General features: G+C 69.2%; 55 protein-coding genes (1 of these 55 only partly in view). 38 read left to right on the top strand and 17 right to left on the bottom strand.

The annotated features are described in order from the left end of the window. From MFF40_RS21220 to recJ, 6 genes are all read left to right on the top strand, one after another. Positions 1–549, top strand: partial view of an ABC1 kinase family protein gene (locus MFF40_RS21220; RefSeq protein WP_238262105.1) — the final stretch only. The gene continues 813 nt to the left of window position 1, outside the view; the window shows 549 of its 1362 coding nt (coding positions 814–1362); the start codon falls outside the window, past its left edge; it ends in the stop codon at positions 547–549. A 124-nt stretch (positions 550–673) separates the two neighbouring features. Continuing rightward, positions 674–967, top strand: coding sequence for an aa3-type cytochrome c oxidase subunit IV (locus MFF40_RS21215; RefSeq protein WP_147855382.1), 294 nt, complete (start codon positions 674–676; stop codon positions 965–967). A gap of 187 nt (positions 968–1154) precedes the next feature. Further along, on the top strand, positions 1155–2384 hold the full coding sequence (locus tag MFF40_RS21210; protein WP_147855383.1) for a Re/Si-specific NAD(P)(+) transhydrogenase subunit alpha: 1230 nt from the start codon (positions 1155–1157) through the stop codon (positions 2382–2384). 24 nt (positions 2385–2408) lie between these two features. After that, positions 2409–2864: a proton-translocating transhydrogenase family protein gene (locus MFF40_RS21205; protein ID WP_238262103.1), complete on the top strand. Its 456-nt coding sequence runs from the start codon at positions 2409–2411 to the stop codon at positions 2862–2864. A 4-nt stretch (positions 2865–2868) separates the two neighbouring features. Then, positions 2869–4266, top strand: a complete 1398-nt coding sequence (locus MFF40_RS21200) for an NAD(P)(+) transhydrogenase (Re/Si-specific) subunit beta (RefSeq protein WP_147855385.1) — start codon at positions 2869–2871, stop codon at positions 4264–4266. Between the two features lie 136 nt (positions 4267–4402). Further along, positions 4403–6226 (top strand): single-stranded-DNA-specific exonuclease RecJ, encoded by a 1824-nt coding sequence (gene recJ / locus MFF40_RS21195; RefSeq protein ID WP_238262101.1) that lies wholly within the window; start codon positions 4403–4405, stop codon positions 6224–6226. Positions 6227–6282: 56 nt separating this feature from the next. On the opposite strand, the gene MFF40_RS21190 is transcribed toward recJ, so the two are convergent. The 4 genes from MFF40_RS21190 to MFF40_RS21175 all read right to left on the bottom strand — a co-directional run bounded on the left by MFF40_RS21190 (position 6283) and on the right by MFF40_RS21175 (position 9488). Continuing rightward, positions 6283–6777 (bottom strand): CAP domain-containing protein, encoded by a 495-nt coding sequence (locus MFF40_RS21190; protein WP_147897603.1) that lies wholly within the window; start codon positions 6775–6777, stop codon positions 6283–6285. 117 nt (positions 6778–6894) lie between these two features. After that, complete coding sequence (locus MFF40_RS21185; protein ID WP_238262098.1) at positions 6895–7968, bottom strand: HD-GYP domain-containing protein; 1074 nt, start codon at positions 7966–7968, stop codon at positions 6895–6897. A 114-nt stretch (positions 7969–8082) separates the two neighbouring features. Further along, positions 8083–8235, bottom strand: a complete 153-nt coding sequence (locus MFF40_RS21180; RefSeq protein ID WP_187277696.1) for a hypothetical protein — start codon at positions 8233–8235, stop codon at positions 8083–8085. A gap of 560 nt (positions 8236–8795) precedes the next feature. Beyond that, positions 8796–9488, bottom strand: coding sequence for a GntR family transcriptional regulator (locus tag MFF40_RS21175; RefSeq protein ID WP_147854562.1), 693 nt, complete (start codon positions 9486–9488; stop codon positions 8796–8798). Positions 9489–9975: 487 nt separating this feature from the next. Between MFF40_RS21175 and oxlT the strand changes: the two genes are divergently transcribed. After that, a complete protein-coding gene (gene oxlT, locus MFF40_RS21170) occupies positions 9976–11253 on the top strand; it encodes an oxalate/formate MFS antiporter (protein WP_147897601.1) in 1278 nt (425 codons plus the stop codon). 91 nt (positions 11254–11344) lie between these two features. Further along, on the top strand, positions 11345–11995 hold the full coding sequence (locus MFF40_RS21165) for a class II aldolase/adducin family protein (protein ID WP_147854564.1): 651 nt from the start codon (positions 11345–11347) through the stop codon (positions 11993–11995). A 21-nt stretch (positions 11996–12016) separates the two neighbouring features. On the opposite strand, the gene MFF40_RS21160 is transcribed toward MFF40_RS21165, so the two are convergent. Further along, positions 12017–12949 (bottom strand): methionyl-tRNA formyltransferase, encoded by a 933-nt coding sequence (locus MFF40_RS21160; protein ID WP_147854565.1) that lies wholly within the window; start codon positions 12947–12949, stop codon positions 12017–12019. 120 nt (positions 12950–13069) lie between these two features. After that, positions 13070–14347 carry a formyl-CoA transferase gene (gene frc / locus MFF40_RS21155; protein ID WP_147854566.1) on the bottom strand — a complete coding sequence of 426 codons (1278 nt, stop codon included), beginning with the start codon at positions 14345–14347 and terminating at the stop codon, positions 13070–13072. 495 nt (positions 14348–14842) lie between these two features. Here frc and MFF40_RS21150 point away from each other — a divergent pair, with 495 nt between their 5' ends. Next, positions 14843–15127 (top strand): hypothetical protein, encoded by a 285-nt coding sequence (locus tag MFF40_RS21150; RefSeq protein WP_147854567.1) that lies wholly within the window; start codon positions 14843–14845, stop codon positions 15125–15127. 52 nt (positions 15128–15179) lie between these two features. On the opposite strand, the gene MFF40_RS21145 is transcribed toward MFF40_RS21150, so the two are convergent. Both MFF40_RS21145 and MFF40_RS21140 read right to left on the bottom strand, forming a co-directional pair. After that, positions 15180–15881, bottom strand: coding sequence for a hypothetical protein (locus tag MFF40_RS21145; protein ID WP_147854568.1), 702 nt, complete (start codon positions 15879–15881; stop codon positions 15180–15182). 437 nt (positions 15882–16318) lie between these two features. Beyond that, entirely contained in the window at positions 16319–16882 is a 564-nt protein-coding gene (locus tag MFF40_RS21140; RefSeq protein ID WP_147854569.1) for a TetR/AcrR family transcriptional regulator, read from the bottom strand. A 105-nt stretch (positions 16883–16987) separates the two neighbouring features. Here MFF40_RS21140 and MFF40_RS21135 point away from each other — a divergent pair, with 105 nt between their 5' ends. From MFF40_RS21135 to MFF40_RS21120, 4 genes are all read left to right on the top strand, one after another. After that, positions 16988–18079, top strand: coding sequence for an efflux RND transporter periplasmic adaptor subunit (locus tag MFF40_RS21135; protein WP_238262096.1), 1092 nt, complete (start codon positions 16988–16990; stop codon positions 18077–18079). Beyond that, positions 18076–19176, top strand: a complete 1101-nt coding sequence (locus MFF40_RS21130) for an efflux RND transporter periplasmic adaptor subunit (protein ID WP_238262093.1) — start codon at positions 18076–18078, stop codon at positions 19174–19176. The genes MFF40_RS21135 and MFF40_RS21130 overlap by 4 nt, the downstream gene beginning before the upstream one ends. Positions 19177–19198: 22 nt before the next feature. Continuing rightward, a complete protein-coding gene (locus MFF40_RS21125; RefSeq protein ID WP_147898336.1) occupies positions 19199–22264 on the top strand; it encodes an efflux RND transporter permease subunit in 3066 nt (1021 codons plus the stop codon). Between the two features lie 180 nt (positions 22265–22444). After that, entirely contained in the window at positions 22445–22666 is a 222-nt protein-coding gene (locus MFF40_RS21120) for a hypothetical protein (protein WP_147855867.1), read from the top strand. A gap of 15 nt (positions 22667–22681) precedes the next feature. Here MFF40_RS21120 and MFF40_RS21115 read toward each other — a convergent pair whose 3' ends face one another. Continuing rightward, a complete protein-coding gene (locus tag MFF40_RS21115) occupies positions 22682–23059 on the bottom strand; it encodes a 4a-hydroxytetrahydrobiopterin dehydratase (protein WP_147855868.1) in 378 nt (125 codons plus the stop codon). A 194-nt stretch (positions 23060–23253) separates the two neighbouring features. On the opposite strand from MFF40_RS21115, the gene MFF40_RS21110 reads away from it, so the two are divergent. From MFF40_RS21110 to MFF40_RS21100, 3 genes are read left to right on the top strand one after another with little or no spacing between them, the layout of a single operon-like run. Further along, positions 23254–24237: an ABC transporter substrate-binding protein gene (locus tag MFF40_RS21110; RefSeq protein ID WP_147898335.1), complete on the top strand. Its 984-nt coding sequence runs from the start codon at positions 23254–23256 to the stop codon at positions 24235–24237. A gap of 51 nt (positions 24238–24288) precedes the next feature. Next, on the top strand, positions 24289–25026 hold the full coding sequence (locus tag MFF40_RS21105; RefSeq protein ID WP_147857438.1) for an ABC transporter permease: 738 nt from the start codon (positions 24289–24291) through the stop codon (positions 25024–25026). Further along, positions 25007–25741, top strand: a complete 735-nt coding sequence (locus MFF40_RS21100; RefSeq protein ID WP_147898334.1) for an ABC transporter ATP-binding protein — start codon at positions 25007–25009, stop codon at positions 25739–25741. The genes MFF40_RS21105 and MFF40_RS21100 overlap by 20 nt, the downstream gene beginning before the upstream one ends. A gap of 42 nt (positions 25742–25783) precedes the next feature. On the opposite strand, the gene MFF40_RS21095 is transcribed toward MFF40_RS21100, so the two are convergent. Both MFF40_RS21095 and MFF40_RS21090 read right to left on the bottom strand, forming a co-directional pair. Continuing rightward, entirely contained in the window at positions 25784–27721 is a 1938-nt protein-coding gene (locus MFF40_RS21095) for an aq_1923 C-terminal domain (protein ID WP_147898333.1), read from the bottom strand. Positions 27722–27872: 151 nt separating this feature from the next. Further along, entirely contained in the window at positions 27873–28199 is a 327-nt protein-coding gene (locus MFF40_RS21090; protein ID WP_147856233.1) for a HesB/IscA family protein, read from the bottom strand. 146 nt (positions 28200–28345) lie between these two features. Here MFF40_RS21090 and MFF40_RS21085 point away from each other — a divergent pair, with 146 nt between their 5' ends. Beyond that, positions 28346–29602, top strand: a complete 1257-nt coding sequence (locus tag MFF40_RS21085) for a deoxyguanosinetriphosphate triphosphohydrolase (protein ID WP_147898332.1) — start codon at positions 28346–28348, stop codon at positions 29600–29602. 24 nt (positions 29603–29626) lie between these two features. Here MFF40_RS21085 and MFF40_RS21080 read toward each other — a convergent pair whose 3' ends face one another. Then, complete coding sequence (locus MFF40_RS21080) at positions 29627–30085, bottom strand: hypothetical protein (protein ID WP_238262090.1); 459 nt, start codon at positions 30083–30085, stop codon at positions 29627–29629. Positions 30086–30333: 248 nt separating this feature from the next. Here MFF40_RS21080 and argS point away from each other — a divergent pair, with 248 nt between their 5' ends. The 6 genes from argS to tatC all read left to right on the top strand — a co-directional run bounded on the left by argS (position 30334) and on the right by tatC (position 36726). Further along, a complete protein-coding gene (gene argS / locus MFF40_RS21075; RefSeq protein WP_238262089.1) occupies positions 30334–32085 on the top strand; it encodes an arginine--tRNA ligase in 1752 nt (583 codons plus the stop codon). 49 nt (positions 32086–32134) lie between these two features. Next, positions 32135–33490, top strand: coding sequence for an SPOR domain-containing protein (locus tag MFF40_RS21070; protein ID WP_147898330.1), 1356 nt, complete (start codon positions 32135–32137; stop codon positions 33488–33490). A gap of 309 nt (positions 33491–33799) precedes the next feature. After that, positions 33800–34807, top strand: a complete 1008-nt coding sequence (gene nagZ, locus MFF40_RS21065; RefSeq protein WP_238262087.1) for a beta-N-acetylhexosaminidase — start codon at positions 33800–33802, stop codon at positions 34805–34807. A 172-nt stretch (positions 34808–34979) separates the two neighbouring features. Then, positions 34980–35255: a twin-arginine translocase TatA/TatE family subunit gene (locus tag MFF40_RS21060; RefSeq protein WP_147855720.1), complete on the top strand. Its 276-nt coding sequence runs from the start codon at positions 34980–34982 to the stop codon at positions 35253–35255. 86 nt (positions 35256–35341) lie between these two features. Continuing rightward, entirely contained in the window at positions 35342–35929 is a 588-nt protein-coding gene (gene tatB, locus MFF40_RS21055; protein ID WP_238262086.1) for a Sec-independent protein translocase protein TatB, read from the top strand. Continuing rightward, positions 35926–36726, top strand: a complete 801-nt coding sequence (gene tatC / locus MFF40_RS21050; protein WP_147855722.1) for a twin-arginine translocase subunit TatC — start codon at positions 35926–35928, stop codon at positions 36724–36726. Before tatB ends, tatC begins: the two co-directional genes overlap by 4 nt. 361 nt (positions 36727–37087) lie before the next feature. Here the strand turns inward: tatC and tyrS are convergent, their stop codons facing one another. Beyond that, positions 37088–38359 (bottom strand): tyrosine--tRNA ligase, encoded by a 1272-nt coding sequence (tyrS, locus tag MFF40_RS21045; protein WP_238262085.1) that lies wholly within the window; start codon positions 38357–38359, stop codon positions 37088–37090. Positions 38360–38483: 124 nt separating this feature from the next. On the opposite strand from tyrS, the gene MFF40_RS21040 reads away from it, so the two are divergent. From MFF40_RS21040 to ribB, 5 genes are all read left to right on the top strand, one after another. After that, the gene (locus MFF40_RS21040) at positions 38484–39623 is read left to right on the top strand and encodes an anhydro-N-acetylmuramic acid kinase (RefSeq protein ID WP_238262083.1); all 1140 of its coding nucleotides are present in this window, start codon (positions 38484–38486) and stop codon (positions 39621–39623) included. 69 nt (positions 39624–39692) lie between these two features. Next, positions 39693–40784 carry a catalase family protein gene (locus tag MFF40_RS21035; RefSeq protein WP_238262081.1) on the top strand — a complete coding sequence of 364 codons (1092 nt, stop codon included), beginning with the start codon at positions 39693–39695 and terminating at the stop codon, positions 40782–40784. Between the two features lie 13 nt (positions 40785–40797). After that, entirely contained in the window at positions 40798–41421 is a 624-nt protein-coding gene (locus MFF40_RS21030) for a DUF3578 domain-containing protein (RefSeq protein ID WP_238262079.1), read from the top strand. A 683-nt stretch (positions 41422–42104) separates the two neighbouring features. Further along, positions 42105–43202 (top strand): chorismate synthase, encoded by a 1098-nt coding sequence (gene aroC, locus MFF40_RS21025; RefSeq protein ID WP_238262077.1) that lies wholly within the window; start codon positions 42105–42107, stop codon positions 43200–43202. Positions 43203–43364: 162 nt separating this feature from the next. Then, a complete protein-coding gene (ribB, locus tag MFF40_RS21020; protein ID WP_238262074.1) occupies positions 43365–44441 on the top strand; it encodes a 3,4-dihydroxy-2-butanone-4-phosphate synthase in 1077 nt (358 codons plus the stop codon). An 18-nt stretch (positions 44442–44459) separates the two neighbouring features. Here the strand turns inward: ribB and MFF40_RS21015 are convergent, their stop codons facing one another. After that, positions 44460–45077 (bottom strand): LysE family translocator, encoded by a 618-nt coding sequence (locus MFF40_RS21015; protein WP_238262072.1) that lies wholly within the window; start codon positions 45075–45077, stop codon positions 44460–44462. Between the two features lie 904 nt (positions 45078–45981). Beyond that, positions 45982–46911, bottom strand: coding sequence for a histone deacetylase family protein (locus MFF40_RS21010; protein ID WP_147854218.1), 930 nt, complete (start codon positions 46909–46911; stop codon positions 45982–45984). A 182-nt stretch (positions 46912–47093) separates the two neighbouring features. On the opposite strand from MFF40_RS21010, the gene MFF40_RS21005 reads away from it, so the two are divergent. The 10 genes from MFF40_RS21005 (at position 47094) to MFF40_RS20965 (ending at position 53700) form a co-directional block, all read left to right on the top strand. Continuing rightward, positions 47094–47672: a L,D-transpeptidase gene (locus tag MFF40_RS21005; protein ID WP_238262069.1), complete on the top strand. Its 579-nt coding sequence runs from the start codon at positions 47094–47096 to the stop codon at positions 47670–47672. 162 nt (positions 47673–47834) lie between these two features. Continuing rightward, positions 47835–48275 carry a hypothetical protein gene (locus MFF40_RS21000; protein WP_147854217.1) on the top strand — a complete coding sequence of 147 codons (441 nt, stop codon included), beginning with the start codon at positions 47835–47837 and terminating at the stop codon, positions 48273–48275. A 104-nt stretch (positions 48276–48379) separates the two neighbouring features. Further along, the gene (locus MFF40_RS20995) at positions 48380–50383 is read left to right on the top strand and encodes an acetyl-CoA carboxylase biotin carboxylase subunit (protein WP_238262067.1); all 2004 of its coding nucleotides are present in this window, start codon (positions 48380–48382) and stop codon (positions 50381–50383) included. Positions 50384–50399: 16 nt separating this feature from the next. Continuing rightward, on the top strand, positions 50400–50630 hold the full coding sequence (locus MFF40_RS20990; RefSeq protein WP_147854215.1) for a hypothetical protein: 231 nt from the start codon (positions 50400–50402) through the stop codon (positions 50628–50630). Continuing rightward, the gene (locus MFF40_RS28880; RefSeq protein ID WP_268868313.1) at positions 50627–50749 is read left to right on the top strand and encodes a hypothetical protein; all 123 of its coding nucleotides are present in this window, start codon (positions 50627–50629) and stop codon (positions 50747–50749) included. The genes MFF40_RS20990 and MFF40_RS28880 overlap by 4 nt, the downstream gene beginning before the upstream one ends. Positions 50750–50786: 37 nt before the next feature. Then, positions 50787–51218: a gamma-glutamylcyclotransferase family protein gene (locus tag MFF40_RS20985; RefSeq protein ID WP_147854214.1), complete on the top strand. Its 432-nt coding sequence runs from the start codon at positions 50787–50789 to the stop codon at positions 51216–51218. 145 nt (positions 51219–51363) lie between these two features. Beyond that, positions 51364–52212, top strand: coding sequence for a formate/nitrite transporter family protein (locus tag MFF40_RS20980; RefSeq protein WP_050733449.1), 849 nt, complete (start codon positions 51364–51366; stop codon positions 52210–52212). Between the two features lie 56 nt (positions 52213–52268). Further along, on the top strand, positions 52269–52553 hold the full coding sequence (locus MFF40_RS20975) for an acylphosphatase (RefSeq protein ID WP_147899083.1): 285 nt from the start codon (positions 52269–52271) through the stop codon (positions 52551–52553). 80 nt (positions 52554–52633) lie between these two features. Then, a complete protein-coding gene (locus MFF40_RS20970) occupies positions 52634–53395 on the top strand; it encodes a DUF599 domain-containing protein (protein ID WP_147899084.1) in 762 nt (253 codons plus the stop codon). After that, positions 53392–53700 (top strand): DUF3253 domain-containing protein, encoded by a 309-nt coding sequence (locus tag MFF40_RS20965; protein ID WP_147854211.1) that lies wholly within the window; start codon positions 53392–53394, stop codon positions 53698–53700. Before MFF40_RS20970 ends, MFF40_RS20965 begins: the two co-directional genes overlap by 4 nt. Here the strand turns inward: MFF40_RS20965 and MFF40_RS20960 are convergent. Continuing rightward, positions 53637–54464: a YdcF family protein gene (locus MFF40_RS20960; protein WP_238262065.1), complete on the bottom strand. Its 828-nt coding sequence runs from the start codon at positions 54462–54464 to the stop codon at positions 53637–53639. The two genes, MFF40_RS20965 and MFF40_RS20960, sit on opposite strands and share 64 nt — an antisense overlap. Positions 54465–54574: 110 nt before the next feature. Continuing rightward, entirely contained in the window at positions 54575–55222 is a 648-nt protein-coding gene (locus tag MFF40_RS20955; RefSeq protein WP_147899086.1) for an RraA family protein, read from the bottom strand. Positions 55223–55455 lie beyond the last annotated feature (233 nt).

The raw sequence follows: 55455 nt of genomic DNA, 5'->3' as shown, positions 1-55455 counted from the left end.
GGCGACCCGCATCTCGGCAACTACACGGTCTTCTCCGAGGGCGGCGAGGCGGCCGGCATCAACCTGCTGGATTACGGCTGCGTGCGGATCTTCCATCCCCGCTTCGTCGGCGGCGTCGTCGATCTGTATCGGGGCCTGCTGGAGGACGATGGCGCGCGAATCGTCCACGCCTACGAGGTCTGGGGCTTCAAGAACCTCGACAAGGAGAAGATCGAGATCCTGAACATCTGGGCGCGGTTCATTTATGGCCCGCTCCTGGAGGATCGCACCCGCACCGTGGCCGATGGGGTCAAACCGGGCGAGTACGGCCGGAGTCAGGCGTTCCAGGTGCACCAGGCTCTAAAGGAGCGGGGCCCGGTGACGGTGCCGCAGGAGTTCGTGTTCATGGACCGGGCCGCCGTGGGCCTCGGAGCGGTGTTCCTCCATCTCCGGTCGGAGCTGAACTATCACCAGCTGTTCGAGGCCGAGATCGAGCACTTCTCGCTGGAGGAGCTGGCGCAGCGGCAGAGTCAGATCCTGACCCAGGCCGGATTGCCGATGCCGGCCTAGTTGGCCCTTCGGGAGTCCACCGAGGGGGCAATCAACTTGCGTGCGTCCGATTGCGGCAGGAAAACGCTTGAGCTACATCCCAATGCGACCACAAGAAGTCGCATCCAAGGGAAACGAGCGCACGATGGCCGAGAGTGAGACGGTGGGCGGGCACACCTACAGCCCGGCGATGGACGCAAGCACCCACGAGCAGACCTATCGCGGCTTCGTTCGCTTCGTCGAGATCGGCACCGGGGTGGTGATCTGCTGGGTGCTGGCCCTCGCCGTGGGCGGCATCCGCGAAGCCTGGCTGCTGGCGATCCTCAGCGTGATCGTGTCGGGTGCCGCCGGCGCCGTCGGGGCGCTTGCCCCCGCGATCGGCTGGCGCGGCCCCCTCGTGGTGGCGATTCTCCTGTTCCTCTACCTGGCCTTCGCCTGATCGCGCGAAGATAACCGCGCGCCCGATTGGACGAGCGGTTCGATGACGCGTTGAAGCGCGGCTGTCCTGTCGGCAGCCCGCGGGTTACATTCCCACTTATTCCATCAGCGCAATCTTCATTCGCGTCTCGAAAAGCCGTGCCGGTTCGCGCATTCGGGAGGCCAAGCTTATCCAGGGGAAGCCTCGCATGCGCATCGCTGTGCTGTCCGAGACGGACTCTGCGGAGCCGCGGGTGGCCGCGGTCCCGGAGACCGTCAAAAAGTTCAAGGCGCTCGGTGTCGACATCACCGTGCAGGCGGGGGCCGGGCAGAAGGCCGGGGTCCTGGATTCCGAATACGAGGCGGCCGGGGCCGAGATCGCCGGCAGCGCCGCCGACGCGGCACGGGATGCCGACCTCGTCTTGAAGGTCCGGCGGCCGGCCGAAGAGGAGCTGTCGCTGCTCAAGCGCGGCGCCACCGTGGTCGCGATCATGGATCCCTACGGCAACGAGCCCGCGCTGAAGGCGATGGCCGAAGCCGGCGTCTCGGGCTTCGCCATGGAGCTGATGCCCCGCATCACCCGTGCGCAGGTGATGGACGTGCTCTCCTCGCAGGCGAACCTCGCCGGCTATCGCGCGGTCGTCGACGGCGCCGCCGAGTACGGCCGCGCCATGCCGATGATGATGACGGCGGCCGGCACCGTGCCGGCGGCCCGCGTGTTCATCATGGGCGTCGGGGTCGCCGGCCTCCAGGCGATCGCCACCGCCCGGCGCCTGGGCGCGGTGGTGACCGCCACGGACGTGCGCCCCGCCACCAAGGAACAGGTCGAGTCCCTCGGCGCCAAGTTCGTCGCGGTCGAGGACGACGAGTTCAAGCAGGCCGAGACCGCGGGCGGCTACGCCAAGGAGATGTCGGCGGGCTACCAGGCCAAGCAGGCCGAGCTGGTGAAGGGCCACATCGCCAAGCAGGACATCGTCATCACCACGGCGCTGATTCCCGGCCGTCCGGCCCCGAAGCTGGTCTCCGAGGAGATGGTCGCCTCGATGAAGCCTGGCTCGGTCCTGATCGATCTCGCGGTCGAGCGCGGCGGCAACGTCGCGGGCGCCAAGCCGGGTGAGGTGGTGGTGACCGATCGCGGCGTGAAGATCGTCGGCCACACCAACGTGCCGGGGCGCCTCGCCGCCACGGCGTCGAGCCTCTACGCGCGCAACCTCTACGCCTTCGTCGAGACCCTGATCGACAAGGAGTCGAAGGCGCTGGCGATCAACTGGGACGACGAGCTGGTGAAGGCCACCAACCTGACCCGTGACGGTTCCGTGGTCCACGCCTCGTTCCAGGCGAAGACCGACGGGCCGGCTTCGGAAGCTGCCGCCGTGGGTCTGGCCAAGTCGGAGACCGGTAAGGCCGAGCCCGCCCCGGCCCCGTCCGACGCCCGCTGAAGACCGATCGCGAGGAGAAGCAGTATGGCAAACCTTGTCGTCCCTCCCGATCAGGCCGCTGATCAGACCCGCGTCCTGGCCGACGCGGCGCGCGCAGCCGCCGATGTCGCCCGCAACGCGGCCGACCAGGCCCAGGCCATCGCGGCCGGGATGGGCCATGGGATCAGCGCCGCCACCGGCGGGGCCGTCGATCCCTTCATCTTCCAGTTCGCCATCTTCGTGCTGGCGATCTTCGTCGGCTACTACGTCGTCTGGTCCGTGACCCCCGCGCTGCACACCCCGCTGATGTCGGTCACCAACGCGATCTCGTCGGTGATCATCGTCGGCGCACTCCTGGCGGCCGGCGTGCCGCTTCTGGAGAAGGGCACCGGCTGGGCCCGCGCATTCGGCTTCATCGGCATCGTGCTGGCCAGCGTGAATATCTTCGGTGGCTTCCTCGTGACCCAGCGCATGCTCGGCATGTACAAGAAGAAGGCCTGAGACGATGTCCCAGAACGTCTCCGCCCTTCTCTACATCGTCGCCGGCGTCCTGTTCATCATGGCGTTGCGGGGGCTCTCGCACCCGACCACGTCGCGGCAGGGTAACCTCTACGGCATGATCGGCATGGCGCTCGCCGTGCTGACCACGCTGATCGGCCATCCGCCGGCCGGCTTCGGCGCCTGGATCCTCGTGATCCTCGGCATCGGCATCGGCGGCGGCGCGGGCGCGGTCATCGCCAAGCGCGTCCCGATGACGGCGATGCCGCAACTCGTGGCCGCGTTCCACTCGCTGGTCGGCTTGGCTGCCGTGGCTGGCGCCGCGGCGACCCTCTACGCGCCGCAGGCGGTGGGCATCCTCGAGAACGGCCACATCCACAAGCAGTCGCTGTTCGAGATGGCGCTGGGCGCCGCGATCGGTGCGATCACCTTCACCGGCTCGGTCATCGCCTTCGCCAAGCTCGACGGGCGGATGTCCGGCAAGCCGATCATGCTGCCCCAGCGGCACCTGATCAACATCGGCATCGCGGTGGCGCTGGTGGTGCTGATCGCCCTGTTCATCGGCAACGAGAGCAAGGCAGTGTTCTGGCTGATCGTGCTGCTGTCCTTCGCCCTGGGCGGCCTGCTCATCATCCCGATCGGCGGCGCCGACATGCCCGTCGTCGTGTCGATGCTCAATTCGTACTCGGGTTGGGCGGCGGCCGGCATCGGCTTCACCCTCGGCAACCTCGCTCTGATCATCACCGGCTCGCTGGTCGGCTCCTCGGGCGCGATCCTGTCGTACATCATGTGCCACGCGATGAACCGGTCGTTCATCTCGGTCATCCTGGGCGGCTTCGGCGGCGATACGGCGGCCGCCGGCCCGGGTCAGGTCGAGACGCGCCCGGTCAAGCAGGGCTCGGCCGACGACGCGGCCTACATCATGAAGAACGCCGAGCGGGTGATCATCGTCCCGGGCTACGGCATGGCGGTCGCGCAGGCGCAGCACTCCCTGCGCGAGATGGCCGACATGCTGAAGAAGGAGGGCGTCGACGTGAAGTACGCCATCCACCCGGTCGCGGGCCGCATGCCGGGCCACATGAACGTGCTGCTCGCGGAGGCGAACGTGCCCTACGACGAGGTGTTCGAGCTGGAGGACATCAACGGCGAGTTCCCGCAGGCCGACGTGGCCTTCGTGATCGGCGCCAACGACGTCACCAACCCGGCCGCGAAGACCGACAAAGCCTCGCCGATCTACGGCATGCCCATCCTGGACGTGGAGCGGGCCAAGACGGTGCTGTTCATCAAGCGCGGCATGGGCTCGGGCTATGCCGGTGTCGAGAACGAGGTGTTCTTCCGCGACAACACCATGATGCTGTTCGGCGACGCCAAGAAGGTGGTCGACAACATCCTCAAGGCGTTCTGAGACACCCTGGGGTTCGGTTTCGGCGAGGGGCGGGCAGCGATGCGCGCCCCTTTGTCGTGCCGGCTCACGGTCGAGCGCGGCCGCTGTTGCTGTCGCGCCCGCGCGCCCGGGGCCCACACGGTGTAGGGTGCAACCCGTGTCCGCCGCCACCGCCTCGCCGATCACCGAACCGCCGCCGTTCCTGGGCGTCTCAGCATCCGTGACCGGACGGCGCTGGCAGGAGCGCTGTGCCGGCCCGGCGGTGCAGAACCAGATCGCCAAGATGGTCCAGGCCCACGGCCTGCCGGAGCTGCTGGCCCGGGTCCTGGCCGGTCGGCAGGTGGCCCCGGACGAGGCCGCCCGGCATCTGGCGCCGCGCCTGCGCGACCTGATGCCGGATCCGGATACGCTTCTCGACATGGATGTGGCCGTGCGGCGGCTGGTCCGCGCGATCCGGCGCGGGGAGATCGTCGCCGTGTTCGGCGATTACGACGTCGACGGCGCGGCCAGCGCCGCGATGCTCGCCGGCTACCTGCGCCAGCTCGGCCTCCGGGCCCCAATCCACATTCCCGACCGGATCACCGAGGGCTACGGACCCAACGTCGCAGCGATCACCGCGCTCGCAGCCGAGGGGGCGACGCTACTGGTCTGCGTCGATTGCGGCACCAGCGGCCACGGCCCGCTGGAGGAGGCCGAGAAGCTTGGCCTCGACGTGATCGTCCTGGACCATCACGCGGCGGCCGAGGTGCTGCCCCCGGCCCGGGCCGTGGTGAACCCGAACCGCCTCGACGACCTCTCCGGGCTCGGCCATCTCTGCGCCGCCGGTGTGGTGTTCCTGACCCTCGCCGCCCTGAACCGTGCCCTGCGCCGGGACGGCTTCTTCGGGCCACATCGCCCCGAGCCGGCGCTCACCGATGCCCTCGACCTCGTGGCGCTGGCGACCGTCGCCGACGTCGTGCCGCTGGTGGGCCTGAACCGCGCCTTCGTGACCCAGGGGCTGACGGTGATGCGCCACCGGGGCCGGACCGGCCTGGCCGCTCTGCTCGACGCCGCCTCGCTCAGCGAGCCCCCGGAAGCGTGGCATCTCGGCTTCGTGCTCGGGCCGCGGATCAATGCCGGCGGCCGAATTGGGGATTCGGCGCTGGGGGCGCGCCTGCTCACCACCGCGGATCCCGCCGAGGCCGCCCGCATCGCCGCGGACCTCGACCGTCTCAACCGCGAGCGTCAGGCCATCGAGGCCCATGCGGTGGCGGAGGCGGAAGCCGAGATGGACCGCGCCCTGACCCTCGATCCGGCACGCGCCGTCCTGGTGACCGGGGACGCCGCATGGCATCCGGGCATCGTCGGGCTGATCGCGGCGCGGCTGAAGGAGCGCTTCAACCGGCCGGCCTTCGCGTTCGCGATCAGGCCCGACGGCAGCGCCACCGGTTCCGGGCGCTCGATCCCCGGGGCCGATCTCGGCCTGGCCGTCCGGGCCTGCGTCGAGGCCGGGCTGGCGAGCAAGGGCGGCGGCCACGCCATGGCGGCGGGCGTCACCCTGCGGGCCGACGACATCCCGCGCTTCGAGACCCATCTCGCCGCGTTGCTCGGCGCCAGCGTCGCCGTCTCACGGGCCGCCGACGCCCTGCTGATCGACGGCGGGTTGAGCGCCGGCGGCGCAACCGCCGAGACCGTGCGGCTGCTCCAGCGCGCCGGTCCGTTCGGGCAGGGCGCGCCGGAGCCGGTCTTCGCGCTCGGCCGTCACCGTCTGGTCGATGCCGCCGTGGTCGGCACCGGGCATGTCCGCGCGCGCCTGCGCAGCCGCGACGGGCAGGCCGTCGGCGCGATCTGCTTTCGGGCCGGCGAGCGGCCGCTCGGCCAAGCCCTGCTTCGGAGCATCGGCCAGGAGATGCACGTCGCCGGCACCCTGTCCTGCGACCGCTGGCGCGGTGCCGAGCGGGCGCAGCTGCGGATCGTCGATCTGGCTCCGGCCGACGCCTGAGGCATCGTTCCGAAAGTTGGCCGCCGGCTTCCGGAAATCGACGGTGCGCCGAACGCTCAGCTTCCGGCCATCACCAGGGCCCAGAACCGCTTGTAGCGGGTGTTGGGCGCATCGACCCGGGCGATGCCGATCCGGCGGATCTGGGGGAGCAGCATGTTCTTGTTATGCTCGGAACTCGCTTTCCAGCGCGCCAGCACCTGCTCGAAGGTCTCCGAGCCGGCGCTGAGATTCTCCGCCGCGTAGGACTTCGCCAGGCCGGCCGAGGCCATCCGCGACGTGAAGCTGCCGCCGACATCGTGGCTGAGCTGGCCGTTGCGCGCGTTGTTGCCGGCCTGGAACGCGGCCGCCTTCACCAGGCCGCCATCGACGACGACCGGGCTCAATCCGTGCTGGACCCGATAGGCCGAGATTGCGGCCGCCGCCGCGACCTCATCGAGGATCGCGGTATGGGTCACGTTCTCGACACTGGGCTCGGGCGTGAAGGACAGGCCGCCGCAGCCAGCAAGTGCCAGCGCCAGGGCCGCGGCGAGGGGAAGGAGAGCTTTGGACACGGTCGATCGCGGTTCCGGGAGGGATGCGTCTCCCTCGGGACCGGTTGCGGCGAAAGCGCGGCGCTCGAAGGCGCCCGCAGGCGCAATAGGCCGACCGTGTCACCAAGGCCACGGGCCTCAGGCGGCGAGTGCGTCACCCCCGAGCATGACCGGTGCGAACACGCGCAGGAGATCGGGATCCAGATGGCCAATCCCATCGACCATGATCGCCAGCGCCTCGGCGGGGCTGGCCGGCTTCCGGTAGGCGCGGCGCTCCGTCAGCGCCGAGAACACGTCGCAGATCGCCACGATCCGCACCAGATCGGAGATCGCCCGGCCGGAGAGCCTGTCCGGGTAGCCGGCGCCGTCGAGCCGTTCGTGATGGTGCAGGACGACGTCGATCACCTCGTCCTCGAAGCCGCCCTGTGCCCGCAGCAGGTCGGCGCCGATCACGGGATGGCGCTGCATCAGCCGTAACTCTTCCGGATCGAGATGGCCCGGCTTGTTCAGGATTTCCGAAGGGATCCGCGATTTGCCGATGTCGTGGAGGAGGGCGGATCGCACGAGGCGGGCGAGATCGATCCGGCTCAAGCCGATCTGCGCGCCGAAGCTGGCGGCGTGACCCGCGACCCCGAGCGTGTGCTGGTAGACGCCGACATCGTGGCGCCAGACTTCGGCGAGCCAGGCCGTGATGCCGGCTTCCGAGACGGCGGCCAGGACCAGCTCGGTCCCGCGCTCGACATCGGCGCGCTGCAGGCCCGCCCCGAGCGCCGCACTGTCGAACAGCTCGGCCACGATCCCGGTGGCATCCGTGACCCGGCCGACGAGGCGCTGCATGCGGGTTTCCCTCGAGCGCGTCACCGCCTCGATCATGGCGAAGACGTTGGCCAGCACGACCTGGCGCGGTGCGGCGGCGGGCAGTTGCCGAAGATGCGGCGCGGACTTGAGCGGCTCGCCGCGGACCAGGACCAGGCGTGGGACCGGCCGGCCTCGATGGGTCAGCGCCGGCTCGAGCGCCGCGGCCTGTGCGGGATGCAGGTCCAGGATGATAAGGTGCGGGCGCCCCGGCGGAATCGCCGACCCAGCGGCGACCGCCCGGCAATCCATGACCAGCGCGATGGCGCGCTCCAGGGCCGCCCGTTCGGTCGGGCGATCCGAAATCAACAGCACGAACGGGTTGTTCGTGGTCTGCGCTTGTATGCCGAGGGCCAACGCGGTTGCTCCCCGGTCCGCATGGTCAACGATGTGTTGACGCTAACGGAAACCTTTGAGCGAAGTGTTAACCCTACGCAGTCTCCCGGCGTGTAGACGCTGAAAAATCAGTGTTCAGGCGAGGCTGACAGCGCCGTCCTGGCGGGTCTGCTGAGCGGCGGGCTTGCCGGCATCGGAAGTCGGGCTCAGCACGTCCGCGAGCTTGACGGCCAGGAGGGCCTGGCAGGCGGCGAAGGCGGTGAACACGACGAGGAAGTTGGCGATCATCGGACGGCTCCGGTACGGCTCGGCTGGACACTGGATGGTGCGATGCATGAAATGCCATGTCGCAGCGCAAACTGGTATTCCAAATACCGAATGCCAATTATGTCAGGAGCGCATGACGCGATCGCTCGCTGAAAGACACCGCTCAACGTCGATCGCGGCGTCGGCCGCTCCGCGTGCGAGGTACCGAATTGGGCCGGTTGAATAGGCGTATGTTGCACTGCAATCGGATTGCTGTGTGATCCGACGCAATCGGCCCTGCCAGAACGCGCGTTCGATAATCAATGCTCGAAGAGACTGCTCAGAGCCTGTCTGACCGCACGATCGCCGTCGAATGAACGTTCTACCGGCGGAGACCCCAACCTGTCCCCTCATCCTGAGATGCTGCGCAGCAGCCTCGAAGGAGGCCGCCAGGGATCGCGCGGCAGGCTGGACGGTTCCCTTCGAGGCCTCCGCTTCACTCCGTCGCCTTGGGATGAGGGCGAAAACGGGAATGACCGGTCAAGCAGCCTCATGGACGGCGGACACCATTCGACCGCGCTTCATCGCCCGGTCGCGAATCCTCAGTCCAGATAATCACCGTAGGTATCGACGTGCTGAGCGAGCCCCAGACCGTGCTCGCGCACGAGCCGCTCGGCCGTGTCGGCGTTCCGAGCCTCCAGCGCGGCGATGATCGCCACATGCTCGCGGATCGAATGCTGCGCGCGGTCGCCCTGCCGCAGCGCGGTGCTGCGAATCCCCCGCACATGCATCAGCAGATTGCTGGTGAGTTCGGCGATCGGCTCGCAATGTCCGAGTGCGATGATCCGCTGATGGAAGCGGATGTTGGCGTCCGAATACTCGTCGATGTGCTCGGACGGCTGGCCTTCATAGAATTCCGGGAATGACTCGCGCAGCGCACGGAGCTGCGCGTCGGTGGCCCGGGTGCAGGCGAGCCGGGCCGCCATGCTCTCCAGCGCCGTCCAGGCGTGGATCATGCCGACGATCTCACTCTTGTTCTTCTTGATGACGAACACGCCGCGACGGGCCTCGGACCGGACGAAGCCCTCCTGCTCCAGCACGGTGAGCGCCTCGCGCACGGGCGTTCGGCTGACCCCGAGGTCCTGCGACAGTTTCCGCTCATCGAGCCGCACCTCATCGGGCCGCCCGTAGATATCCATGTTGGTTATAGCAGTCTTGAGCGCTTCATAAGCCAAGGTCCGTAGACTGGAGCTGGCGACGATCGGTTTAACGCTCAACGGTTCTGAGTTCGACATGCCTCGTCCAGCCGGTCCATGCCCATATTGTCTCGCACGTGTTCTCTGTCGTGCGCTCGTAAAACGAACTAACCCAAACCTTTTCCCGATCCTAGTCAATTACGAGCCGACCCACAGACCCTTGGTCCCGTATGCGATCCGGCCTCCGCCCCAGCACGGAGCAATATCCGGAAGGGTAATTCCGAATTCGTCCCGCACGAACGAAGCCCCACGTTAATCCAGCGGCATATTCGTGTATTTTTGTGCAGGATCGATTGACAGAATCTCCCGCCGCCAGCACCATCCGTCTGGCATACCGTACACCAGCATGTATTCGGTGACGGGGTGCGACGGTTGGCGACGATGCCGACAGAGTTTTCGTTTGTCTGTCGGTCAAGAATTTTTCAAAGCATGCCGTTCGCTTTGTTCTGACAAGGGCGGCCGTGTCCGGGCATAAACACAGCCGGGATCAGATACAGAATAATAAATCCAGCCAGGAGGGAAGCGTATGTCCGAGATTCGCAAACCGGTTGGGGCGGGCCGATGGCTGCAGCTCGCATTCGGCGTCGTCTGCATGTGCATGATCGCCAACATGCAGTACGGCTGGACCTTCTTCGTGAACCCGATGCAGGAGCGTCACGGCTGGGATCGCGCCGCGATCCAGGTCGCGTTCACGCTGTTCGTCGTCACCGAGACCTGGCTGGTCCCGATCGAAGGCTGGTTCGTGGACAAGTACGGTCCGCGGATCGTCACCCTGTTCGGCGGCCTGCTCTGCGGCATCGCCTGGGTGATGAACTCCTACGCCGAGACGCTGACGATGCTCTACGTGGCGGCCGCGATCGGCGGCACCGGCGCCGGGGCGGTCTACGGCACCTGCGTCGGCAACTCGCTCAAGTGGTTCCCGGACCGTCGCGGTCTCGCCGCGGGCATCACCGCGATGGGTTTCGGCGCCGGGTCGGCACTGACCGTCGTGCCGATCCAGGCGATGATCAAGTCCCAGGGCTACGAGGCCGCGTTCTTCTACTTCGGCATCGGCCAGGGCCTGATCGTGATGCTGGTCGCCCTGTTCCTGCGCTCGCCGGCCAAGGGCCAGGTCCCGGACGTCGCCCGGGTCAGCCAGTCCAAGCGCGACTTCAAGCCGGGCGAGATGGTGCGCACCCCGATCTTCTGGGTGATGTACGCGATGTTCGTCATGATGGCCGCCGGCGGCCTGATGGCCACCGCGCAGCTCGGCCCGATCGCCAAGGACTTCAAGATCGCCGACGTCCCGGTCTCGCTGCTCGGGATCACGCTGCCGGCGCTCACCTTCGCGGCGACGCTGGACCGGGTGCTCAACGGCGTGACACGGCCGTTCTTCGGTTGGATCTCGGACCATATCGGCCGCGAGAACACGATGTTCATCGCCTTCGCCATCGAGGGCCTGGGCATCTACGCGCTGAGCCAGTTCGGCGAGAACCCGATCGCCTTCGTGCTGCTCACCGGCCTGGTGTTCTTCGCCTGGGGTGAGATCTACTCGCTGTTCCCGGCGACCTGCGGCGACACCTTCGGGTCGAAATACGCGGCGACCAATGCCGGCCTGCTCTACACGGCCAAAGGCACCGCGGCCCTGATCGTGCCCTATACCAGCGTGCTGACGACCATGACCGGAAGCTGGTACACGGTGTTCCTGGTGGCGGCCGGTCTCAACATCCTGGCGGCGCTCCTGGCCCTGTTCGTCCTCAAGCCGATGCGCGCCGCCTACACCAAGGCCCCGCAGGCGAACCTGGCACCGGTGCTGGCTCAGTAACGCCAGCGCCCGTCAGCTCGAAGGCCCGGCGCCGCTTTACGGCGCCGGGCCTTCATGCGTACCGGATGCCGGCTGCAACCGGAGACCGGGCATGGACAAGGACGAACGGATCGCGCGCGAGGGTGTCGTCGCGGCGGCGCGGGATCTCGACGCGCAGGGCCTGAACCGAGGCACCTCGGGCAACGTCTCGGTGCGGTTCCGCGACGGCCTGCTGATCACGCCCTCGGGGGTGCCGACGGCGCGCATGGGCCCGGACGACATCGTGCCGATGGCGCTCGACGGGACCCACCCGACGGGGCTCAAGCCGTCCTCGGAATGGCGCTTCCACCGGGATATCCTCGCGGCGCGGCCCGAGATGGGCGCCGTCGTCCACGCGCACCCGATCCACTGCACCGCCTTCGCCCTCTGCGGACGGCAGATCCCGGCGGTCCACTACATGATCGCGGCCTTCGGCGGACCGAACGTGCGCTGCGCCCCCTACGCGCCCTACGGCACCGCGGAGCTGTCGGAACTGGCGCTCGCCGCCCTCGAAGGCCGAAACGTCTGCCTCTTGGCAAACCACGGCATGATCGCCGCCGGCGGAAGCCTGGAGAAGGCCGTGTGGCTGGCCGTCGAGCTGGAGACCCTGTGCTGGCAATACGCCGTGGCGCTCCAGGTCGGGGCTCCGAACGTCCTGTCCGACCACGAGATCGCCGGCACCGTCGAGCGCTTCCGCGGCTACGGGCTGAACGCCGCCGACTGATGTTGGGGTCGCGGCCGGCGGTCAGCGTCCGAGAAACTGGCCGACCGCGATGCTGCCGGATGCGGCGAACTCGGCGGCCGAGACCTTCTTGCCGTCCTCCGGCTTGACCTTCCGGACTTCGATCCGGCCACCCTGCGCGCAGACGCTGAACCCGTCGTCATCCACGGCAATGATCTCGCCCGGCTTGCCCTTCACGTCGCCCAGGCGGCGGACCGGGTGCAGGCGCGCGTCGAAGATCTGCAGCTTCTTGCCCGCGAGGGTGGTCCAGGCGCCCGGGGCCGGGTTCGCGGCGCGGATCAGGTTGTAGATCTGCTCGGCATGGGCGGACCAGCGGATCTCGGCCTCGGCGGTGCGGAACCAACCCTCGTAGCTCGCCGCGTCCTCGTCCTGGTCGATCTCGATATGCTGGCCGGCCGCCACGAGGTCGGCCGCCTCCAGCATGGCGTCCACGCCCATTGGGAACAAGTTGTTGAAGTAGATGTCCCCGAGGGTCGCATCCCCGCCGATCTCGCAGACCTTCTGCAGGACGACCGGGCCCTCATCGAGGCCGTCGGTGGGGCGGAAGATCGTCAGCCCGGTCTGAAGGTCGCCCTTGGCGATCGGCCAGTTGATCGAGGACGGGCCGCGATACCGCGGCAGCAGGCTGGGGTGGTACTGGATGGTGCCGTGCTTCGGGATCGTCACGAAGCTCTGCGGCGCGAATTGCAGCACGTACGCCATGATGCCGATATCGGCCTCGAGGCCGCGCATCGCTTCCTCGGCCTCCGGGCTCTTCAGGCTGGGGAACTGGAACACCGGCAGCCCGTGCTCCTCCGCCGCGGTCTTCAGCACGTCGGGCTTGGCACCGGGTTTCTCCGGCGCGCAGAACACGCCCGCCACGGTATCCCCGCGCTTCAGGAACGCCTCCAGGACGGCTTTGCCGAAGTCCTGCTGACCGATGACGGCGATGCGCATGGGCGATCCCTGGCGTCGTCCGGCCCCGAAGCGAGGCGGGATCTTTTGGGTATGGACTACGACGTTACGCGGTCGGTCGGCGGCGACCCCGGACGCTCGGCCCGGGATCGCCTGGCGGCCTCACTCGGCCGCGATCTTCTGCACGCCCCCGATGGCGCCGGAGCCGGAGATCTCGCCGACCTCTTCCTCCGAGTACTTGAGGACGTCGCGCAGGATCTCCTGGGTGTGCTCACCCAGGAGCGGCGAGCGCACGACCTCGGTCGGGCTCGCCGAGAGCTTGATCGGGTTGCCGACCGAGAGGTAGCGGCCGCGGGTCGGGTGATCGACCTCCACGATGGTGCCGGTCGCCCGCAGCGCCTCGTCCGCTGCGATCTCCTTCATCGACAGGATCGGGCCGCACGGGATGTCGTGCCCGTTCAGGATGTCCATGGCCTCGAACTTGGACATCTTCATCGTCCAGGCTTCGATGCGCGTGAAGATCTCGTTGAGGTGCGGCAGGCGCGCCTTCGGGGAGGCGTAGTTCGGGTCGGTCTTCCAGTCGGGCTCGCCGATGATGTCGCAGATCGGGTCCCAGACCGCCGCCTGGGTGATGACGTAGATGTAGGCGTTCGGGTCCTGCTCCCAGCCCTTGCAGCGCAGGATCCGGCCCGGCTGGCCGCCGCCGGAATCGTTGCCGGCCCGAGGGGTCGCCTCGCCGAACGGGATGCCTTCGCCGAACTGGCTGTATTCCTTGAGCGGGCCGTGCTCGAGGCGCTGCTGGTCGCGCAGCTTGACCCGGCAGAGGTTCAGCACGCCGTCCTGCATGGCGCAGTCGACCTTCTGGCCGAGGCCGGTCTGGGTGCGGTGGTAGAGCGCCGTGACGATGCCCAACGCCAGGTGCAGGCCGGTGCCGGAATCGCCGATCTGGGCGCCGGTCACCATCGGGATGCCGTCCCGGAACCCGGTGGTGGAGGCCGAGCCGCCGGCGCATTGCGCGACGTTCTCGTAGACCTTGCAATCCTCGTAGCGGCCGGGGCCGAAGCCCTTCACGGACGCCAGGATCATGCGCGGGTTCTTCGCGTGGATCTTCTCCCAGGTCAGACCCATCCGGGCCAGCGCGCCGGGGGCGAAGTTCTCGACGAGGACGTCGCATTCCTCGATCAGGCGCCAGAGCACCTCCTTGCCCTTCGGGTTCTTGGAGTCGAGCGTGAGCGAACGCTTGTTGTGGTTCAGCATCGTGAAATACAGGCTGTCCACATCCGGGATGTCCTGCAACTGCTGGCGGGTGGCGTCGCCGACTCCCGGCCGCTCGACCTTGATCACGTCGGCGCCGAACCAGGCCAGAAGCTGGGTGCAGGTCGGGCCGGATTGCACGTGGGTGAAGTCCAGGATGCGGACGCCTTCGAGGGCCTTGGTCATGGTCGGTCTCGGATCTCGGATCGGGTTTCGGGAAGCGGCGGGGGGTGTCTCAGGTCGGGGCCGTGATGGGCCGGGCGCCGACGGACGGTGACGGGCTGCTGCGGTGAGGTCTCGCGCGCCGCGCCGTCGAGACGGCTGCGTAACGATCGTGGAGACCCGCGTCCTCGCGTCTCGGACGGATCATGCTGACACTCCCTCCCGATGCGCGGTCCCGTCGATTCGCGGACCCGTCACGCCGGCCCCGTCGAGAGGGCCGCCACACTTGTATACCACATGCCATCCGCGGGAGGCGAGTAGAAAGAAGCACTCGCGAAGGTTGTAGGCATCACCGTAGCATAGGCCCAAGAGTTCTGCGTCTCAACGCGGCGGGGTACGTGCACTGGGGGAACTGATCCTGTCCCTCTTGGCATACGTCTTAAGGCGGTCCATCATTCCGCCAAAATCGACCGTCCGCAAAAAGGACGGGTTCGCAGCAACGCTGAATGAGGAACGCCCATGCTCGCCAGCACCAGCCTCATCAAGTCGTCTTGGATCGCCGTCGATGTCGACCGCGACAGGGCGGAGCGTGTGCTCGTCGTCGAGACCTACATCGCCGTGAGCCCGCTGGAACCGAATTTCGATGCCGCGCAGTACGACCGCGTGCTCTGCTGCGTGCAGAAGGTGTTGAAGGCGCATCCGGACATCGACCGGGCTTCGATCCTCAGCATGCATCGCGGTTCCGGCTGCACCGCCCTGTTCCGCGAGCCCCCCGGGGAGGTGGCGCGGCCCGCGGCTGCCTGACGACCAATCTTCCAGTTGACGAACTGCGCCCAACCGGCGGGCGCGGCCCGGTTTACGGTGTGCTCGGCTCCGAGCCGGGCTGCGGCTCGTGTGAGTCCAGGGCCACCCGGGCGGCATGAAACCACCATAGCGGGATGTCCCGGTTGGCGTTGGCCAGGTCCGACGCCCAGCCCTCCTTCGGCATGACCTCGGCCCTGTCGGCAAACAAGCGGAGCGCGCTCTCGGCCCGCTCACGCCGGCATCGTTCGCGGATCGCGACGCGCTCGGCTTCCGCCCGGGCGTCGGTCTGCTCGATCAGGCGGCGGGTCGCCAGTTCGTCGGCATCGAAGGCGAAACGCTGCCAGAACGCCTCGGCTTCCCGGGCGACATCCCGTTCCCGCAGTGCCGTCGTGAGTTCGGCCTCGGCGGCCTCCCGCGCGGTTTCCGCCGCGTTGGCCCGCGCGAGCACCCGGTTGTTGGCCTCGAGCAACTCGCGTTCGCGCTCCGGCGCCATGCGCTGACGCCGCAGGACGCGCAACTCCTCGTCGCGCGCGGTGACATCGAACCGATCCGTGATCAGAGCGGCGAGGGGGCCTTCGGTCAGGGCGTCGGCGCGTTCGAGATAGCGCTCGCGCAACCCGGGGTGATGCGTATCGAGGGCGTCATCGTCCCAGGCCGGGTAATCGGCGATCCCGCTGCCGTCATGCTCGTAGAGGGTGCGCGCCAGGGCACGGCGCAGGTCGTCGGGCGGCGAGATCGCGACGTGTTCGTTCATGACGCTACGCTGGCGGCGAGTAACGGGATGGCAGTCAACGCGCTCGTGCAGCCGACGGCCCCATGGGCGCATGACGAACGCACGTCATCGCACGGAAAATCGCGCCCCGCACGCAAAGCCCTCGTCGCCGAAAGGCGTGACAGTGCTGAGATTCTTTCGTCGTCGTCGTTCCGGCAGATCAGGAACGAAGCAGCAGCGCAATCTACAGAGCCGAGGCCCGCGACGTAGCGCGTAGATCTTATCTGGCGTCTCGACCATCGCGGCGCCTTGCGATCTGCATAAGAAGGTCCGTCGCCTGCGCACATGTCCGATTCGCATCGTCTCTGTACCGGAGCCCGGCGGCCAGCTTTCAGGAGGATGCTATCGATATGCATCCGCCAGGAGGGCGGCCATCGTGACAGGCCAGCCACAACCGGAGGCGCGGGTTCGCGGCGCGCCTACGCGTCCGATTTGCGAGCGATGCGTTCCAGGGCGTCGAACATCGGCTTCAACTCGTCCAGGTCGAGCTGATGGAATCCCAGGGTCCGGCCCATGATCACCCCGAGGATCGCGAAGAACAGCATCGAGCCCTCGCCGGGGCACGCGCTGTTCATCCCGCCGAGCCGGTCGAGTTGATCGGCCACGAAGGCCCGATAATCGTTCAGGGCCTCGGGATACTCGATCGACGCCAGCAGCAGAGCCCGAGACGACTCGTCGTCGTCGCAGTAATGCGAGCGGACATGCGCCACCATCGCGATCGGCAATTGCGACGGCCCGGACGGAAGTTCACCCTCGCAGGCGGCGATGCCCTCACGCAGTTCGGTGAGCTTGCGGGCCACCAGGGCCAGGATCAGCGCGTCCTTCGATGCGTAGTGATGAAGGACGCCGCCCTTGCTGAGACCGGCCTCCGCCGCGACCGCGTCGATGGTCAGGGCCCGCGCCCCGCCCTTGCGCAATACGGCATCGGCCGCCTCCAGGATGATTTCCGGCCGTTCCGCCAGCCGCTGCCGTTTCGCGCGCATAGGTCACCATTTTAGAAACCGACTGGACGGTATGTAAGCGATGGAGTAGGACAGCGTCACGCCGTTGGGCGCCCTTCGTCCGCAACGGCCGCCGACAAGATCCGCATGTTCGCTCAACGATACACAGCTCTCGTGCTCGCGACGATCGCGCTGGCACCAGCGGCCCGGGCGGCCGAACCGGCGGCAGCGCCCGACTCGGCGCTGGTGCGGGTCCGGATCGTCGCGGCGCGGCGTACGCCGGTCGCCTCCGAGGTCGTGCTCACCGGCGACATCCAGGCCCAGGCACAGGTCAACGTCTCGTTCCGGACGAACGGCAAGGTCGCCGAACGGCGGGTCGAGGTCGGCGACCACGTCGAGCCCGACCAGGTCCTCGCGGTGCTGGAGCCGCTGACCCAGCGGGCGAACCTCGACAACGCCAAGGCCGCGCTGGCCTCGGCCGAAGCGCTGCTGACCCAGGCCAAGATGGCGTTCGAGCGTCAGAAGCAGCTCCTGGCCGGCGGGTACACGACGCGGCCGAGCTACGACAACGCCGAGCAGGAACTGCGCACCACGCAGGCCGCGGTCGATTCGGCCAAGGCCGCGCTGGGCACCGCGCAAGAACAGTTCTCCTACACCGAGCTGCGCGCCGGCATCTCCGGGATCGTCACGAGCCGCAGCGTCGAGGTCGGCCAGGTGGTCCAGTCCGGCCAGACCGTCCTGGTGCTGGCGCAGGACGGCCCCCGGGATGCGGTGTTCAACGTCTACGAATCGCTGACCGCCCGGCCGCCGGGCGACAAGACCATCACGGTCACGCTTCAGACCAACCCGTCGATCTCGGTGAACGGCACGGTCCGCGAGATCTCGCCGACGGTCGATGCGTCGAGCGGCACGGTACGGGTCAAGATCGGCCTGGAACAGACGCCGCCGGCCATGGGTCTCGGCGCGGTCGTCATCGGCCACGGGCGGTTCGCGCCGCACGATGCGGTGATCCTGCCCTGGTCCGCGCTCTACCGCTACGGCGGTCGCCCGGCGGTCTGGGTCTACGATCCCGGCAAGCGGACCGTGTCGGTCCGCGCGGTGGAGATCGACAAATACGGACCGGATGTCATCGCCCTGAAGGGCGGGATCGAGCCGGGCGAGCGCATCGTGATCGCAGGTATCCAATTTCTGCGTCCCGGGCAGGAGGTTGCTGCCAACCTCGTCGAGAGCAACCCATGAACACGCGTGCGGTTCTGACCCTCACCGCCTGCGCCGTGATTCTCGGCGGATGCGGCGGACACGATGACGAGCACGCGGAGGCTGCGCCTGCGCCCGTGCGGCCGGTCCTCACGCAGGTCGCCGTGCCGAAGGACGCGGTCATGTTCGGCCCGTTCGCGGGGACGGTCGAGCCCCGCTACCAATCCCAGCTCGGCTTCCAGATCCCCGGCCGGATGATCGCGCGCGACGTGACCGTCGGCGACATCGTCACCAAGGGGCAGCGGCTGGCCGCCCTCGACACCGTGGTGACGCGGTTCGACCTGACCCGGGCCGAGGCCGACCTCGCGGACGCCCGGGCGCAGGCCGAGAACGCGGACGCCGCCGAGGCGCGCGCCCGGCGGCTGATGTCGGGCAACAACGTTTCGCAGGCGACCCTCGATCAGGCCGTGGCCAAGCGCGACACCGCGAAGGCGCGGCTCGATCAGGCGGCGGCGAGCCTTCAGAAGGCCCGGGACCAGATGGGCTACACGGAACTCAAGGCCGAGTTCGACGGCGTCGTCACCCAGCGCCTCGCCGAAATCGGTCAGGTGCTGAGCGCCGGTCAGGGCGTCGTCACCGTCGCCCGGCCGGAGATCCGCGAGGCGGTCGTGGACATCCCGGAGCAATATGTCGGCGCGCTGCCGGCGGATGGGGTGTTCACGGTGTCGCTCCAGAGCGCGCCCGAGCTGACGGCCCGGGGCCGCATCCGGGAGATCGCGCCGCTCGCCGAGGCCGGGACGCGGTCCCGGCGCATCCGCATCACGCTCGACGATCCCGGCCCGGCCTTCCGCCTGGGTGCGACGATCGACGTGGCGCTTTCCCGCAAGGTGCCGCGCCACGTCCTCCTACCCGCCGCCGCGCTGCTGGAAGACGGCCCGCGCCGCTCGGTCTGGGTCGTCGACGGGGCCGGACAATCCGTCACGCGCCGGGACGTGACCCTGGCCTCCACCGTCGAGACGGTCGAGGCCGGGCGCATCGCCATCCGTGACGGCGTCGAACCGGGCGAGCGCGTCGTCGTCGCCGGCGTCCACGCCCTGCAGCAAGGCCAGGCCGTGCGCCTGACCGACGACGCCCGTTGAGCCGGTCGGACAAGGGTTTCCCGTGAAGGCTTTCAATCTCTCCGACTGGGCGCTCGGGCACCGCTCGTTCGTCTGGTTCCTGATGGCGGTCTCGCTCGTGGCTGGCGTGATGGCCTACAGCCGCCTGGGCCGCGAGGAGGACCCGCCGTTCACGATCAAGACCATGGTCGTGCAGACGACGTGGCCGGGCGCCACGATCAAGGACACGATCGATCAGGTCACCGACCGGATCGAGAAGGAGCTGCAGCAGCTCAACGCCCTGGATTACGTCCGCAGCTACACGACGCCGGGCTCGTCCACGGTGTTCGTGCAGTTCCGCGACACGCTGAAGAAGTCCGAGGTCCAGCCGGCCTTCTACCAGGTCCGCAAGCGGCTCGGCGACATCAAGGGGCAGTTCCCGGACGGGGTGCAGGGCCCGTTCTTCAACGACGAGTTCGGCGACGTCTACGGCAACATCTACGCCTTCACGGCCGACGGGCTGACCTACCGCCAGTTGCGCGACTACGTCGAGGGCATCCGCACGGAGGTGCTCAGGGTCCCCGACATCGGCAAGACCCAGCTGATCGGGACCCAGGCCGAGACCATCTATCTCGACTTCTCGACCCGCAAGCTCGCCGGCTACGGCATCGACTTCCAGGCGTTGATCAAGGCGCTTCAGGCCCAGAACGCGGTATCGGCCTCCGGCGTGGTGCAGGCCGGGCCGGAGCGCGTGTCGCTGCGGGTCAGCGGGTCGTTCACGTCGGAGGCGTCGCTGCAGGACGTGAACCTGCGGGTCAACGACCGGTTCTTCCGGCTGGCCGACATCGCCGAGATCAGCCGCGGCTACGAGGATCCGCCCGCCCCGATGTTCCGGGTCGACGGCAAGGCCGCCATCGGCCTCGCCATCGCGATGCGGCCGGGCGCCAACCTGCTGCATTTCGGTGAGGCGCTGAAGGCGCAGATGCGCCGGATCGAGGCGACGCTGCCCGTGGGCGTGGGCGTCCACCTCGTCTCGGATCAGCCCAAGCAGGTCGAGCACGCGGTCGGCGGCTTCACCGAGGCGCTGGTCGAGGCCGTGGTGATCGTGCTCGCGGTCAGCTTCGTGAGCCTCGGCGTGCGCGCCGGACTGGTGGTCTCGGTGTCGATCCCGCTGGTGCTGGCGATCGTCTTCGTGGTCATGCAGCTGATGGACGTGACGCTCCAGCGCATCTCGCTCGGCGCGCTGATCATCGCGCTCGGCCTCCTCGTCGACGACGCCATGATCACGGTGGAGATGATGGTCGCCCGGCTGGAGCGGGGCGACACGCTGCGGAAGGCGGCGACCTTCGCCTACACCTCGACGGCGTTCCCGATGCTGACGGGCACGCTCGTGACGGTGGCGGGCTTCCTGCCGATCGGCTTCAACGGTTCGGGAGCCGGCGAGTACACCTACTCGCTGTTCGTGGTGCTGGCCGCCGCGCTGCTGGTCTCCTGGGTGGTGGCCGTTCTCTTCGCTCCGCTGATCGGCGTGACGCTGCTGCCGAAGACCGTGAAGCACCATGCCGAGAAGCGTGGGCTGTTCACCCGCCTGTTCCTGGTGATGCTCAAGCTCGCGATGGCCTGGCGCTGGACCACGGTGGTCCTCTGCCTGGCGCTGATGGCGGCGGCCATCGTCGGGATGGGCCATGTCCAGCAGCAGTTCTTCCCGTCCTCGGATCGCTCCGAGGTGCTCGTCGACCTGACGCTGCCCCAGAACGCCACCATCGCCGAGACCAAGGCGCAGATGGACCGGTTCGAGGCGAAGCTGAAGGACGATCCGGACGTGACGAGCTGGTCGTCTTATGTCGGCCAGGGCGCCGTGCGCTTCTACCTGCCCCTCGACCAGCAGCTCTCCAACGCGTTCTACGGCCAGATCGTGGTCGTGACGAAATCCCTGGAGATCCGCGATCAGGTCATGGCGCGACTGCAGGCGATCGGCCGGCGCGACTTCGTCGGCACCGATGTCCTGATCCAGCCGCTCAGCCTGGGCCCGCCGGTCGGGCGCCCGGTCCAGTACCGCCTCAGCGGCCCGGACATGGAGACGGTGCGCCGCCTCGCCCTCGACCTCGGCAACGTGGTCGCCGCCGACAAGCGCCTCGACGTGCCGACCTTCGATTGGAACGAGCCGGGCAAGGTCCTGCGGGTCGAGATCCTCCAGGACAAGGCACGCCAGCTCGGCGTCACCAGCCAGGACATCGCCGGCATCCTCAACGGGATCGAGGGCGGCCAGGCGATCACCCAGGTGCGCGATTCGATCTACCTCGTGAACGTCGTCGGGCGGGCGCGGGCGGCCGAGCGGTCGTCGCTGGACACCCTGCAATCCCTGCAGGTCGGCCTCGCGAACGGCTCCGTCGTGCCGCTGCTGTCCTTCGCGCGGATCGGCTACGACCTGGAGCAGCCGATCGTCTGGCGTCGGAACCGCCTGGCGACCGTGACGGTGCGGGCCACGATCCGCGACACCACGCAGCCGGCCACCATCGTGACCGCCCTGCAGCCCGGCATCGACGCCTACGCGAAGGCCCTGCCCGAGGGCTACGCGCTGGAGACGGGCGGCGCGGTCGAGGAATCGGCCAAGGGACAGGGCCCGATCGCCGCGGTGGTTCCGGTGATGCTGCTCACCATGGCGCTGCTGCTGATGGTCCAGCTTCAGAGCGTCGGGCGGATGCTGCTGGTCTTCACCGTAGCGCCCCTCGGGCTGATCGGCGTCGTGCCGGCGCTGCTGCTGTTCGACAAGCCGATGGGCTTCGTGGCGATCCTCGGGATCCTGGCGCTGATCGGCATCATCATCCGCAACGCCGTGATCCTGGTGAGCCAGATTGAGGAGTTCCGGGACGAGGGCATGGCGCCCTGGGATGCGGTCTACGAGGCGACCCACCACCGGATGCGGCCGATCCTGCTCACCGCCGCCGCGGCGAGCCTGGGCCTGATCCCGATCGCCCGGGAGGTGTTCTGGGGACCGATGGCGTTCGCCATGATCGGCGGCATCCTGGCCGCGACCTTCCTGACGCTCCTGTTCCTGCCCGCCCTCTATGTCGGTTGCTACCGGATCCGGCCCGAGAGCCGCGACCGGCCCGCGGCGCAGAGCGCCTGAGCGTCCGGCATCACGGATCGCAGCGTGTCCTCACGCTGCGATGAGCGGTCGGCCCGCCCCTCCGCCCCCTCAGGGCGGGCCGACCGTGAATCGTTTCCCCGCGCGCCCGCCGCGCCGCGGGCGGAAACTCCGGGCTGTTCCCGCGCGTAAGCGGGCCTGGAGCCGAGGAGCACCGCCCGCATGAACGCCTTCATCGCCGTCGTCCTGGTCTGCGCGAACGGGATCGCCCAGGAGGCCTGCACCGATGCCGAAGCGCTGGAGGTGCGCAAGGTCCGCGTCGCCAACGAGCTCGGCTGCGCCACCGGCTGGCAGGAGATCATCGCCCGCACCGACCGGCGCGACGAGATCGGCAAGTCCGCCTACCTCAAGACCGAGTGCCGCCGGGTGAAGGAGCCGCAGTGACCGGGACCGGGTCCGCTACTTCTCGTACTTGATGTAGGCGAAGCGCGGATCCGACGGCGTGCCCTCCAGACCCTGCCCCTCCAGCGCCGGCTGCCAGGACACGACCTCCTCGATCTTCCTGGCCAGGGCGAAGTCCTTTTCGGTGATGCCCTTGGCCGCATGGTTCATCAACCGCACCTCCACCCAGGCGTAGGACGCGGTGATGTCGGGGTGGTGCCAGGCGGCCTCGGCGAGGTGACCCACCGTGTTGATCACCATGAGCGTGCCCTTCCACCCCGCCGTCTTGTAGGTGCGGCGGATCCAGCCGTCCTCCAGCCGCCAGTCCGGCAGCTCGGCCTTGAGCCGCGCTTCCACGGCCGCCTCGTCCAGAACGCCTTCGCGCCGCTCGCTCATTCGCCTCGTCCTTTTCATCCCGTCGAAGTTCGAGGGTGCCCGCGCCGTCGGCGGTGCGCAAGCGCGCAGGGGCGCCGGCCCCGGTGGACGGAGCGCCATGCGGGCCCTATGACCATTTTCCAATGGCGTCAGGACAAGTCCGCGCCCAAGTCTGCGATCTTCCAAGACCGCACAATACGATGGGAGAAGGCGTGATGCTGTCACGGCGCGCAATGCTCGCCGGCGGCCTGCTCGGCGGCCTCGGCCTGCGGGCGGCGCGGGCGGACGTGCCGGCGATCCGCCTCGGGAGCCTCCCGTTCGGCACCTCGACCTGGGAGGCGGCGGTGATCAAGGCCCGGGGCCTCGATACCGCCAACGGTTTCCAGCTGGATGCGGTCAAGCTCGCCGGCAACGACGCGGCGCGGATCAGCTTCATCGGCGGACAGGTCGACACGATCATCGGCGACCTGCTCTGGGCAGCCCGCCTCGGCAACGACGGCCAAGCCGTGCGCTTCATCCCGTACTCGACCTCGGAGGGCGCCGTGATGGTGCCACCCGACAGCCCGATCAAGAGCCTCAAGGACCTCGACGGCAAGCGTTTCGGCGTCGCCGGCGGCCCCCTCGACAAGAACTGGCTGCTGCTGAGGGCGCAGGCCCGGGATGCCGCCGGCATCGACCTCGAGCGCGCCACCGAGATCGCGTACGGCGCGCCGCCGCTGATCACGCTGAAGCTGGAGCAGGGCGCCCTCGACGCGGCGCTGACCTACTGGACCTATTGCGCCCGCCTCGAGGCCAAGGGCTTCCGCCGGCTCGTGGGCGCCGAGGACATCATGCACGCGCTCGGTGTGGCCGGCGACGTCTCCCTGATCGGCTACCTGTTCCAGGACGCCACCGTGAAGGAGAAGCCCGAGGCCGTGGCGGGCTTCGCCCGGGCGTCCCGGTCGGCGAAGGACATGCTGGCCGCCGATCCGAGCACCTGGGAGATCGTGCGCCCGCTCATGGCGGCCGAGAACGACGCGACGTTCGAGGCCCTGAAGCGCGACTTCCTGGCCGGCATCCCGCGCCGGACGGTGGCGGCGGAGCGGACCGACGCCGAGAAGCTCTACGCCGTCATGTCCCGGCTCGGCGGCGCACGGCTCGTCGGGAAGGGCGCCGGGCTGCCGCCGGACCTCTATTACGACAACGGCCGCGATGGCTGAGCTGCCCGTCAGGCTGGCTTTCAGGTCGGGGATCCGGATCGCCGGAACCGCATGGGCGCGCTGACCCGTATCGCGTCCCTGGTCGTGCTCATCGCCGCCTGGCAGTTCGCCGCGCTGGAGGCCGGGTCGCGCCTGTTGCCGGCGCCGATGGCTGTGCTGCGCTTCATCGTGCAGGAGGCCGAGCGCGGCGACCTGTTCCACAATGTCGGGATGACGCTGCTGCGGGTGGCGATCTCCTTCGCGGTGGCGATGGTGCTGGGGATCCTGCTGGGGGTGGCGCTCGGTCGCTCGAAGGCCGCCGACCTCACCCTCGACACGCCGCTCCTCGTCCTGCTCAACACCCCGGCGCTGGTGATCACCGTGCTGGCCTATGTCTGGGTCGGGTTGACCGAGACCGCCGCGATCCTGGCCGTGGTGCTCAACAAGCTGCCGAACGTCGCGGTGATCGTGCGCGAGGGCGCCCGCAACCTCGATCCCGGCCTCGACGAGATGGCCCGGGCCTACCGGTTCGACCGGCGCACCTGGGCGCTGGACGTGCTGGTGCCACAGCTCCAGCCCTACGTGGTCACGGCGGCCCGCTCCGGCCTGTCGCTCGCCTGGAAGATCGTCCTGGTGGTCGAGCTGCTGGGGCGCCCCGACGGGGTCGGCTTCGCGATCAACTACTACTTCGTGCAGAGCACCGACGTGGCCGCGATCATCGGTTACAGCCTCGTCTTCATGACCGTGATGATCGGCATCGACGTCCTCCTCCTCCAGCGGCTCGAAGCGCATGTCCGCCGCTGGCGCTGAACCCGTCCTGCAGGTCGAGATCGCCGCGAAGCGCTACCGCGCCAAGGGCGCCGAGCCGGTGGAGGCCGTCCGCGACCTGTCGTTCGGGGTCGGGGCCGGCGAGATCGTCTGCCTGATCGGGCCGTCCGGCGCCGGCAAGACCACGACGCTGCGGATCCTGCTCGGCCTCGACACCGACTTCGAGGGCCGCGTCTCCGGGGCCGGCCAGGCCGGCATGGTGTTTCAGGAGCCGCGCCTGCTCCCCTGGCGCAGCATCGAGCACAATGTCCGGCTGGGCCTGCCGCGGGCGCGGCGCGGACGCGACCTCGACGCGCTGTTCGCCAAGCTCGGCCTGACGCCCTGGCGCGGCAGCTACCCGAAGGCCCTGTCGCTCGGCATGCAGCGGCGGGTCGCGCTGGCGCGGGCGCTCGCCGACGGGCCGCGGGTGCTGGTCCTCGACGAGCCGTTCGTGTCCCTCGACGATGCCGCGGCGGCCGAGCTGCGCGGATTGGTGGTCGACACCGTTGATTCCGCCGGAATGAGCGTCCTCATGGTGACCCACAACGTCGCCGAAGCGATCGGGATCGCCGACCGGCTGCTGCTCGTCTCGAAACGGCCGGCGACGCTCATGGCGAACGTGACGCTCGACCGCCCGCGCAGACAGCGCGACCGCGCCTGGGCCGAAACCACCCGGGCCGCGCTGGCGGCGGCGCATCCGGGGATCATCGCGGAGTAGCCTGTACGGCGTGCGAACCGCCCGCGGACACTTGCCGAGGGGTCAATTCGCCTTGGCGTCCACGTCCATCCGGTCGAGCAGGGCTGCCGGCGAGCGCGCCGCGCCGATATCGATGAAGCCGATGCCGGCGGGCTCCTTCGACTTCGCGTGCAGCACGAGCTTGCCCGGCTTCATGACGAACTGGCCCATCGCGGCGCCGATGCCCTTGGCCGCCGCCGTGTTGCCGAGGATCACCGGCACGCCGAGCAGGCTGGCGGTGACGTATTCCTTGCGCAGCTCGTCCGGTCGCAGGCTGAGATCCTTCGATTGCACGGCGAGGAAGCGCTCGAACAGGCCGGCATTCTCCACCGTGAGGTCGAGGTTCTTGGCGCTGCCCGTGAACATCAGCATCGTGGCCGCGGGCAGGCTTCCGTTGAAGAGCTCCGGCCCGATGCCGCCGAGGGTCCCCGACAGCCGGACGGTCCCGATATCGCGCCCCGAAATCGTGACTTCGCGCAGCGACAGGTCGCGGGCCTTCCCGTCCAGGGACGCGTCGGCCACGAGATCGAGGTCGAGATCCCGATAGCCGTAGGCCGGAAGCGCGCCGATGATCGGCGCCCCGGCGACGTACTCCGCCGGCAGGCTCAGGCCGGAGAGGGTCAGCCGCCCGGCCGTCGGAACCCCATCCTGCGGCGGGCCGAAGGACAGCTTGGCTTCCCGCAGGGCCACCCGCCGTGTCGGCGCCGGCGTGATCGTCACCGCGAGCGGGTCGCCGGGCTGCACGGTCGCGGGCTTGGGCTCCGGGAGCTTTCCGTCCGCGGACCGGCCCGTCGTCGGCTTCCCCGGTGCGGGGACGCGGGGGGTGGCGCGGGGATCCGGCGGGACGGCCTTGGGGAGCTCGGTGTCGAGCGGCAGGTCGATGCTCAGGTCGGTCAGGGTCAGGCCGCCCAGCGCCGGCGTCAGCCGATGCATCTCGGCATCGCTGAACCCGGACCGGCTGGCGGGATCGGCCGCGGCGTTGCGCAAAGCCGCGATGGTCGGCGCGAGCGAGACGTCCGCCAACGCGAGGCGGGCGAGATGCGCGCGCAGGCTGCCGCGCGCCAGCGTGATGTTCTCCAGGACCGTGCCCGCATCCGACCCGGCGGCGTAGGTCGCCCGCGCGATCTCGAACAGGACCGGTCCCTGCGGATCGGTGTTGCTGACGCTCAGGCCCTGCATGTCGAGGCTGCCCAGCGTGGTGGCCTCGATCAGGTCGGCGGCCGAGGCCGCGAAGGTCCGCCGGTCGTTGGGCCCCTGGAAGCCGGCGGCCACGATCTCGAACGCGCCGTTCCAGCCGTCCGGCACCTGCCTGCCGCCGAGGTCGCGCCCGTTCAGACGCGCGATCTTCACGGTGGTGCCGCGCGCGTCCGAATAGGTCACGTCGGAGACCTGGATCGTGCCGTAGACCTTCTGGACCGGGCCCTTGCCGTCGCCCGGGACGGTGTAGAGCCGGCTCAGCGCCGCGAGGTCGAGATCTGTCGCCCGGACCTGGCCGTAGGTGCCGTCGCCGCGGTTGGGGCCCGTGACGGCGCTGACCGTCGCGCCCGCGGCGGTCAGTTCGCCCACGCGTCCGGCCTTCACGTCGCGGGCGACCACGTCGCGATAGGTGACGGTCTGGCGGTCGGTGCCGGGGCCGGCATGCTCCGAGCTGAGAACCGGGATCGTCAGGCTGCCGGCATCGAGCCGTGCCAGCCGCGCCTCCCAGGGCTCGGCCGAATCCGGTTTGAGGATCGCGGCAAGCTCATCCTTGGACAGGCGCGTGCCGCTGGCCGTCAGCTTGGGCGCCCGCAGCATCGTCCCGCCGAGCGGCAGCATGACGTCGGTGATCGTCACGTCCTGGACAGCGGCGGCGCCTTCCTGGGCCGCCAGCGGGGCCGGTGCCGCCGCCCCGGCGAGGCAGGCGAGGGCGCAGGTCGCGGCCAACGCCGACCGGAGGCGGGATCGGACCTTCGGATGGATCATGGGAGGGTCCGGATCACGGCTGAGCGGGGTTGCCGCATGGGTGCCGCGTTTTACCGGCCGAGGCAATCGGACACCGGAGGCGCGGGCCTTGAGCCGGCTCCAGTGTCGTAGCCGCGCAACGGCCGTCCCGAGGGGAGGCCGTCGCGTCGGGTCAGAGCGAGAAGGAGGTGCCGCAGCCGCAGGATGCGGTCGCCAGCGGATTCTCGATCTTGAAGGACTGGCCGATCAGGTCGTTCACGAAGTCGATGGTCGAGCCCGACATGTATTCCAGCGACACGGGATCGACGATCACGGTGGCGCCGTCGCGCTCGATCGCCACGTCCTGCGCCTCCCGGGACCGGGCGATGTCGAACGCGTAGGAGAATCCGGAGCAGCCGCCGCCGTTGACGCTGATGCGCAGAGACGCGCCCGGGGGCTCCGCCCCCATGATTTCGTTGATGCGCTTGGCGGCGCGGGGGGTCAGGGTGATCTCAGCCATCTTTAGCTCTGGCCACGCAGCTGTTCGGTGGACGGCGTCGCCCGGCTGTTGCCGAGCCCGCCTAAGCCCACAAGATATGGGTTCGAGGCCCGCGCCGCAACGCGCCGGGCGGGGAGGGGTCATGATCAGGCTGCGTGAGATCGAGGATGGGCGCCGTGCGGCCGAACGGTGAGCGCTGGCGGGCGGCCTACGCCACGGATCCGGCGCGGACGCGCGGACGGCTGATCGCGGAGGCCTCCTCGCCGACCCGCAGCGACTTCCAGCGCGACCGGGACCGGATCATCCACTCCACGGCGTTCCGCCGCCTGAAGCACAAGACCCAGGTCTTCGTGCACCACGAGGGCGATCATTACCGCACCCGCCTGACCCACACCCTCGAGGTCAGCCAGATCGCGCGGGCGCTCGCCCGGGCGCTGGGCCTCGACGAGGATCTGGCCGAAGCCCTGGCGCTGAGCCACGACCTCGGCCACACCTGCTTCGGCCATACCGGCGAGGATGCGCTGGAGGCCTGCATGGCGGCCCATGGCGGGTTCGATCACAACGCTCAAGCCCTGCGCATCGTCACGCGGCTCGAACGGCGCTACGCCGGTTTCGACGGGCTGAACCTCGCCTGGGAAACCCTGGAGGGGCTGGTGAAGCACAACGGCCCGCTGCTCACCGAGGGCGGCAAGCCGACGGCGCGCTACGCCGCGCGCGGCATCCCGGCCGCCATCCTGGAATATGACGCCCTGAACCCGCTGGACCTGTGGAGCCAGGCCGGCCCGGAGGCGCAGGCGGCGTCGCTCGCCGACGACATCGCCTACGCGGCGCACGACCTCGACGACGGCCTGCGGGCGGGCCTGTTCGAGATCCCGGAGCTGCGCGCCGTGCCGTTCCTGGCCGACATCCTCGACGAGATCGACCGGCTGCATCCGGGCCTGGACCCGTCGCGCGTCATCCACGAGCTGGCCCGGCGCGTCATCACCCGCTTCGTGGAAGACGTGATCCGCGAGGGCGGCCGCCGGATCGCCGCGCTGAGTCCCGCACGCGTCGAGGACATCCGCCACGCGTCCGAGCCGGTCATCGTGTTCTCGCCGGCCATCGCGGAGGCCGACGCCGAGATCATGCGGTTCCTCTGGGCCCGGATGTACCGGCATCCGGGGGTCGTGGCGGTGCGCAAGAAGGCCGACGCGATCGTCAACGACCTGTTCGCGGCGTTCACGGCCGCGCCGGAGCGGATGCCCGAGGAGTGGAGCGCCGGCCTGGCGGACGCACCCGAAGGGCGCATCGCCCGGCGTGTGGCCGACTACATCGCCGGCATGACCGACACCTACGCGGTGCTGGCCCATCGCAAGCTCTATCCGACCACGCCCGACCTCCACTGGGAGTTGCCGAGCCGCGGCCTGCCCCTCGCCGAACCGTGAGGTCCGGCGAGGACGCGCGGGCGATCAGCAGCCGCAGCCGCAGGTGAAGCTGCCGTAGCAGCCACCGGAGCCGTACCCGCCGTAACCGCCATAGGCGGCCGGGTAGGCGTAGTCGTACCCGCCGTAGGCCGCGGGATAGCCGTAGCCATAGCCGCCGCCTCCGCCATAGCCGCCGTACAAACTGCCGGCCGCGAGCCCGAGACCCAGGCCGATGCCCGCGCCGGCCAACCCGTAGCCGAGGCCGCGCCCGTAGCCGCCGCGATACCCGTAGCCGCGGCCATAGCCGAAGCCGCGGCCGTAACCGCCGCGCCCGGCGAAGCCGCCGTGATAGCCGCCGTAACCGCCGTGGAAGCCGCCGCCCCGGAAGCCCCTTGCCTCGGCGCTCGGGGCCGCCAGGGCTACCGCGCAGAGCGCCGCGCCGGCCAACATCAAGGTCTTCATGAAGATCTCCAAGATCGAGAATTTTGCGATCTTGTCGATCACATAGACTCTCGCGACCCAAGACAAGATGGTCCGGTGGGCGTCGGTAGTCATCGCGTGGGGATAAACTGCGCTGTTCCCGCCGAATGCCAGCTCGTTCCGGTGGCGCGGTTAACGCCGGCTTGCTCCGCGGGCCGGCCGGCCCGCGTCGCCGCCGTGACACTCTCCCGCCCCCTTGCTAGACGGCTCCCGGCGGGCGCGGGCCGAGACGGCCCTGCGGCAGCATCCCCGCGCGAGCGAGACCGAGACCGATGAACATCTTCGCCCTGTTCGAGGCGCGTGTGCGCGAGGCCGTGGAGGCGCTGACCCGCGCCGGCCAGCTGCCCCAGGGCCTCGACCTCGGCCGCGTCGTCGTCGAGCCGCCGCGCGACACGACGCATGGCGACCTGGCCACGAACGCCGCGCTGGTCCTGGCCAAGGAGGCACGGACCAACCCGAAGGCCCTGGGGGAGGCCCTGGCCGCGGAACTACGCGCCGACCCGCGCATCCTGGAGGCCGGCGTCGCGGGCCCGGGCTTCATCAACCTTCGGCTCGCGCCCGGGATCTTCCAGGATGTGATCCGCAGCGCGCTCGCGGACCCCGAGCAGTTCGGCCGCGCCCAGCTCCCCGGGGGAGCGATCAACGTCGAGTACGTCTCGGCCAACCCCACCGGACCGATGCATGTCGGCCACGGCCGCGGCGCGGTGTTCGGCGACGCCCTGTGCAACCTCCTGGTCGCGGCCGGCCGCCAGGTGACGCGGGAATATTACATCAACGACGCCGGCGCCCAGGTCGATGTCCTGGCCCGATCCGCCTACCAGCGTTACCGCGAGGCGCTGGGCGAGCCGTTCGCGATCGCCGAAGGGCTCTATCCGGGCGATTACCTCAAGCCCGTCGGCGTCCACCTCGCCGAGACTCACGGCCGCGCGCTCCTCGACCGGCCGGAGTCCGAATGGCTCCCCGCCGTGCGCGAAACGGCCCTCGCCATGATGATGGACATGATCCGGGCCGACCTCGCGGCGATCGGCATCCGGCACGACGTGTTCTTCTCCGAGCGGACGCTGCAGCAGAGCGGCGCCGTGAAGGCCCTGCTCCAGGAGCTGCGCGAGCGCGGGCTCGTCTACGAGGGCCGCCTGCCGCCGCCCAAGGGCCAGTTGCCCGAAGATTGGGAGGACCGCGAGCAGACGCTGTTCCGGACCAAGGATTTCGGCGACGACAACGACCGTCCGCTGCTGAAGTCGGACGGGTCCTACACCTACTTCGCCTCCGACATCGCCTACCACCGCGCGAAGTACCTTGCGGGCGCCACCGAGCTGATCGACGTGCTCGGCGCCGACCACGGCGGCTACGTCAAGCGCATGCAGGCGGCCGTGAAGGCGGTCAGCGACGGCAAGGCGACGCTCGACGTGAAGCTCTGCCAGCTGGTGCGGCTGTTGCGCGCGGGCGAACCCGTGAAGATGTCGAAGCGGGCCGGCGAGTTCGTGACCCTGCGCGACGTGATCGACGAGGTCGGCCGCGACGCGATCCGGTTCATGATGCTCTACCGGAAGAACGACGCGACCCTCGATTTCGACCTCGCCAAGGTAGTCGAGCAGTCGAAGGACAACCCGGTCTTCTACGTCCAGTACGCCCATGCCCGCGTCCGCTCGGTGCAGCGGCAGGCGCGCGAGGCTTTCCCTGGCGCCGACCTTTCGCCGGCAGCGTTGCTGCGCGAGGCCGATTTCGACCTCCTGACCGATCCCGGCGAGATCGAGGTGATGCGGCTGGTCGCCCAGTATCCCCGCGTCCTCGAATCGGCGGCCGTGGCGCACGAGCCGCACCGGATCGCATTCCACCTCTATGAAATGGCGGCCGCGCTTCATACTTTATGGAACAAGGGCAAAGACTTGCCGCAATTACGGTTTGTTAATGCAACCGAACGAAAGTCGACCTGGGCGCGGCTGGCGCTCGTCGAGGCTCTCCGGAGTACCCTCGCGGCCGGCCTCGCAGTGCTCGGTGTGACCGCGCCGGATGAGATGCGATAGGCTCGATATGCATCGGGCCGGTGACCGGCCGTGATGTGAGGATGCTGCCATGACGAACGCTTCGCGCGCTCAGGTCGATTTGGACGCCCTCGCGCGCGATCTGCGTCAGGAGCAGGGGCGCGTCGCCTCGGGTGGCGCCAAGCCCGATCCGCTGGCCGAGCTGGCGCGGATCGTCGGACAGGACGACCCCTTCCGCGCGCTTCTTGCGGCCCGCGACGAGATGCGTGGCGCGGCGCCCGCACAACCGCAGGCCGGCTGGGACGGCCGGGTCGAGCCGAGTTTCGCCGCCGAGCCGGCCAAGCCGAACCCCGCCGACGCCTTCGACCAGTACCTGGCCTCGGTGGAGCGCGACACCCACGAGGAGCCGGTCGCGTACGGCGCGGAAGCCGTGGATCCGCAGGAGCCCGCCGCGTCGGACTACGCGGACGGCCGCACCCTGCGCCGGGTGAACCCGCGCCGCCGCCTGGCCTCCGTCGGCGCCGGCATCGCCATCGTCGCCGTGGCGGTGACGGGGGCGCTCACCTACAGGGGCCTGCAGGGTTCGGGCGGCGCCGGCGGCGTGCCGGTGGTCCAGGCCGATTCGACCCCGCTCAAGGTCGCCCCGAAGGTCGCCGACGGCGTCGAGATCCCGGACCAGAACCGGCAGATCTACGACACCAAGGGCAAGACCAAGGAAGGCCAGATCAAGATCGTCAACCGCGAGGAGCAGCCCATCGACGTCGCCGAGGCGGCCCGCGCGGCGCAGGGGACCGGTCCTGCCGGCGGTGCGCAGAGCGGCACCACGCCTGGTAACGGCCCGTTCGAGGCGTTCGGCGAGCCGCGCCGGGTCCGCACCGTCGCGGTGAAGCCGGAGGCCCCTCCCGCGCCGGTCCAGCGCGAGGCCCAGGCCGACGCCGCGCCGGCCCCGATCCCGACCATGGTGTTGCCCACCGACGAGCCGCCCCAGACCAAGTCCAAGCCCGGCCGCCAGGCCGCCGCCTCCCTGGCGGCGCCGGATCCCGAGCCGGTCCAGGCCGCGCCGAATTCCATGGCGGCCGATGCCGCCCCGCCGAAGTCCGTCGCCGTCAAGCCGGCCCCGAAGGCCGCGCAGCGGGTCGCCACGGTGGCCACGCCGGCCCCGGACGCGCCGGACGCCGTCGACGACACCGTCAAGACCGGTTCGGTCGGCGGGTTCTCGGTCCAGCTCGGCGTCCGCAGCTCCGCCGCCGAGGCGAAGGCGGCGCTCAAGCAGATGCAGGCCAAGTACAGCGGCCTCGCCGGCAAGCCCGAGCTGATCCGCCAGGCCGAGGTCAACGGCAAGACGATCTTCCGCGTCCGCGTCGGGCCGCTGGCCAAGAATGAGGCGACCAGCCTGTGCAGCACCCTGCAGGGCGAAGGCGGGCAGTGCTTCGTGGCCAAGAACTGAGGTCGCGGTAACGCCGGCCACCGGTGGTGCTCGCGATCCAGCGCGAGACGATGTCCACGCATCGTCGCCGGACGTGAGCGACGGCCGGGGCCAGGCGTGTTTCCCTCCCCAGCGGACGGGGAGGGGCCAAGCTGAGGGGACGGTGCACGCGAGTCCCGCCCGCAACACTCGGTCCCCGAGGCGGTCTTCATCGAGGCGGCCCCGCGGTTTCGCCTTGCCGGCTCCCTGTTCCCGTCCGACTCTGCCAGCACCGATTCGCCGAACCCGATCGATCTTCCGCCGCACCCGCGCGGCCACCGAGAACCCCGCATGACCGCCCGTGCCCTGATCCTCGGCTGCGCCGGCAAGACGCTCTCCGTCGAGGAGGCCGCCTTCTTCCGGGACGTGCGGCCCTGGGGCTTCATCCTGTTCAAGCGCAACATCGGCACGCCGGACGAGGTCCGGGCGCTGACGGCGTCGCTGCGGGACTGCCTGGGCTCCGACGCAGCCCCGATCCTGATCGACCAGGAGGGCGGCCGGGTCCAGCGCATGGGCCCGCCGCACTGGCCGGCCTACCCGGCGGGCGGGCGCTACGGTCGCCTGAACGGAAGCGCCACCGCGATCGCGCGGCTCGGGGCCCGGCTGATGGCCCACGATCTCGCCGAGGTCGGCATCAACGTCGATTGCGCCCCCGTGCTGGACGTGCCGGCCTCGGGCTCGCACGACATCATCGGCGACCGGGCCTACGGATCGACCCCGGATCGGGTGGCCGAGATCGGCCGGGCCGTCGCGGAAGGCCTGATGGCCGGCGGCGTCCTGCCGGTGATGAAGCACGTGCCCGGCCATGGCCGCGCCGCCTGCGACAGCCATCATGGGCTGCCGGTGGTGGAAGCCACCCTGGCGGCGCTGGCTGCCCAGGATTTCCGGCCGTTCCAGGCGCTCGCCGACCTGCCGATGGCGATGAGCGCCCACGTCGTCTTCACGGCCATCGATCCCGACCGCCCGGCGACCCAGTCGGCGACCGTCATCCGCGACGTGATCCGCGGCGCCATCGGCTTCGACGGGCTGCTGATGACCGACGACCTGTCGATGCACGCGCTCACCGGCACGTTCCGCGACCGCACCGAGGCCGCCTTCGCGGCGGGGGTCGATGTCGGGCTGCACTGCAACGGCGCGATGGACGAGATGCGGGCGGTCGCCGAGGCGGCACCAATCCTCGACGGCGCAGCCGCCCGGCGGGCCGCAGCCGCGCTCGCCCGCCTGGACCGCGCCGGCGACGGGCTCGACGTGCCCGAAGCCCGGGCCCGGTTCGCCGCCGCGCTCGCCACCGCCGCCTGATCCGCGGCCTTCCACCGCGGGCATCCACCGTCCCTGATGCCGCCTCTGCTTGTGTTCGGGCGGTCCGATCCCTAGGTTCGCCCGGAATTCTTCAACCGGTCGTGGCGTCCCGCTCCCTCAGGGGAGCGCAGGCAAGTGGGCGCGGCCAGGTGGGCGCACGCAGGAGGTTGCCATGGGCAGCATGAGTATCTGGCACTGGGTCATCGTTGCCGTCATCGTCATGCTGCTGTTCGGACGCGGCAAGGTCTCCGACCTGATGGGCGACGTCGCCAAGGGCATCAAGGCGTTCAAGAAGGGCATGGCCGAGGACGAGACGCCGCCGGCCAGCAGCCAGCCGGTCGCTCCACCGAACGAGCCGGTCCGCACCATCCCCCACACCGCCGAGACGAGCCCCGGGACCGCGGTTCCGGCGAGCCATCTGCCCGGCGGCGAGCGCAAGCCGGTCTGAGGACTGTCAGGGCGCGCGCTGTGGTGTAGAGCCTGACGGGGTTCGGATCGAGGTCCGGATCCCAGGGCAGCGGGACCGTCGACGACATGCTGGACATGAGCTGGGGCGAGGTGATGCTGATCGGCGGCGTCGCCCTCATCGTCATCGGGCCGAAGGACCTGCCGAAGGCGCTGCGCACCGTCGGGCAGATCACCACGAAACTGCGCCGCATGGCCGGCGAGTTTCAGATGCAGTTCAACGAGGCGATCCGCGAAGCCGAACTCGACGAAGTCCGCAAGGAGGTCGACGGCATCCGCAACACGGTCCGTACCGCGAGTTCCGGCTTCAATCCGGTCCAGACGATCCGGGACGAATTGAAAGGCGCGGTCGAGGGCCGGGTCGCCGCCCGCCAGGGTTCCGAGCCCCTGGGCCCTGAGAAGCCGGCCGCGGACGCGCGCTCCCTGGCCGACGCCACCGCGCAGCTCAAGGCCGAGCAGGACGCGGTCGCACCGGCCAACGCAGAGCCGGCTGCCGCCGAGGCTGCGCCGCATACCGACGCGGTGCCGCACGCCGCCCCGCCCGAGGCCCCGCTCCCGGTCCCCGGCTCGGTCGACGATCCCTACGGGCCGCCGGCCGAACCTCCGACCCCGCACGACGCTCCCCTGGATCCGAAGAACGGCGCCACTGCCCGATGATGAGCGACGCCGACGAGGCCGAGATCGAAGCGTCCCGGGCGCCGCTGCTCGAACATCTGATCGAATTGCGCGCGCGGCTGATCAAGTCGCTGGCGGCCTTCGTGGTGATGTTCTTCGGCTGCTTTTTCTTTTCCCGGGATATCTACAACATCCTGGTCTATCCCTACGTCTCGATCGTGGGGGTCCAGAACGCCGAGCTGATCGCGACGCACTTCCTCGAGCAGGTGTTCACCAACATCAAGCTCAGCGTGTTCGGCGCCGCGTTCCTGGCCTTTCCGGTGATCGCCACGCAGATCTACGCCTTCGTGGCTCCGGGCCTGTACCGGAACGAGCGCAAGGCGTTCCTGCCCTACCTCGTGGCCACGCCGATCTTCTTCATCCTCGGCGCGCTGGTGGTGTTCTTCCTGGCGATGCCGCTGCTGATCAAGTTCTCGGTGTCGCTGCAGCAGGTCGGCGTGGCCGGCGAGCCGACGATCAAGCTGCTGCCCAAGGTCGACGAGTATCTCTCGCTGATCATGACGCTGATCTTCGCCTTCGGCATCGCGTTCCAGTTGCCGGTGATCCTGACGCTGCTCGGCCAGATCGGCATCATCGACGCAGCCTTCCTGCGCGAGAAGCGCCGCTACGCGATCGTTCTCGTCTTCGTCGTGGCCGCGGTGTTGACCCCGCCGGACGTCATTTCCCAGCTCTCGCTCGCGCTGCCGATGCTGATCCTCTACGAGGCCTCGGTGTTCTCGGTGGCCCGGGTGGAGAAGGTGCGCGCGGCACGTCGGGCCGCGGAAGGGTTGGATCCGTAAGGGTCGGATCGACAAGTCCGGGTTTCAAACGGTTACGGACCCAGCCCTTTCAAGGTGTTTGGCCACGGGCGTGTCGTGGGATCAGCGCTCCTGAGCAGCTCACGCGCGCCCCTTTCCCGGGCAGGTGAAGCGAAGCGGAACCTGATCCGGGACCGAGCACACGAAGCGCCGCGCCAGCGGCACAGGTCGATCGGGCGGACGCTTCGCGCAGTGGTGTGCTGGGTCCCGGGTCGCATTCCGCTGGCGCTGCATGCGCCCGGGAAAGGGGGGCGGTGCAGACCGGCTCGACGCCGTGTCCTGGCCCTCAGCCCAACATCCTGAAAGGGCTGGGCCGGAGGCCCTTTGGAAACCCGATCTTGCCCTACGCCGTCCGCAGCAGCACGTGCCGCTTCTTGCCGAAGGACAGCTTGATCACCCCGTCCTGGGTCAGGTCCGCCGGCGTCAGCACCGCCTTCTCGTCCGTCACGGGGGCATCGTTCACCCGCAGCCCGCCGCCCTTGATCTGGCGGCGCGCCTCGCTGGTCGAGGGCACCAGCTTGGCGATGTCCGGCCCGAACGCGGTGAGCACGCCGAGTCCGGCTTCGAGGGTGGCGGCCGGAACGGTGACGCTGGGGAGATCCGTCGCGAGGGTGCCTTCGACGAACGTCTTCCGGGCGGTCTCGGCGGCGGCTTCCGCCACCTCGCGGCCGTGCATCAGCGCCGTGGCCTCGGTGGCGAGCACCGTCTTGGCCGCGTTGATCTCGGAGCCGGCCAGCGCCGCGAGCCGCGCGATCTCTTCCATCGGCAGCAAGGTGAACAGCTTCAGGAAGCGAACCACGTCCGCATCCTCGGTGTTGCGCCAGAACTGCCAGTAATCGTACGGCTTGAGCATGTCCGGGTTGAGCCAGACCGCGCCGGCGGCGGTCTTGCCCATCTTGGCGCCCGAAGAGGTGGTCAGCAGCGGGCAGGTCAGGGCGTAGAGCTGGGGCGTGCCCATGCGCCGGCCGAGATCGATGCCGTTGACGATGTTGCCCCACTGATCCGAGCCGCCCATCTGCAGGGTGCAGCCGTAGCGGCGGTTCAGCTCCACGAAGTCGTAGGATTGCAGGATCATGTAGTTGAATTCCAGGAACGAGAGTTCCTGGTCGCGCTCCAGGCGCATCCGGACGCTGTCCATCGACAGCATGCGGTTCACCGAGAAATGGCGGCCTATGTCGCGCAGCATCTCGATGTAGTTGAGCTTGGTCAGCCACTCGGCGTTGTCGACCATCACGGCATCGCCGGCGCCCTCGCCGAAGCGCAGGAACCGATCGAAGGTCTTGCGGATCTCGGCCTTGTTGGCGTCGATCTGCTCGACGGTCAGGATCTTGCGGCTCTCGTCGCGACCGGACGGGTCGCCGACCCGGGTGGTGCCGCCGCCCATGAGGGCGATCGGCTTAGCTCCGGTGGCCTGCAGCCAGTGCAGCATCATGATCGACAACAGGTGCCCGACATGGAGCGAGGGCGCCGTGCAATCGTAGCCGACATAAGTCGTCAGCCGACCTTCGAGCGCCGCGGCATCGATCCCGGCGAGGTCCGAGGTCTGGTGGATATAGCCGCGCTCGGTGAGGATCCGCAGGAAGTCGGATTTCGGCGCGAAGCTCTCGGCATTCATGGCTGCGGTCTCGGGTCACGAGCCGGCGCGACAGGCCGAGGCTCTGCGTGCTAGCTCGCGCTGGGGTTCAGGATACGGCGCGCTCTTAGCAGGGCGTTCGCCGAAAGGCACGGGGTCGAGCACAATGGCGATGATGCGCGCGATCGGACTGATGAGCGGCACCTCGCTGGACGGCGTCGACATCGCGCTGATCGAGACCGACGGCGAGCGGGTCCACGTCGTCCGAGGGCACAACAATTTCCTCGAGCCGATGGGGCCGACCGGCTATCGCGGCTATTCCGACGAGGAGAAGGCGCTGCTGCGGGTGGCGACCAAGGATTCGGAATCGGTGCTCCATCCGGGCGACCGGCCCGGGCGGCTGCCCGAGGCGGAGGCCTTCGTCACCCAGGCCCATGCCGAGGCCGTGGAGCGCTTCCTCGCCGAGAACGGCCTGAACGCGCGCGACATCGACGTGATCGGCTTCCACGGCCAGACCGTGATCCACCGGCCGGACCAGCGCATCTCGATCCAGATCGGCGACGGGCAGGCGCTGGCCACCCGGCTCGGCATCCCGGTGGTCTCCGACCTGCGCCGGGCGGACATCGAGGCCGGGGGGCAGGGCGCGCCGCTGGTGCCGGTGTTCCACAAGGCGCTGGCCGAGGCCTCGGGCTTCGACGGACCGTTCGGCATCCTCAACATCGGCGGCGTCGCCAACGCCACGCTGATCGATTCGAAGGGCGGCGTGATCGCCTTCGACACCGGCCCCGGCAACGCCCTGATCGACGAGTGGATGCAGGAGCGCGAGGGCAAGAACCTCGACGACGGCGGCCGTACCGCCGCCCGGGGCCGCGCCGACGAGCCGCTGCTCGCCTGGCTGCTGATGCACCCGTTCTTCTTCCGCCGCCCGCCGAAATCCCTCGACCGGAACTGGTTCTCGCACAAGCTGGCCGGTCAGCTTTCCACGGAGGACGGCGCCGCGACGCTCACGGCCTTCACGGCACGGGCGGTGGCCCGGGCCCTGGACCACGCCCCCGAGATCCCGACCCGCTGGATCGTGGCGGGCGGCGGCGCGCGCAACGGCGAGCTGGTGCGGCTCCTGAATTATCACCTGCGCTCCGAGATCACGACCGCGGACGCCATCGGGTGGTCGTCGGCCTACCTGGAGGCGCAGGCCTTCGCGTATCTGGCGGTGCGCTCCCTGCGGGGCCTGCCGATCACGTTCCCGTCCACCACCGGGGTGCGCGAGCCGATGACCGGCGGGGTGCTGGCGCGACCGATTGCCTGATCGCGAGGCCCGAACCCGACGAACGGCCCGGCGGTTGGACGTCGATAGAGGCGATCGGGATCAGAGACCTTGGCCGAGACCTACCTCCGCTACCACGACGGCATCGAGACGCCCGCGCCCGACGAGTCCGAGACGATCGACGCGATCATCGCGTCGATGACCCGCGAGAGCGAGACGACGGCCGCGCGCTACGGCCATGCGGTGCGGGCGTCGCACGCCAAGGTCAGCGGCGTGGTCGTGGGCGAGCTTCAGGTGGCTGACGACCTCCCGCCCGAGCTGAAGCAGGGCCTGTTCGCCAAAGGTGGCAGCTATTCGGTGATCGTGCGCTTCGCGCAGGGGCCGGGGGAGTTGCTCAAGGACAGCGTCTCGACCCATCGGGGCATGGCGATCAAGGTGCTGGGCGTCCCGGGTGAGACGCTGCCCGGTCACGGCGCCGCCACGCAGGATTTCGTGCTCGCCACCGGCCCGGTCTTCCCGAACCCGGACGCCAAGGGCTTCCTGGGCAGCATGAAGCAGCTGGAGGCCGGCACGAAGGCGCCGGAGGCCGTCAAGTCCGTTGTGTCTCGCATCGCAAGGGCGGCCGACACGGTGGTGAAGGCGGCGACCGGCGAGAGCTCGGCGCTGCTGGACTTCTTCGGACACCAGCCTCTGCACCCGCTGGCCGAGCCGTATTATTCCCAGGCCGCGCTCCGCTACGGCGATCATGTCGCGAAGATCGCGGCCTTCCCGGCCGGCTCGCGGCAGCAGGCCCTGGCGGACGAGGAGCTGCATCCGGGCCAGGACCCGGACGCGTTCCGGCACGCGGTCGGTGCCTTCTTCGCGGGCGATGCGGCCGTCTTCGAACTCCGCGTCCAACTCTGCACCAACCTCGACGACATGCCGGTCGAGGATGCATCGAAGCGCTGGGACGAGGCGGCCAGCCCCTACCGCACCGTGGCGCGGCTCGTCCTGCCGGCCCAGGATGCCCGATCCGAGGCTCGGACGCGCTACGCCGACGACGTGCTGTCCTTCCGGCCGGCCCACAGCCTGGCGGCGCATCGCCCCCTGGGCTCGCTGATGCGGGCACGGCTCAAGACCTATCAGGCGCTCTCCAACTTCCGCCACAGCCGCAACCAGACGCCGGAGACGGAACCGACATCCATAGAACAGGTACCGGCTTGAGGCCGGCGGGCGGGTGAGCCTCGGCCACGCCCTGCGCCGGATCGTCGAGGAATACCCGCTCGCCCGCCTCGACCCCCCGGCCGGGCATCCCCTCGCGGCGGTGATCCGGCGCGGTGCGCCTGATGAGCTGCGGGCGGCCCTCGACCCGATCGATGGACCGTTCCTCGTCAAGGGCAGTCCCGGCCGGGGCACCCGTTGGGCCGCCGTCCCGTGGTTGGCGGTGTTCGACCCGGCCGTCACGACCAGCGCGACGCGGGGCTATTACCTCGTCTACCTGTTCCCGGCGCACCGCCCGGTCGTCCACCTGTCCCTGGCGCAGGGGACCGTCGCCGCGATCCGCGAGCACGGGCCGCGCGCCGAGGCCTACCTGCGCGCCAGCGGGGATGCTCTGCGCGTACGCCTCGCCGACTTCGCCGAGCGCCTGCCGAACCGGTCCATCACCCTCGGGAGCGCCGGCGAGCTGCCGGAGGGCTACGAGGCCGCGCACATCCTCGGCCTGACCTACGCCCTCGACGACCTCGGCGACGAGCGGCGGCTGCGCGCGGACCTGGCGGCGGGCGTGGCGGCTTATCGGGCGCTCAAGGGGCGGGGTGGTCTTGGACGGGGAGAGATGAAAGAAAAATTTTCAATCGTTTGAAGCACCATCCGTATTTAATTTTGAATAAATTTATGAAATAAACATTCGAATGATAGCAAATTGATCGCCATATAATAACCTCTGATCGACAGAGTGCGATCTAACGACGGGCAACGAATTCGTCTGAAATTCACCTTCCCAAAGGGCTCTGGTGAGGTGAAAATACCGAGCAAAAAGCTCGAGTCACGACAGATGGACAGATCGCTCTTCAAAAACAGACCCTCTCTGCGGACCATTCTTATTGTGAATGAGCGAACAAAGCTGACCGCAAATTATGTCAATGCGATCGCTGGTTCGATCTTCGCCGTTGGTGGACTGGCGCCGATCTTTGCAGTCTTGTACACATCGAGTCCGCCGAGCGTTCCGATCCCCGGGGTTGTTTGCATCGCGATTGTTTGCTGGATCGCGAGCGCGAGCCTACATTACGCTGCGCGGCGCTTCCTGAAGGAGTTGGTGTCATGAGCATCGTGAATCTCCTCGTCCTGCTGAGCGTTCCCGCGGCAGCGCTTATCCTCGGGTTTGGGGCGCTTCATTTTGCGAAGCGGGCCGACGAGCCCTGAATGCGGCGAGCTTCCTCAGGCTCGTATCGAATGCCAGCCCGGCGGGTTGATCGCGAACTGAACGATCGCATGCATCACCTGCCGTTTGTGCCACCGGCGCTCCCGCGCTAGACGGGCCGCGTCATGTCTCACAACACCTTCGGCCACCTGTTCCGCGTCACGACCTTCGGCGAGAGCCACGGGGTCGCGCTCGGCTGCGTGGTGGATGGCTGTCCGCCCGGCCTCGCGCTGGAGGCCGACGAGATCCAGGCGGAGCTCGACCGCCGCAAGCCCGGCCAGTCGCGCTTCACCACCCAGCGCCGCGAGCCCGACCAGGTGAAGATCCTGTCCGGCGTGTTCGCCGACGACCGCACCGGCGGGCGCCAGTTCACCACGGGCACGCCGATCGCGCTGATGATCGAGAACACCGATCAGCGCTCGAAGGATTATTCCGAGATCCGCGACAGCTACCGGCCCGGCCACGCCGACTACACCTACGATGCCAAGTACGGCATCCGCGACTATCGCGGCGGCGGCCGCTCCTCGGCCCGGGAGACCGCGGCCCGGGTCGCCGCGGGCGCGGTGGCGCGCAAGGTGATTCCGGGCATCACCATCCGGGCCGCCCTGGTGCAGATGGGACCGCACGCCATCGACCGGTCGCGCTGGGACTGGGAAGAGGTCGGCAACAACCCGTTCTTCTGCCCCGACCCCGAGACGGCCGCCCTCTACGAGACCTACCTGGACGGGATCCGCAAGGACGGCTCCTCGGTCGGCGCGGTGATCGAGGTGGTGGCCGAGGGCGTGCCCCCGGGCCTCGGCGCCCCGGTCTACGGCAAGCTCGACGCGGATCTCGCCGCCGCCATGATGTCGATCAACGCCGTGAAGGGCGTGGAGATCGGCGACGGGTTCGCGGCCGCCGCCCTGCGCGGCGAGGACAACGCCGACGAGATGCGCAGCGGCAACGGCGGGCGCCCGCGGTTCATGGCCAACCATGCGGGCGGCATCCTGGGCGGCATCTCCAACGGCGAGCCGGTGGTGGTGCGTTTCGCCGTGAAGCCGACCTCCTCGATCCTGACGCCGCGCCGCTCGGTGAACCGCGACGGCGGCGAGGTCGACCTGATCACCAAGGGCCGCCACGATCCGTGCGTCGGCATCCGCGCCGTCCCGGTGGCGGAGGCCATGATGGCCTGCGTGCTGGCCGATCACTATCTACGTCACCGCGGACAGGTGGGAGCCGCCTGACGCGCCGCAGCCGAGGCCGATCGCCCCGCGATCGACCGACCGCTTCGGAGCCACGATTTCACAGGCTCGCCCGCGCCGGACCCTTCATCCGGCGCGGCGGCGGGCGATCCGGGCCTTTCCACCCCGCCTGGGGCGGAGAGATGCGAGACGAGAGAGCGATCCGTGCCCCATTGCACCGTTACCGAGGCCATCGCGGCCTTCGCCCGCGGCGAGATCGTGGTCGTCACCGACGATGACGACCGCGAGAACGAGGGCGACCTCGTCGTCGCCGCCTCGCTCTGCACGCCGGAGAAGATGGCGTTCATCATCCGCAACACCTGCGGCATCGTCTGCGCGCCGATCACCCAGGACGAGGCCCGCCGGCTGCATCTCGACCCGATGGTGGCGTCGAACGACGCGCCGCTCGGCACAGCGTTCACGGTCACGGTCGACACCAAGCACGGGCTGACCACCGGCATCTCTGCGGAGCAGCGCTGCAACACGGTGCGGGCGCTCGCCAACGGCAACATGGGCGCCGGCGACTTCGTCCGCCCCGGCCACGTCTTCCCGCTGATCGCCCGCAACGGCGGCGTGCTGATGCGCTCGGGCCATACCGAGGCCGCGGTCGACCTGTGCAAGCTCGCCGAATTGCCCCCGGTCGGGGTGATCTGCGAGCTCGCCAACGACGACGGCACCGTGATGAAGGGCCCGCAGATCGAGGCCTTCTCCGAGACGCACGGCCTCAAGCGCGTCTCCGTCGCCGACCTGATCGCCTACCGGCAGGCGCGGGACCGGCTGGTGGAGCGGGTCGGGCACTTCACGGTCCATTCCAACCACGGCGACGTGACGGCCTACGCGTTCTCCACGCCGTTCGAGGCGATCCAGCAATTCGCCTTCGTGATGGGCGACATCGGCGACGGCCGGGACGTGCTGGTGCGGCTCCATCGCTCCAACGTCGCCGCGGACGTGATCGGAGGCGGCAAGCAGATCGACGCCGTGCTCAAGCGCTTCGCATCGGAGGGCCGCGGGGTGCTGGTCTACCTGCGGGACGGGACCGCCGGTGTTCCCCTGAAGAGCGCCATGGAGGAGGGAACGGAGGCCCTGCGCGCCCGCCAATGGCGGGAAGTCGGCCTCGGCGCCCAGATCCTGCGCGACCTCGGAATCGTGTCGATCCGCAACCTCGCGACCTCGGCGCGCTCCTATGTCGGCCTCTCGGGCTTCGGCATCGAGCTGCTGGGCGACGAGCCGTTGGAGGGGTGATCCGAGGCCGGACGCGCCTCAGGCGCGGCGCGCGATGGTCCAGATTGCGGCGCCCGCCATGATGGCGGCGGCGCCCCTGTTCAGCCGGGCGCGGAAGGCAAGTTCGCTCAAGGAATTCCGCGCCCGTGCCGCGAGGGCGGCATAGGGCGTCATCACCACAGCGAGCACCGATCCGGTCAGGCCGACGAGTGTGGCGTAGTCCCCGGCCGTGATGGTGCGAAGGTCGACCAGCGTCGGCAGCACGGCGAGGTAGAAGACGATCGTCTTGGGGTTGGCCAGGGTGACGGTGAGCCCGGCGACGAAGCTCGCCAGCGGCCGTTCGGCCGGGCCGCCCTCGACCCGGTCGGTCCGGCCGGCCGAACGCCAGAGCCGGACCGCCAGGATGGCGAGATACAGGCCGGCGCAGAGCCGGACGACCACGAACAGTTCGCCCAAAGTCTCCGCGATCAGGGCCAGCCCGAACACCGCCGCGGACAGGAACGTGAGGTCGCCCAGGACCAGCCCCACCGCGAAGGCCATGGCGGCCTTGAAGCCCGAAGAGAGGGCGCGCGCGACCAGGGCGACGACGCCGGGGCCGGGCACCGCGGCCGCGACGCCGAGCGCCAAGGCGTAGGTGAGGAAGCCGGCCGACGTCATCGCGCGGAGCCCGGGTCTGACGGGCTTGCGGCGGCCGGGCGGGCCGCCTCCGGTCTCGCGCCGATCATTCTCTGTGACATCGCGCGATTCGCCTGGCCGTCGGTGGACCCGACTATGGCGTGCCGGATGCCGACGGCAACCGGACACGCGAGGGGTCTACCGGTCAGCCGTTTCGAGGTGTTTGCGGCAGCGGACTACCGCGCCTGCCCTACGACGCCTTGTCTTTGCAGAGGCCGTTCTGAGAACGACACCGTCATCCCGGGGCCGCGAAGCGGAGCCTGGGATCCAGAACCGCTGTCGGATCAGAGGCCTGCACCGTCGGTGGCTCTGGATCCCGGGCTCGCCTGCGGCGCCCCGGGATGACAGGGCGGATGCGGATGCCGATGCCGAAATCTGGGCCTCGTGGAAGGGGGATCTCCGCACGCGGTCTCCCTTCCAGGTCCGTATCGTCCCTGCAGCGATTACCCCTGGCGAGGATCGCGCGCGCGTCATCGGATCTGGGCTGCCATCCAAACACCTTCAAAGGGTTGGGACTAAGCGTTTCGGATGGCGCAGGCCAAGTCCGACTGCATGCGCCCACCTCTCGCCGGCATGACAGCCGAGAAGGCGGCGTGGAGGACAGAGACGGGTCGCAGAGGACTATCCTTACTCCACGGATCCCAGGTTTCCGCGGACATTTCAGCCGCTACCCTGTCATCCCGGGACGCCGTAGGCGAGCCCGGGATCCAGAACCACGTACGGCGCAAGTCACTGATCCGACACTGGTTCTAGATCCCGCGCTCCGCTTCGCGGCCCCGGGATGACGAGGCTGTTTTCAGAACGCCCTCGGCAAAGACCAGGGGTCGCCGGCCCAGCGGGACAGTCCGATGCCGACCTTTGCTCGAACATCTCGATAGGGCTGGGCCTACCGGCCCATGAGCGCGTCCACGTGGGCGGACACGGATTTGGCGAGGCCTTCCAGGCTGTAGCCGCCCTCGAGCACCGAGACGATCCGGCCGCCGGCGGACCGCTCGGCCAGGTCCATCAGCTTGCGGGTCGCCCACCCGAAATCCTCCGCTTCCAGCCGGAGATTGGCCAACGGGTCGAGGCGGTGGGCGTCGAAGCCGGCCGAGATCACGATCACGTCGGGCCGGAAGGTCTCCAGCCGCGAAAGGATGCCGGCCTCGAACGCCTCGCGGAACACGGCACCGTCGTCGTTGGGCCGCAGCGGCACGTTGACGATCGTGTCCTTCTCGCCCCGCTCCGAGGCGGCACCGCTGCCCGGATAGAGCGGCATCTGGTGGGTCGAGCAGTAGAGCACGCTGGCATCGTCCCAGAAAATGTCCTGGCTGCCGTTGCCGTGATGCACGTCCCAATCGACCAGCGCCACGCGCTCGGCGCCGTGCTTCTGCCGGGCGTAGCGGGCCGCGATGGCGGCGTGGTTGAACAGGCAGAAGCCCATCGAGCGCGTCCGCTCGGCATGGTGCCCGGGCGGGCGCATCGCCACGAAGGCGTTGCGGCATTCGCCGGCCATGATCGAATCGAGGGCGTGGTTGGCGCCCCCGATCGCCCGCAGGGTCGCCTCCAGGCTGCCGGCGGACAGGATGGTGTCGGCATCGATCCCGACCATCCCGTGCTCCGGGACGGCCGCCACCAGCGCGTCCACGTATTCGCGCGGATGCGCCAGGGTTGCGACCTCGATCTCGGCCCGGGGCGCGGCGACCCGCACCAGGCCGGCGAAGCGCTCGTCCTCCAGGGCGCGCTCGATCGCACGCATCCGCGCCGGCCGCTCCGGGTGGCCCTCCGGCACCTCGTGGTCGAAACTCGCGGGATGGCTGACGTACAGGGTGGTCACGACGGTCGCTCCCGGATGCGGTCCTGTCGCGCGCCTGCAACAGGAGCCGGCAATGTGCCATGGGCGGAACGCGCGGACTACGGGTGCGTGCCCGCCCTGATTATAGTTGCTCGAATCTTCCGCGGGCGCATTGCGGCCGGGCCGCATGCCCGGCGGCGCGGAGGATGCCCGAGAACAACCGCATGCGTGTCATCCCGGCCATCGCCTGCGTCGTCCTGCTCGCGGGCTGCACGTTCAAGGCCGTGCCCGACCCGAAGGTTTCGGCCCGCGATGCCGAGTTCATGGCGCTCGTGCCCGACGCCGAGTTCGATCCGCACTTCGCGCGATACCAGGTGAGCGACCCGACCGGACAGCCCCCGGGCACGATCGTCGTCGAGACCAGGGAGCGCCAGCTCTACCTCGTGCTGCCGGACGGCAAGGCGATCCGCTACGGCGTCACGGTGGGTGACGAGGCCTATGGCTGGACCGGGACAGCCACGGTCAGCCGCAAAGCCGAGTGGCCGGCCTGGAACCCTCCGGCCGAGATGATCAAGCGCTGGCCGCACGTTCACGCCATGCAGGGCGGACCGATGAACCCACTGGGCGCGCGCGCCCTCTACCTGTCCGATCACGGCAAGGACACGCTCTACCGGATCCACGGCACCAACGAGCCGGAGAAGATCGGACAGGCGGTCTCGTCGGGCTGCATCCGCATGCGCAACATCGACGTGGTGGACCTGTTCGATCGCGCCCCGGTCGGAGCCACGGTCATCGTCCGGTAACGCAACTGGTCAACGTCCCAATAAGCCTGCTTGCTCGGTCCGTGTTTACCTGAACTTCCGTTCAGACCTTGCCGTTAACTTCCGGCAGGGGTGCCGTCCCGTAAGTTCAAATCACACCGGGACAAACACCGACCGCAGCAAAGGTCGGAGGAGCAGGCAGCCATGACCATGATTTCCGTTCAACAGTTCTGCAACCATGCCGTTTCCACTGGCGCGATCAGCGACGAGGACCTGCTGGTCCTCAAGCGCGAGGTTCTGCCGGAGGGGATCATGAGCCGCGACGAGGCCGACATGCTGATCGCCCTGGAGCGGGCCGTGATCGGCTCCGAGGCCTTCGCGGACTTCCTGGTTGCGTCGGTGGTCGACTTCGCCGTGTGGGGCCTGCGCCCGACCGGCTACATCGACCGGGACGTCGCCGCCTGGCTCGCCAGCTCGCTCAGCGGCCGGGACGGCCCGAGCCCCGTCGGCGCCCGGATCGCCATGGAGATCGTCCGCGAGGCGGAAGGCAGCGCCGAGACCCTGATGGCCTTCGCGCTGGACGCCAACCGCTGGACCCGCGAGGCGGCCCAGGCTCCCCGCCTCACCTTCGCGCTCGCCGCCTGACGGACCCTTCGACCGAGGCGCAGCTTCCGTCCGCGGCGCAACTGATCTATCGGGACAGTCAAGCCGGTGTGCAATCCGGCGATCTCGAAAGTGATGCGCCAGCGATGTTCGAAAAGATCCTGATCGCCAACCGGGGCGAAATCGCCTGCCGGGTCATCAAGACCGCCCGGAAGATGGGCATCAGGACGGTGGCAGTCTATTCGGACGCCGACCGCGATGCGGTGCACGTCGCGATGGCCGACGAGGCGGTCCATATCGGCCCCGCCGCCGCGGCGCAGTCCTACCTGGTCATCGAGAAGATCGTCGAGGCCTGCCGGCAGACCGGCGCGCAGGCGGTCCATCCCGGCTACGGCTTCCTGTCCGAGCGCGAGGCCTTCCCGAAGGCCCTCGAGGCCGCCGGCATCGTGTTCATCGGGCCCAATCCCGGCGCCATCGCCGCCATGGGCGACAAGATCGAATCCAAGAAGGCGGCCGCAGCCGCCAACGTCTCCACGGTCCCGGGCTTCCTCGGCGTGATCGAGAGCCCCGAGCACGCCGTCGAGATCGCCGACGGCATCGGCTACCCGGTGATGATCAAGGCGTCGGCGGGCGGCGGCGGCAAGGGCATGCGCATCGCCCATTCGTCGGGCGAGGTCGCCGAGGGCTTCGCCCGCGCCAAGTCCGAGGCGTCCTCGTCCTTCGGCGACGACCGGGTGTTCGTGGAAAAGTTCATCACCGACCCGCGGCACATCGAGATCCAGGTGATCGGCGATAAGCACGGGAACGTGATCTATCTCGGCGAGCGCGAGTGCTCGATCCAGCGCCGCAATCAGAAGGTGATCGAGGAGGCGCCGTCGCCGCTGCTCGACGCCGAGACGCGCCGGAAGATGGGCGAGCAGGCCGTCGCCCTCGCCAAAGCGGTGAACTACGATTCCGCCGGCACGGTCGAGTTCGTCGCCGGCCAGGACAAGTCGTTCTACTTCCTGGAAATGAACACCCGCCTCCAAGTCGAGCATCCCGTGACCGAGATGATCACCGGCCTCGACCTCGTCGAGCTGATGATCCGGGTCGCGGCCGGCGAGACGCTGCCGCTGACGCAGGAGCAGGTGAAGCTGGACGGCTGGGCGGTCGAGAGCCGCGTCTACGCCGAGGATCCGACCCGCAACTTCCTGCCCTCGATCGGACGCCTGACCACCTACCGGCCGCCGGAGGAGGGCCGTCAGGGCACCGCGATCGTGCGCAACGACACCGGCGTGGAGGAGGGCGGCGAGATCGCGATCCACTACGATCCGATGATCGCCAAGCTGGTCACCTGGGCGCCGACCCGGGCCGAGGCGATCGCCGCGCAGGGCGACGCGCTGGACGCCTTCGCGATCGACGGCATCCGCCACAACATCCCGTTCCTCTCCGCGCTGATGGCGCATCCGCGCTGGCAGGAGGGTGAATTGTCCACCGGCTTCATCGCCGAGGAGTTCCCGAACGGCTTCGTCGCCCCGGAGCCCGCCGGCGCGGTGGCGGTCCGCATGATGGCCGCGGCGGCGGCGATCGACCACAAGCTGAACCAGCGCAAGCGCGGCATCTCCGGGCAGATGCGCGCCCCCGGCCTGTTCGCGTTCGAGCGGGACCGCGTCGTGATCCTGGCCGGCCAATCCTACGCCGTGACCCTCGAGCCGGAGGGCGAAGACCTGATCGTCACCCGCGACGACGGCACGGCGCTGTCGGTGGCGAGCGCGTGGCGCCCGGGCGAGCCGGTCTGGATCGGCACGATCGGCTCCGAGCGCGTCGCCATCCAGGTGCGCGGCCTGTTGAACGGCGTGTTCCTGCAGCATGCCGGCGCGGCGGCCGAGGCGCGGGTCTACACCCGCCGCGAGGCCGAACTCGCCGCGCTGATGCCGGTGAAGGAGCAGGCCGGCTCCGGCAAGCAGGTGCTCTGCCCGATGCCGGGCCTCGTGAAGCAGATCCTGGTCACCGAGGGCCAGGAGGTGAAGAACGGCGAGCCGATCGCGGTGGTCGAGGCGATGAAGATGGAGAACATGCTCCGCGCCGAGCGCGACGCCACGGTCGCGAAGATCCACGCCAAGGAAGGCGACAGCCTGGCGGTCGACGCGGTGATCCTCGAATTCGCCTGATCGCAGCGCGCTCGTCGTGAGTGCGGTTCACAACGAGCAGACGAAGCTCCTGGCCACCGCGCTGAACAACATCGCGGTAGCGTACGTCGTCATCGGTTTCGTGACGCCGATGACGGCGGCGAGTTTCGGGGTCGCCACCGCGCCGATTCTGCAGCTCGACAGGGCGCTCTTCACAGTGGTTTGGTTGTGTACCGGTGCCGCACTACATTACGGTGCGAGGCGTTGCCTGCGGAGCCTGAAGCCATGAACTACGATTGGCTTTTCATCACGTTCGGTATCCCGGCTATCACGCTTGCCATGGCGTACGCGGCCGTGCGCGCGAATGAACGTTCGGCGCGCCGCCTCGATCATCCGCCCGGGGAATGATGCCTCCCGCGGCATCCCGGACGCCTTCGACGACACCATGCCCCTCTACTTCGCCTACGGCGCGAACATGGATGCCGCCGCGATGGCCCTGCGCTGCCCGGTCTCGCGGCTGATCGGCGGCGGCTGCCTCAAGCGACATCGCTTCATCATCATGCGCGAGGGCTACGCCTCGGTGGTGCGCGATCCCGCACGGGTGGTGCACGGGGTCCTGTGGGAACTGGCCCTCGACGACATCCCGGCGCTGGACCGCTACGAGGGCGTCGCGGGCGGGCTCTATGCCAAGGCGACGCTGCCCGTGACCACGGCCGCCGGCACCAAGCGCGCCCTGATCTATCTCGGCCGCTCCACCGCGCCGGGGCGGCCGCGGCCCGGCTACCTCGATGCCGTGCTGGCGGCCGCCCGTGCCGCCCAGCTTCCGCCGGCCTATATCCGCGACCTCGGTACCTGGATGCGCGGACCGCCCACCTGAACCGGCGGCACTTGGTACGCAACCTGCTTGCTCGCGATCGACCGGGGCGGCGACACCAGCCTTTCGCCCCGGCCAGCTGTCGTGATTGCGCAGCGTGCCCCTCGGTCAACGGCGATCGGCGGCCGCGTGCGCGGGAGAGGTTCGCATGTCCTATCTGGCGCCCGCCGATTTCGTGAAGAAGGCCGTCGATGCCGGTGAATCGAAGGTCTTCATGGCCACCAAAGACACCTTCATCCGGGCCTACATGGCCGGCGCGATCCTGGCGCTCGCGGCCGCCTTCGCGGTGACGATCAACCAGACCACCGGGCAGCCGCTGGTCGGCGCGCTGCTGTTCCCGGTCGGCTTCTCGATGCTGTACCTGCTCGGCTACGACCTGTTCACGGGCGTCTGCGTGCTCACCCCGCTGGCGCTGATCGACAAGCGCCCGGGCGTCACCGTGGCCGGCATCGCCCGCAACTGGACGCTGGTGTTCTTCGGCAACTTCGCCGGCGCGCTCACCACCGCGCTGATGATGGCGATCGTGTTCACCTTCGGCTTCGCCACCGAGCCGAACGCGGTCGGCAAGGCGATCGCCGGCATCGGCGAGGCGCGCACCCTCGGCTACGAGAAGTACGGCGCCGCCGGCATGCTGACGCTCTTCGTGCGCGCCATGATGTGCAACTGGATGGTCTCCACCGGCGTGATCGGGGCGATGCTGTCCACCTCGGTGCCCGGCAAGGTGATCGCCATGTGGATGCCGATCACGGTGTTCTTCTTCATGACCTTCGAGCACTCGGTCGTGAACATGTTCCTGTTCCCGTCGGCGATCCTGATGGGCGGCCACCTGACCGTCATGGATTATCTGCTGTGGAACGAGATCCCGACCCTGCTCGGCAACATCGTCGGCGGCCTCGCCTTCACCGGCCTGATGCTCTACTCGACCCACGTCCGGACGGGCGAGACGCGTTCGGCCCCGGTCGGCGCCGGCGTGCGTCGCCCGATGGCCGCCGAGTAATCTGTAGGGCGGCCCGCGCCTGTCGCGCGGGCCTGTTTCGAGGCGGTGCCGATCCGATGAGCGCGACGCGCACCGTCTCCGTAATCGTCAAGGGACGCGTCCAGGGCGTGTCCTACCGGGCCTGGACCCAGGCCGAAGCGCGCGCGCTGGATCTGACCGGCTTCGTCCGCAACCGCGCCGACGGCTCGGTCGAGGCCGTGTTCGGCGGTCCGTCGGATGCGGTGGACCGGATGGTCGCCCTGTGCCGCTCCGGCCCGCCGCACGCCAGCGTCAGCGAGGTCATCGTCAAGGAATGCGGCGACCCGCCAGACACGCGCGGCTTCGACATCCTGCGGGGCTGAGCCGGGCGGGTTCTGCGGGGCGGGCCGGACTGGTATGGCCGTGAGGCCGTATCCGATTCCGCTCCTGGCGCTCCGAGATCATGACCGACCCGACCACCGGCAGCGCCGCCTTCTCGCCCCTCGATATCGGGGCCCTGGTCTACTTCATCCTGGCCTGGGTGGCGTACGGCCTGTCGGTCGGGCGCCTGCGCGGCCGGATGGTCTCCCTCAGCCAGATCATGAACGTCCACCGCTCCAACTGGGCGCGGCAGGTCATCGGCCGCGACAACCGGGTGGTCGACACGCAGATCAACGCCTCGCTGCAGAACGGGACCGCCTTTTTCGCCTCGACCTCGCTGATCGCGCTGGGCTCGGTGCTGACCCTGTCGCGCTCCGGCGACGACGTGCTGAACCTGTTCGCGACCCTGCCGTTCGGCACGGTGGCGAACCGGACCACCTGGGAGCTGAAGGTCGCCGGCCTCGCCTTCGTGTTCGTCTACGCGTTCTTCAAGTTCGCCTGGGCCTACCGGCTGTTCAACTACGCGGCGATCCTGCTCGGAGCGGTGCCGTCGAAGGGGTCCGGCGTCAGCGACGGCGAGATGCTGCGGGCCGTCCGCCGGGTGGCGGCGATGAACGTCAGCGCCGGGCGCCATTTCGCCCGGGGGCAGCGCGCGTTCTTCTTCGCGCTGGCCTATCTCGGCTGGTTCATCAGCCCATATGTGTTGCTCGCCTCGACAACCGCCGTGGTCATCATCATGTGGCGTCGACAGTTCGCCTCGGAGATCCGCAAGGCGTTGCTGGAGGCCGGTGAAGGGCCGCACGAGGGTCCGCTCCTGGCCCCCGCCGAGGAGGCACGGATATGACCACGACCAAAGCGGACGAGGCGGCGATCGAGGAAACCCTGCTGGGCCTCGTGGCCGAGCGCGGCGCCGGCAAGACGATCTGCCCGTCGGAGGTGGCCAGGGCCCTGGGCGGTCCACACCCGGACGGATGGGGGCCGCTGATGCAGCCGGTGCGCCGGGTGGCGGTGCGGCTCGCCCATGCGGGTCGCGTCGCGATCCTGCGCAAGGGTAAGCCGGTGGACCCGGACGACTTCCGGGGGATCTACCGGCTGGCGCTGCCGGGTGCGGCGACCGGCTCCGGCCCGGGCAGCCAATCCGGCGTGTAGCCGGCGAGCCGATAGACCACGAGGCCGATCCATTCCTTCACGGCAAGATCGAGTTGGAGGAGCCCCTCCGAAGCGAAGCCGTGGAAATGGGCGACGTCGCCCCAGCCCCGGGTCCGGTAATCCACCGGGAAGGCATCGACGGTGAAGCCGGCCTGTCGGAAGCACCCGATCGCCCGCGGCATGTGCCAGGCCGACGTCACGAGCAACCAGCGCTCGCCGGGCTTCGGTTGAACCAGCGCAGCGGAGAACATCGCGTTCTCGTAGGTGTTGCGCGATCGGTTCTCAAGGATCATGCGCGTCCGCGGCAGCCCGATGACATCCGCCTGGCGACTGACGATGTCGGCCTCCGAAATGCCGCCCCCGATGAAGCCACTGCCGCCGGAGAAGACCAGCCGGGCCCCGGGGAAACGGCGGGCGAGGTCGGCGAAGTAGATCTGCCGCTCGCCGGCATCGTTGACGATGACCTGATCCCGCACCTCGGACGGACCCGCTTCGATGGCACCGCCGAGCACGACGATCCCGGTCGGCGCGGGCCCGTCGTCCGGGTACGGCGCGAAGCGCTGCTCCAGCGGCAACATCGCCATGTCCGACAGCGGTGACAAACCGCCCAGTATCAGGCCCAGCAGGCCGAGACCGGCGAGCCCCAGACCGGAGCGTCGCCGGCGCGTCACCGCCACCAGACCGAGGCCGATCAGGACGGCGAAGAGGCAGAAATTCGATGGGGTGATCAGAAAGTAGACCACCTTCGAAAGCGGGAAGAACATGGCGACGCCCTATAGCATCGTTCCGAAAGGTGGACGCCGGCTTTCGGAAAAAGACGATGCGGATGAATAAGTTAGCGCATCGTGCCGGTTCCGGTATCCGGCACGATGCGCTAAGCCGGCTTTGTCTCGGCCTCGAACCTGGCCAGGGCTGCGGCGTCCGGCGGCAGCAGGCTGGCGAGGTTTTCGCCCTTCTCGACCTCGCGCTGGATCCACAGGTCCAGGCGCTGTTGCTCGACGGCCTCCAGGGCGACCTGCTCGGCGAGGTCGGCCGGCAGCGCGACGATCCCGCCGGACCCGCAGACCACGATGTCGCCGGGATGGATGGCGGCCCCGCCGCACGAGACGGGTTCCTGAGCGCCGACCAGGGCGAGGGTCTCGCTGCCGGCCTCCTGCGCGCACCAGACCGGCAGGCCGGCCGGATCCGGAAGGGCGCCGTCGGTGATCAAGCCGGCGACGCCGCGCTGGGCGAGCCGTGCCGCCACGATCGCTCCGAAGGGGAGGGCGAGTCCGGAACCCGCGGCATCGATCACCAGCAGGGCACCTTCCGGAACGGCGTCGATCGCAGCCGCGAGGTCGCCGGCGGCATCGTTTCGAGCGGGAATCATCCGGAGGGTGTAGGCCGGACCGATGGCGCTACCCCCCCGCCCCGACAGGCCGCGTGGGCTGAACGCCTTGATCCCGGCACGCGCCAGTGCCCGCGCCAAGCTGGCCGGCGTTACGGCGGAGAGCGCATCGCGCAGGGTCGGGTCGATCGCCATCGGGATGTTCCGTGAGGGGCCGCCGGACGGATCGGCGCGGTGCCGTCAAGGTGGATCGCGCGGACGTGCCGACAAGGCCAGAAGGTGCGGGTCGCCTCTCCCGTGCGGGCTACGACGTGCACAACCCTCAGTCTGGTACCGTGCCGGTCCCGGTAGATGCTGGTCCGGAAGGCCAGGTGCGCGCTCCCTCCCCCCTCTGCGGGGGAGGGTGGGCCGGCCGTCAGGCCGGGTCG

The organism is Methylobacterium mesophilicum (assembly GCF_022179445.1).
Lineage (GTDB): Bacteria > Pseudomonadota > Alphaproteobacteria > Rhizobiales > Beijerinckiaceae > Methylobacterium > Methylobacterium mesophilicum.
Note: the sequence above shows the minus strand (reverse complement) of the source record. Positions and strands in the feature narration are given on the sequence as shown.

What these genes read in the sequence shown, in the direction of transcription:
- MFF40_RS21180 (WP_187277696.1), bottom strand. Translation starts at nt 8,235, where the DNA reads ATGATCGCCAACTTCCTCGTCGTGTTCACCGCCTTCGCCGCCTGCCAG.
- argS (WP_238262089.1), top strand. Translation starts at nt 30,334, where the DNA reads ATGAACATCTTCGCCCTGTTCGAGGCGCGTGTGCGCGAGGCCGTGGAG.
- MFF40_RS21215 (WP_147855382.1), top strand. Translation starts at nt 674, where the DNA reads ATGGCCGAGAGTGAGACGGTGGGCGGGCACACCTACAGCCCGGCGATG.
- MFF40_RS20980 (WP_050733449.1), top strand. Translation starts at nt 51,364, where the DNA reads ATGTCCTATCTGGCGCCCGCCGATTTCGTGAAGAAGGCCGTCGATGCC.
- MFF40_RS20985 (WP_147854214.1), top strand. Translation starts at nt 50,787, where the DNA reads ATGCCCCTCTACTTCGCCTACGGCGCGAACATGGATGCCGCCGCGATG.
- MFF40_RS21000 (WP_147854217.1), top strand. Translation starts at nt 47,835, where the DNA reads ATGACCATGATTTCCGTTCAACAGTTCTGCAACCATGCCGTTTCCACT.
- MFF40_RS21160 (WP_147854565.1), bottom strand. Translation starts at nt 12,949, where the DNA reads ATGCGCATCGCCGTCATCGGTCAGCAGGACTTCGGCAAAGCCGTCCTG.
- tyrS (WP_238262085.1), bottom strand. Translation starts at nt 38,359, where the DNA reads ATGAATGCCGAGAGCTTCGCGCCGAAATCCGACTTCCTGCGGATCCTC.
- frc (WP_147854566.1), bottom strand. Translation starts at nt 14,347, where the DNA reads ATGACCAAGGCCCTCGAAGGCGTCCGCATCCTGGACTTCACCCACGTG.
- MFF40_RS21005 (WP_238262069.1), top strand. Translation starts at nt 47,094, where the DNA reads ATGCGTGTCATCCCGGCCATCGCCTGCGTCGTCCTGCTCGCGGGCTGC.
- MFF40_RS21210 (WP_147855383.1), top strand. Translation starts at nt 1,155, where the DNA reads ATGCGCATCGCTGTGCTGTCCGAGACGGACTCTGCGGAGCCGCGGGTG.
- MFF40_RS21140 (WP_147854569.1), bottom strand. Translation starts at nt 16,882, where the DNA reads ATGCGCGCGAAACGGCAGCGGCTGGCGGAACGGCCGGAAATCATCCTG.
- MFF40_RS21120 (WP_147855867.1), top strand. Translation starts at nt 22,445, where the DNA reads ATGAACGCCTTCATCGCCGTCGTCCTGGTCTGCGCGAACGGGATCGCC.
- MFF40_RS21205 (WP_238262103.1), top strand. Translation starts at nt 2,409, where the DNA reads ATGGCAAACCTTGTCGTCCCTCCCGATCAGGCCGCTGATCAGACCCGC.
- MFF40_RS21015 (WP_238262072.1), bottom strand. Translation starts at nt 45,077, where the DNA reads ATGACGTCGGCCGGCTTCCTCACCTACGCCTTGGCGCTCGGCGTCGCG.
- oxlT (WP_147897601.1), top strand. Translation starts at nt 9,976, where the DNA reads ATGTCCGAGATTCGCAAACCGGTTGGGGCGGGCCGATGGCTGCAGCTC.
- MFF40_RS21090 (WP_147856233.1), bottom strand. Translation starts at nt 28,199, where the DNA reads ATGGCTGAGATCACCCTGACCCCCCGCGCCGCCAAGCGCATCAACGAA.
- MFF40_RS21130 (WP_238262093.1), top strand. Translation starts at nt 18,076, where the DNA reads ATGAACACGCGTGCGGTTCTGACCCTCACCGCCTGCGCCGTGATTCTC.
- MFF40_RS21145 (WP_147854568.1), bottom strand. Translation starts at nt 15,881, where the DNA reads ATGAACGAACACGTCGCGATCTCGCCGCCCGACGACCTGCGCCGTGCC.
- MFF40_RS21135 (WP_238262096.1), top strand. Translation starts at nt 16,988, where the DNA reads ATGTTCGCTCAACGATACACAGCTCTCGTGCTCGCGACGATCGCGCTG.
- MFF40_RS21070 (WP_147898330.1), top strand. Translation starts at nt 32,135, where the DNA reads ATGACGAACGCTTCGCGCGCTCAGGTCGATTTGGACGCCCTCGCGCGC.
- MFF40_RS21040 (WP_238262083.1), top strand. Translation starts at nt 38,484, where the DNA reads ATGGCGATGATGCGCGCGATCGGACTGATGAGCGGCACCTCGCTGGAC.
- MFF40_RS20965 (WP_147854211.1), top strand. Translation starts at nt 53,392, where the DNA reads ATGACCACGACCAAAGCGGACGAGGCGGCGATCGAGGAAACCCTGCTG.
- MFF40_RS21175 (WP_147854562.1), bottom strand. Translation starts at nt 9,488, where the DNA reads ATGTCGAACTCAGAACCGTTGAGCGTTAAACCGATCGTCGCCAGCTCC.
- nagZ (WP_238262087.1), top strand. Translation starts at nt 33,800, where the DNA reads ATGACCGCCCGTGCCCTGATCCTCGGCTGCGCCGGCAAGACGCTCTCC.
- aroC (WP_238262077.1), top strand. Translation starts at nt 42,105, where the DNA reads ATGTCTCACAACACCTTCGGCCACCTGTTCCGCGTCACGACCTTCGGC.
- MFF40_RS21095 (WP_147898333.1), bottom strand. Translation starts at nt 27,721, where the DNA reads ATGATCCATCCGAAGGTCCGATCCCGCCTCCGGTCGGCGTTGGCCGCG.
- MFF40_RS21110 (WP_147898335.1), top strand. Translation starts at nt 23,254, where the DNA reads ATGCTGTCACGGCGCGCAATGCTCGCCGGCGGCCTGCTCGGCGGCCTC.
- MFF40_RS21115 (WP_147855868.1), bottom strand. Translation starts at nt 23,059, where the DNA reads ATGAGCGAGCGGCGCGAAGGCGTTCTGGACGAGGCGGCCGTGGAAGCG.
- MFF40_RS20960 (WP_238262065.1), bottom strand. Translation starts at nt 54,464, where the DNA reads ATGTTCTTCCCGCTTTCGAAGGTGGTCTACTTTCTGATCACCCCATCG.
- MFF40_RS21150 (WP_147854567.1), top strand. Translation starts at nt 14,843, where the DNA reads ATGCTCGCCAGCACCAGCCTCATCAAGTCGTCTTGGATCGCCGTCGAT.
- MFF40_RS21100 (WP_147898334.1), top strand. Translation starts at nt 25,007, where the DNA reads ATGTCCGCCGCTGGCGCTGAACCCGTCCTGCAGGTCGAGATCGCCGCG.
- MFF40_RS20955 (WP_147899086.1), bottom strand. Translation starts at nt 55,222, where the DNA reads ATGGCGATCGACCCGACCCTGCGCGATGCGCTCTCCGCCGTAACGCCG.
- MFF40_RS28880 (WP_268868313.1), top strand. Translation starts at nt 50,627, where the DNA reads ATGAACTACGATTGGCTTTTCATCACGTTCGGTATCCCGGCTATCACG.
- MFF40_RS21085 (WP_147898332.1), top strand. Translation starts at nt 28,346, where the DNA reads ATGGGCGCCGTGCGGCCGAACGGTGAGCGCTGGCGGGCGGCCTACGCC.
- MFF40_RS21165 (WP_147854564.1), top strand. Translation starts at nt 11,345, where the DNA reads ATGGACAAGGACGAACGGATCGCGCGCGAGGGTGTCGTCGCGGCGGCG.
- MFF40_RS20970 (WP_147899084.1), top strand. Translation starts at nt 52,634, where the DNA reads ATGACCGACCCGACCACCGGCAGCGCCGCCTTCTCGCCCCTCGATATC.
- MFF40_RS21200 (WP_147855385.1), top strand. Translation starts at nt 2,869, where the DNA reads ATGTCCCAGAACGTCTCCGCCCTTCTCTACATCGTCGCCGGCGTCCTG.
- tatB (WP_238262086.1), top strand. Translation starts at nt 35,342, where the DNA reads ATGCTGGACATGAGCTGGGGCGAGGTGATGCTGATCGGCGGCGTCGCC.
- MFF40_RS20975 (WP_147899083.1), top strand. Translation starts at nt 52,269, where the DNA reads ATGAGCGCGACGCGCACCGTCTCCGTAATCGTCAAGGGACGCGTCCAG.
- MFF40_RS21060 (WP_147855720.1), top strand. Translation starts at nt 34,980, where the DNA reads ATGGGCAGCATGAGTATCTGGCACTGGGTCATCGTTGCCGTCATCGTC.
- tatC (WP_147855722.1), top strand. Translation starts at nt 35,926, where the DNA reads ATGATGAGCGACGCCGACGAGGCCGAGATCGAAGCGTCCCGGGCGCCG.
- MFF40_RS20995 (WP_238262067.1), top strand. Translation starts at nt 48,380, where the DNA reads ATGTTCGAAAAGATCCTGATCGCCAACCGGGGCGAAATCGCCTGCCGG.
- MFF40_RS21105 (WP_147857438.1), top strand. Translation starts at nt 24,289, where the DNA reads ATGGGCGCGCTGACCCGTATCGCGTCCCTGGTCGTGCTCATCGCCGCC.